General features: G+C 61.1%; 51 protein-coding genes and 3 pseudogenes (2 of these 54 only partly in view). 23 read left to right on the top strand and 31 right to left on the bottom strand.

Going from position 1 to position 57,182, the window contains the following annotated elements; genetic code table 11:
• Positions 1-222, bottom strand: partial view of an NADP-dependent oxidoreductase gene (locus ACVIHF_RS12000; RefSeq protein WP_456780749.1) — the start only. Its footprint begins 723 nt before the window's first position; 222 of the gene's 945 nt are visible here — the first part of the coding sequence; its start codon is at positions 220-222; the stop codon falls past the left edge of the window.
• Positions 223-482: 260 nt separating this feature from the next.
• Here ACVIHF_RS12000 and ACVIHF_RS11995 point away from each other — a divergent pair, with 260 nt between their 5' ends.
• The gene (locus tag ACVIHF_RS11995; protein ID WP_456780750.1) at positions 483-1,376 is read left to right on the top strand and encodes a LysR substrate-binding domain-containing protein; all 894 of its coding nucleotides are present in this window, start codon (positions 483-485) and stop codon (positions 1,374-1,376) included.
• 93 nt (positions 1,377-1,469) lie between these two features.
• Here the strand turns inward: ACVIHF_RS11995 and ACVIHF_RS11990 are convergent, their stop codons facing one another.
• Positions 1,470-2,222, bottom strand: a complete 753-nt coding sequence (locus tag ACVIHF_RS11990) for a sulfite exporter TauE/SafE family protein (RefSeq protein WP_456780751.1) — start codon at positions 2,220-2,222, stop codon at positions 1,470-1,472.
• 434 nt (positions 2,223-2,656) lie between these two features.
• Here ACVIHF_RS11990 and ACVIHF_RS11985 point away from each other — a divergent pair, with 434 nt between their 5' ends.
• On the top strand, positions 2,657-2,917 hold the full coding sequence (locus ACVIHF_RS11985; protein ID WP_194295337.1) for an alpha/beta fold hydrolase: 261 nt from the start codon (positions 2,657-2,659) through the stop codon (positions 2,915-2,917).
• A 700-nt stretch (positions 2,918-3,617) separates the two neighbouring features.
• On the opposite strand, the gene ACVIHF_RS11980 is transcribed toward ACVIHF_RS11985, so the two are convergent.
• From ACVIHF_RS11980 to ACVIHF_RS11955, 6 genes are read right to left on the bottom strand one after another with little or no spacing between them, the layout of a single operon-like run.
• Complete coding sequence (locus ACVIHF_RS11980; protein ID WP_456780752.1) at positions 3,618-4,835, bottom strand: M20 family metallopeptidase; 1,218 nt, start codon at positions 4,833-4,835, stop codon at positions 3,618-3,620.
• On the bottom strand, positions 4,832-6,091 hold the full coding sequence (locus ACVIHF_RS11975; RefSeq protein WP_253609007.1) for a diaminopropionate ammonia-lyase: 1,260 nt from the start codon (positions 6,089-6,091) through the stop codon (positions 4,832-4,834). The genes ACVIHF_RS11980 and ACVIHF_RS11975 overlap by 4 nt, the downstream gene beginning before the upstream one ends.
• Before the next feature lie 8 nt (positions 6,092-6,099).
• Positions 6,100-7,686: a gamma-glutamyltransferase gene (ggt, locus tag ACVIHF_RS11970; protein ID WP_310882548.1), complete on the bottom strand. Its 1,587-nt coding sequence runs from the start codon at positions 7,684-7,686 to the stop codon at positions 6,100-6,102.
• Positions 7,687-7,713: 27 nt separating this feature from the next.
• Complete coding sequence (locus ACVIHF_RS11965) at positions 7,714-8,517, bottom strand: putative hydro-lyase (RefSeq protein WP_456780753.1); 804 nt, start codon at positions 8,515-8,517, stop codon at positions 7,714-7,716.
• A complete protein-coding gene (locus tag ACVIHF_RS11960; RefSeq protein ID WP_456792134.1) occupies positions 8,514-9,899 on the bottom strand; it encodes an MFS transporter in 1,386 nt (461 codons plus the stop codon). The genes ACVIHF_RS11965 and ACVIHF_RS11960 overlap by 4 nt, the downstream gene beginning before the upstream one ends.
• Positions 9,900-9,932: 33 nt before the next feature.
• Positions 9,933-10,325: a RidA family protein gene (locus ACVIHF_RS11955; protein WP_253636039.1), complete on the bottom strand. Its 393-nt coding sequence runs from the start codon at positions 10,323-10,325 to the stop codon at positions 9,933-9,935.
• A 142-nt stretch (positions 10,326-10,467) separates the two neighbouring features.
• On the opposite strand from ACVIHF_RS11955, the gene ACVIHF_RS11950 reads away from it, so the two are divergent.
• Positions 10,468-10,959: an Lrp/AsnC family transcriptional regulator gene (locus tag ACVIHF_RS11950; protein WP_253610031.1), complete on the top strand. Its 492-nt coding sequence runs from the start codon at positions 10,468-10,470 to the stop codon at positions 10,957-10,959.
• A gap of 280 nt (positions 10,960-11,239) precedes the next feature.
• Here ACVIHF_RS11950 and ACVIHF_RS11945 read toward each other — a convergent pair whose 3' ends face one another.
• The gene (locus ACVIHF_RS11945; protein WP_456792133.1) at positions 11,240-11,704 is read right to left on the bottom strand and encodes a DUF6946 family protein; all 465 of its coding nucleotides are present in this window, start codon (positions 11,702-11,704) and stop codon (positions 11,240-11,242) included.
• Between the two features lie 1,210 nt (positions 11,705-12,914).
• Between ACVIHF_RS11945 and soxC the strand changes: the two genes are divergently transcribed.
• Entirely contained in the window at positions 12,915-14,186 is a 1,272-nt protein-coding gene (gene soxC, locus ACVIHF_RS11940) for a sulfite dehydrogenase (RefSeq protein ID WP_456792132.1), read from the top strand.
• On the top strand, positions 14,173-14,709 hold the full coding sequence (locus ACVIHF_RS11935) for a c-type cytochrome (RefSeq protein WP_456780757.1): 537 nt from the start codon (positions 14,173-14,175) through the stop codon (positions 14,707-14,709). The genes soxC and ACVIHF_RS11935 overlap by 14 nt, the downstream gene beginning before the upstream one ends.
• Positions 14,710-14,801: 92 nt before the next feature.
• On the opposite strand, the gene ACVIHF_RS11930 is transcribed toward ACVIHF_RS11935, so the two are convergent.
• Positions 14,802-16,781, bottom strand: a complete 1,980-nt coding sequence (locus ACVIHF_RS11930; protein WP_253609015.1) for an alkaline phosphatase family protein — start codon at positions 16,779-16,781, stop codon at positions 14,802-14,804.
• Positions 16,782-17,124: 343 nt separating this feature from the next.
• On the opposite strand from ACVIHF_RS11930, the gene ACVIHF_RS11925 reads away from it, so the two are divergent.
• Positions 17,125-18,564 (top strand): IS1182 family transposase, encoded by a 1,440-nt coding sequence (locus tag ACVIHF_RS11925; protein WP_253607763.1) that lies wholly within the window; start codon positions 17,125-17,127, stop codon positions 18,562-18,564.
• A gap of 294 nt (positions 18,565-18,858) precedes the next feature.
• Here the strand turns inward: ACVIHF_RS11925 and ACVIHF_RS11920 are convergent, their stop codons facing one another.
• Together ACVIHF_RS11920 and ACVIHF_RS11915 are read right to left on the bottom strand one after the other, a co-directional pair.
• Complete coding sequence (locus ACVIHF_RS11920) at positions 18,859-19,983, bottom strand: lactonase family protein (protein WP_456780758.1); 1,125 nt, start codon at positions 19,981-19,983, stop codon at positions 18,859-18,861.
• 32 nt (positions 19,984-20,015) lie between these two features.
• Positions 20,016-20,771 (bottom strand): ThuA domain-containing protein, encoded by a 756-nt coding sequence (locus ACVIHF_RS11915; protein WP_456792131.1) that lies wholly within the window; start codon positions 20,769-20,771, stop codon positions 20,016-20,018.
• 404 nt (positions 20,772-21,175) lie between these two features.
• On the opposite strand from ACVIHF_RS11915, the gene ACVIHF_RS11910 reads away from it, so the two are divergent.
• Positions 21,176-21,664 carry an adenylate/guanylate cyclase domain-containing protein gene (locus ACVIHF_RS11910; RefSeq protein ID WP_456780760.1) on the top strand — a complete coding sequence of 163 codons (489 nt, stop codon included), beginning with the start codon at positions 21,176-21,178 and terminating at the stop codon, positions 21,662-21,664.
• 138 nt (positions 21,665-21,802) lie between these two features.
• On the opposite strand, the gene groL is transcribed toward ACVIHF_RS11910, so the two are convergent.
• The 3 genes from groL to ACVIHF_RS11895 all read right to left on the bottom strand — a co-directional run bounded on the left by groL (position 21,803) and on the right by ACVIHF_RS11895 (position 27,336).
• Positions 21,803-23,449, bottom strand: a complete 1,647-nt coding sequence (gene groL, locus ACVIHF_RS11905) for a chaperonin GroEL (protein WP_456780761.1) — start codon at positions 23,447-23,449, stop codon at positions 21,803-21,805.
• A gap of 77 nt (positions 23,450-23,526) precedes the next feature.
• Positions 23,527-23,841: a co-chaperone GroES gene (locus tag ACVIHF_RS11900; RefSeq protein WP_456780762.1), complete on the bottom strand. Its 315-nt coding sequence runs from the start codon at positions 23,839-23,841 to the stop codon at positions 23,527-23,529.
• A gap of 279 nt (positions 23,842-24,120) precedes the next feature.
• Positions 24,121-27,336, bottom strand: coding sequence for an alpha/beta fold hydrolase (locus tag ACVIHF_RS11895; RefSeq protein WP_456792130.1), 3,216 nt, complete (start codon positions 27,334-27,336; stop codon positions 24,121-24,123).
• A gap of 1,129 nt (positions 27,337-28,465) precedes the next feature.
• On the opposite strand from ACVIHF_RS11895, the gene ACVIHF_RS11890 reads away from it, so the two are divergent.
• The 7 genes from ACVIHF_RS11890 (at position 28,466) to ACVIHF_RS11860 (ending at position 33,642) form a co-directional block, all read left to right on the top strand.
• Complete coding sequence (locus ACVIHF_RS11890) at positions 28,466-29,308, top strand: DUF1194 domain-containing protein (RefSeq protein WP_253609022.1); 843 nt, start codon at positions 28,466-28,468, stop codon at positions 29,306-29,308.
• Positions 29,309-29,578: 270 nt separating this feature from the next.
• Positions 29,579-30,133: a thioredoxin family protein gene (locus tag ACVIHF_RS11885; RefSeq protein ID WP_253609023.1), complete on the top strand. Its 555-nt coding sequence runs from the start codon at positions 29,579-29,581 to the stop codon at positions 30,131-30,133.
• A complete protein-coding gene (locus tag ACVIHF_RS11880) occupies positions 30,130-30,303 on the top strand; it encodes a hypothetical protein (protein WP_253609024.1) in 174 nt (57 codons plus the stop codon). Before ACVIHF_RS11885 ends, ACVIHF_RS11880 begins: the two co-directional genes overlap by 4 nt.
• Before the next feature lie 256 nt (positions 30,304-30,559).
• Positions 30,560-30,982, top strand: a complete 423-nt coding sequence (locus ACVIHF_RS11875) for a hypothetical protein (RefSeq protein ID WP_253609025.1) — start codon at positions 30,560-30,562, stop codon at positions 30,980-30,982.
• A gap of 412 nt (positions 30,983-31,394) precedes the next feature.
• Positions 31,395-32,234: a universal stress protein gene (locus ACVIHF_RS11870; protein WP_456780764.1), complete on the top strand. Its 840-nt coding sequence runs from the start codon at positions 31,395-31,397 to the stop codon at positions 32,232-32,234.
• Between the two features lie 262 nt (positions 32,235-32,496).
• Positions 32,497-32,829, top strand: a complete 333-nt coding sequence (locus tag ACVIHF_RS11865) for a hypothetical protein (RefSeq protein ID WP_253609027.1) — start codon at positions 32,497-32,499, stop codon at positions 32,827-32,829.
• A 474-nt stretch (positions 32,830-33,303) separates the two neighbouring features.
• A complete protein-coding gene (locus ACVIHF_RS11860) occupies positions 33,304-33,642 on the top strand; it encodes a hypothetical protein (RefSeq protein ID WP_456792129.1) in 339 nt (112 codons plus the stop codon).
• 230 nt (positions 33,643-33,872) lie between these two features.
• Here ACVIHF_RS11860 and ACVIHF_RS11855 read toward each other — a convergent pair whose 3' ends face one another.
• Positions 33,873-34,073, bottom strand: coding sequence for a DUF6494 family protein (locus ACVIHF_RS11855; protein ID WP_456780766.1), 201 nt, complete (start codon positions 34,071-34,073; stop codon positions 33,873-33,875).
• Between the two features lie 272 nt (positions 34,074-34,345).
• Here ACVIHF_RS11855 and ACVIHF_RS11850 point away from each other — a divergent pair, with 272 nt between their 5' ends.
• The gene (locus tag ACVIHF_RS11850) at positions 34,346-35,785 is read left to right on the top strand and encodes an IS1182 family transposase (RefSeq protein WP_253607763.1); all 1,440 of its coding nucleotides are present in this window, start codon (positions 34,346-34,348) and stop codon (positions 35,783-35,785) included.
• 133 nt (positions 35,786-35,918) lie between these two features.
• Positions 35,919-36,665: a molybdate ABC transporter substrate-binding protein gene (locus tag ACVIHF_RS11845; protein ID WP_456792128.1), complete on the top strand. Its 747-nt coding sequence runs from the start codon at positions 35,919-35,921 to the stop codon at positions 36,663-36,665.
• 228 nt (positions 36,666-36,893) lie between these two features.
• Here ACVIHF_RS11845 and ACVIHF_RS11840 read toward each other — a convergent pair whose 3' ends face one another.
• From ACVIHF_RS11840 to ACVIHF_RS11820, 5 genes and pseudogenes are all read right to left on the bottom strand, one after another.
• A complete protein-coding gene (locus tag ACVIHF_RS11840) occupies positions 36,894-37,196 on the bottom strand; it encodes a hypothetical protein (protein ID WP_253610088.1) in 303 nt (100 codons plus the stop codon).
• On the bottom strand, positions 37,193-37,531 hold the full coding sequence (locus ACVIHF_RS11835; RefSeq protein WP_253609030.1) for an adenylate/guanylate cyclase domain-containing protein: 339 nt from the start codon (positions 37,529-37,531) through the stop codon (positions 37,193-37,195). Before ACVIHF_RS11835 ends, ACVIHF_RS11840 begins: the two co-directional genes overlap by 4 nt.
• Positions 37,532-37,577: 46 nt before the next feature.
• Positions 37,578-37,688, bottom strand: a pseudogene (locus tag ACVIHF_RS11830) (SAM domain-containing protein); the annotation flags it as partial.
• A gap of 46 nt (positions 37,689-37,734) precedes the next feature.
• On the bottom strand, positions 37,735-39,177 hold the full coding sequence (locus ACVIHF_RS11825; RefSeq protein WP_253609031.1) for an FAD-binding oxidoreductase: 1,443 nt from the start codon (positions 39,175-39,177) through the stop codon (positions 37,735-37,737).
• Between the two features lie 907 nt (positions 39,178-40,084).
• A pseudogene (locus ACVIHF_RS11820) lies at positions 40,085-40,816 on the bottom strand (MFS transporter); the annotation flags it as partial.
• A 106-nt stretch (positions 40,817-40,922) separates the two neighbouring features.
• On the opposite strand from ACVIHF_RS11820, the pseudogene ACVIHF_RS11815 reads away from it, so the two are divergent.
• Together ACVIHF_RS11815 and ACVIHF_RS11810 are read left to right on the top strand one after the other, a co-directional pair.
• Positions 40,923-41,168 (top strand): annotated as a pseudogene (locus tag ACVIHF_RS11815) (AMP-binding protein); the annotation flags it as partial.
• A 64-nt stretch (positions 41,169-41,232) separates the two neighbouring features.
• Complete coding sequence (locus ACVIHF_RS11810) at positions 41,233-42,411, top strand: class I adenylate-forming enzyme family protein (protein ID WP_456780768.1); 1,179 nt, start codon at positions 41,233-41,235, stop codon at positions 42,409-42,411.
• A gap of 10 nt (positions 42,412-42,421) precedes the next feature.
• Here ACVIHF_RS11810 and ACVIHF_RS11805 read toward each other — a convergent pair whose 3' ends face one another.
• Positions 42,422-43,474, bottom strand: coding sequence for a hypothetical protein (locus ACVIHF_RS11805; protein WP_456792127.1), 1,053 nt, complete (start codon positions 43,472-43,474; stop codon positions 42,422-42,424).
• The gene (locus ACVIHF_RS11800; protein WP_253609033.1) at positions 43,471-44,112 is read right to left on the bottom strand and encodes a TetR/AcrR family transcriptional regulator; all 642 of its coding nucleotides are present in this window, start codon (positions 44,110-44,112) and stop codon (positions 43,471-43,473) included. Before ACVIHF_RS11800 ends, ACVIHF_RS11805 begins: the two co-directional genes overlap by 4 nt.
• An 88-nt stretch (positions 44,113-44,200) precedes the next feature.
• Between ACVIHF_RS11800 and ACVIHF_RS11795 the strand changes: the two genes are divergently transcribed.
• From ACVIHF_RS11795 to ACVIHF_RS11775, 5 genes are read left to right on the top strand one after another with little or no spacing between them, the layout of a single operon-like run.
• Complete coding sequence (locus ACVIHF_RS11795) at positions 44,201-45,394, top strand: CaiB/BaiF CoA transferase family protein (RefSeq protein WP_456792126.1); 1,194 nt, start codon at positions 44,201-44,203, stop codon at positions 45,392-45,394.
• Positions 45,391-46,608: an ABC transporter substrate-binding protein gene (locus ACVIHF_RS11790; protein ID WP_253609035.1), complete on the top strand. Its 1,218-nt coding sequence runs from the start codon at positions 45,391-45,393 to the stop codon at positions 46,606-46,608. Before ACVIHF_RS11795 ends, ACVIHF_RS11790 begins: the two co-directional genes overlap by 4 nt.
• Positions 46,609-46,624: 16 nt before the next feature.
• The gene (locus tag ACVIHF_RS11785; protein WP_456780772.1) at positions 46,625-47,398 is read left to right on the top strand and encodes a crotonase/enoyl-CoA hydratase family protein; all 774 of its coding nucleotides are present in this window, start codon (positions 46,625-46,627) and stop codon (positions 47,396-47,398) included.
• Positions 47,398-48,414, top strand: coding sequence for an NADPH:quinone oxidoreductase family protein (locus tag ACVIHF_RS11780; RefSeq protein WP_456780773.1), 1,017 nt, complete (start codon positions 47,398-47,400; stop codon positions 48,412-48,414). Before ACVIHF_RS11785 ends, ACVIHF_RS11780 begins: the two co-directional genes overlap by 1 nt.
• The gene (locus ACVIHF_RS11775; RefSeq protein WP_456780774.1) at positions 48,411-49,553 is read left to right on the top strand and encodes a CaiB/BaiF CoA transferase family protein; all 1,143 of its coding nucleotides are present in this window, start codon (positions 48,411-48,413) and stop codon (positions 49,551-49,553) included. The genes ACVIHF_RS11780 and ACVIHF_RS11775 overlap by 4 nt, the downstream gene beginning before the upstream one ends.
• A 1,417-nt stretch (positions 49,554-50,970) precedes the next feature.
• Here the strand turns inward: ACVIHF_RS11775 and ACVIHF_RS11770 are convergent.
• From ACVIHF_RS11770 to ACVIHF_RS11735, 8 genes are all read right to left on the bottom strand, one after another.
• Positions 50,971-51,372, bottom strand: a complete 402-nt coding sequence (locus ACVIHF_RS11770; RefSeq protein ID WP_456780775.1) for a host attachment family protein — start codon at positions 51,370-51,372, stop codon at positions 50,971-50,973.
• A 44-nt stretch (positions 51,373-51,416) separates the two neighbouring features.
• Positions 51,417-53,285: a Na+/H+ antiporter NhaA gene (gene nhaA / locus ACVIHF_RS11765; RefSeq protein WP_456780776.1), complete on the bottom strand. Its 1,869-nt coding sequence runs from the start codon at positions 53,283-53,285 to the stop codon at positions 51,417-51,419.
• Positions 53,286-53,315: 30 nt separating this feature from the next.
• Positions 53,316-54,383 (bottom strand): sensor histidine kinase, encoded by a 1,068-nt coding sequence (locus tag ACVIHF_RS11760; RefSeq protein ID WP_456792125.1) that lies wholly within the window; start codon positions 54,381-54,383, stop codon positions 53,316-53,318.
• Positions 54,384-55,072: 689 nt separating this feature from the next.
• Entirely contained in the window at positions 55,073-55,282 is a 210-nt protein-coding gene (locus ACVIHF_RS11755) for a hypothetical protein (RefSeq protein ID WP_456780778.1), read from the bottom strand.
• Complete coding sequence (locus tag ACVIHF_RS11750) at positions 55,279-55,467, bottom strand: hypothetical protein (RefSeq protein WP_456780779.1); 189 nt, start codon at positions 55,465-55,467, stop codon at positions 55,279-55,281. The genes ACVIHF_RS11755 and ACVIHF_RS11750 overlap by 4 nt, the downstream gene beginning before the upstream one ends.
• Positions 55,468-55,756: 289 nt before the next feature.
• Complete coding sequence (locus tag ACVIHF_RS11745; RefSeq protein ID WP_456780780.1) at positions 55,757-56,065, bottom strand: hypothetical protein; 309 nt, start codon at positions 56,063-56,065, stop codon at positions 55,757-55,759.
• A gap of 282 nt (positions 56,066-56,347) precedes the next feature.
• Complete coding sequence (locus ACVIHF_RS11740) at positions 56,348-56,809, bottom strand: winged helix-turn-helix domain-containing protein (RefSeq protein WP_456792124.1); 462 nt, start codon at positions 56,807-56,809, stop codon at positions 56,348-56,350.
• A gap of 346 nt (positions 56,810-57,155) precedes the next feature.
• On the bottom strand, positions 57,156-57,182 hold the final stretch of the coding sequence (locus ACVIHF_RS11735) for a response regulator transcription factor (protein ID WP_456780782.1). It continues 609 nt past the right edge of the window; the window shows 27 of its 636 coding nt (coding positions 610-636); the start codon falls outside the window, past its right edge — the gene reads right to left on this strand; its stop codon occupies positions 57,156-57,158.

Raw genomic sequence — 57,182 nt, 5'->3', positions numbered from 1 at the left:
GCCGGGGATCGAAGGCGTCCGGTCACGGCCGAGACGGTCGATCCAGGTCGAGGGCCATGCCAGCTCATCTCCGGTGAATCCCGACGCATGGACCTGAACAACGACATCGCCGTAACTAGCGCCCGATAGGCTGGCGAGCGCTGCCCCTTGCGGCTCTGGCCGTTCCACCAGCTTCATCCCGGCCGTACCCGCAGCTTGGTCCGTCACAATGATCGCCTTCATCGTGAATCTCCTTGTTTTGACTCACTCGGACTGGCAATGGCATTTGAAAGCTTCGCGCAAGCCGATGGCATCCACTCGCATATGGCGTGATGTTGCGGCCGGCAAACCTAGCTTTCACCAAAACACCATCTCTTCAACCTATTGTATTAACAAAGAAAATTGGCGAACATGGCTTCCTGTGGGGTAAGATAAGCAAGCCAACCAGGTGCCGCAATTGGCCATTTCCGATGGATTGGTTCGGCCGAGGCGAAGGATGAGAATTGCGCTTCGATTTGACGGATATGCGGTTGTTCTTAACCGTGGTGGAGCGGGGCAGCCTCACCAAGGGTGCCGAGAGCATGAATCTGGCTCTCGCTTCCGTGAGCGAACGCATTTCCGGGATGGAATCTACGCTTGGCGCCCAGCTCCTGGAGCGAAATAGGCGGGGTGTCACTACGACGCCGGCCGGTGACGCTCTGGTTCGCCATGCACGGTTGATTCTGGATCAGGTAGAGCAGATGCGCGGTGAGTTGCGCAGCTACGGCACTGGCCTGCGAGGACGCATCAGGCTCTTGTCCAACACGGCCGGGTTGTCCGCTTTTCTTCCTCCTCGGCTCGACCGTTTCTTGGTCGCTTATCCAGATCTTTCAATTGATCTCTATGAACGACCGAGCGCCGAGATTGTACGGGCCATCCTGGAAGGTCGTGCTGACCTGGGAATTGTAGCTTACCACACTGGTCTGGAGGCGTTGCAGACTCACGTTATCGCGCAAGACCAACTCGTCGCTGTTGTGAGCGAAACGCACCGCATCAGCGATCAACAATCGATAGCTTTCGCAGATGTCGTTGATGAGCCGTTCGTTGGCGTGGCCGACGCTGCCTTGGAAGCATATTTAGGAGAACGCGCCGCACGCCTGGGTCGGCAAATTTACTACCGCATTCAACTCAGGCGCGTTGAGAACATCGCAATGATGATTGAGTCCGGTGTTGGGATCGCTATTTTGCCCGAAGCTTCCGCCAAAGATGTGAGCCACCTCGGTTTGACAATCGTGCCCCTTCGAGACTCCTGGGCGCTAAGGCAGCTTCATCTTTGTGCGCGTGACTTCTCTGCGCTCACACCGCACGCCGGTTTGCTTGCGCAGCAGCTTATGGAGCCGAAGGTCGCTATCTCTTAAGCGCTATGGCCGGCGCCCCCCCTCGTGTGGGCTGGCATCGAGCGGTAGTAGGCGTGGCTGTCTATGTCATACGCTCGGACATCGTCATCTGCTTCAGAAGAGGAATGGATGAGCAGCGAGTTCAAGACCAAGAATAGCGATAAGGATCAGGAACCAACGTCGAAAGGTTGCCGCGCTTATGCGCCCACGGACCATTGTTCCGACGTGCATCCCCAGCAACGCAGGAATGATCGCAAGGACTGACAGGGTAATACTTCCAAGATGGAAAGCTCCGCCACGGGCGAGGCCTGCCGCCAATGCAATTGTTGAGACCGTGAACGACAGCCCGAGCGCCTGGATGAGATCGTTTTTGGAAAGACCGAGAGCCTGAAGATAAGGAACGGCGGGAAGCGTGAAAACTCCGGTTGCTCCGTTGATTAGTCCGGTTGCCAACCCGATGACAGGCGACAATGAACGTTCGAAGCGCGTGGGAACCGACAATGGCTTCGCAAATAGGCCGTGCACTGCAAAGATAATCAGGGCGGCACCCAATCCAACACTTGCGTACACGGTATTGGCGCTCGTCAAAAGCCACGAGCCGGCAAGGGTGCCAACCAGTATGCCGAGCATCATCACCCAAAGTCTTTTAATCAGGCCCAGAAAATTCGGCCCTGTAAACAACTGCCAAAAATTTGTGACGAAGGATGGAATGACCAGCAGAGAAGCTGCACTGACTGGCGGCATGATCGCGCTGAGGACGCCCATAGAGACAGTCGGCAAACCCATTCCCGCCACGCCCTTGACGAATCCGGCGACGAAAAACGTCAGCGCGACAAATAGAACATGCCGCGAAAGATAATCACTCATCTCGACTCCTCGGACCAGGCCGTGTCTCCATTTTTGACTTCGCGTAGGCCGATGGCATCCGCGTGCATATAGCGTGATAGCTCCGAAAAAATGTCGCTCTCACTAAGGCGCCATTCTCCAATTTCTTGTTTTATAGTCAAAATCGGCAAGCATGGCGTCGCACTTAGCAAGCTACGCTCACATTACCGATCGCCACAATTGGTCATTTCCGATAGGAAACTTCGGCGACGCCGAAGATTAATAATTGTGCTTCGATTTGACGGATATGCGGTTGCTCATGACCGCGGTGGAGCGAGGTAGGTCCGCGCCAACCTGAACAGAAATCGCGACGAGATCCTTGAGAACACCTTCACAAGAGGCTTGCCCAAGGAAGCGCAATTCGAAGTGTCGCGAGAATTCAAGGACGACATGTCCCGCGCAGGAGCCAGGGCGCGATGACGACAGCAGACGCTTTCTCCCACTACTACTCGCACTTTACGCGGGACCAGGATCATTTCGAATCGCGACTGGCCAGGCTCAAGACTCCGGTGAAGGTGGTTCGGGGCGAGAAGGACCTCTACATCAAGAAAGAGATGGGCCTTGAGTTCGCCGAAAGTATCCACGCAGAACTCACGCTCCTCCCCGGCATTGGGCACTTTCCTCATCTGCAGAACCCAAAGCTGACCATCGATGAGGTTCGTGCTTCATTTCGATGAGTGCGCAATGGCCCCATCGCTGCACCTCGAGCCGAAGTAGAAGCGCCGGTCCGTGATTGACACCAGACTGATGACCGACATGCTTCTGGCCCGTTGCTGCCGTCGGCCCGGATGTCCGCTTCGCTCCAACTGCTGCCGATCCCTCAAACTGAGGCTTCGCCTCGCAGGCTCCGGCCACTCTGCACGCTATAGTGCGCCACAATACTCTGTTCGTGGAAGCGCGGTCGAATTCAGACACCGAGCGGGGTTAAGTAGAGGCCACAACTCGGACCAGAGCTCGTATATGAGAGGAGTGAGAACAGCTTCACCAAAACTACGCCAAACTGCGCGATAGCAGCCGGCCGCCCTACTCCCACTCATTCATTTCGAGCGATTCTATCGCATTGTTTTCTAAGTACAAATTGCCCTCGCCAACGGTCAACTGCCGGTGGCTGATCCGTCACAATATTACGCACTTGAATTCACAGGAAAATTCACGTCGCTCGGAAGAATGCCGACTTCGGTAAGTATCAGAGTCAATCGACCGGATGGCCGCGCGTGCCTGGCCGGGAACGACACCGCTCGCGGTCGCACGGCGTGGCTTGCGGTACCGTCAATGACCAGCGTTGATTTAGTCTGTACGATGATCGCTCACGCCACTCACTCGGCGAGAAACACTTTTTCGCGGCAGCTCCTCGCTTGGAAGAGCCAGGATATGGTTTCAGCGAAGACTCATGAGATCGATCGCCGCAAGAGCATAAATCTTCGCGCAATCGACTACGTCTTGCTCATTGGCATAGTCGTCCACACCGGCCGACAACGTGGGCTGCGGTCCGAAACAAGCGGCCGGAACACCCTTATTCCGCCAATGACGGGCGTCGCTGCCCGGAAGTCGCACGACTAGACGAGGTGTTTTTCCTCGCACCTCACCAATCGCTTGAATCAGGCTCTTCGCATACGGGCTATCAACCGCCTCCCAGTTCGCATCCCACTCCTTCGGGTACGAGAGACGGATTCCCGGAATGGTGCTGGCGATCCTCTGCAGGCGGTCCTTGACGCTTGCAACACTGATTCCCGGCGGAAGCCTGAAATCAAACCGCGCAATCGCGGACGGCGAGATCAGGCTGCGCACTTCGCCCGCGTCGATCACACCCGCGTTGGCCGACAAGCGAAGCCCCAAGTTTCCTTCTCCGCCGGTCACCCCGTTGAGCTCCTGCGGCAAGGTCGCGAAGACATCGTTGAAGGTATCGACCTGTGCCATGAAGTTGGCGAGCTTGCCGACGGCGCTTTCGCCCCGCAGCGCGCGGGAAGAATGGCCTCCCGGTCCGGTTGCCTCGACATCGACCCAGAGAAGGCCTTTCTCCGCAACAGCGAAATCCATGAAACCGGGACCTTCTGCGCTGATCATAAAGTCGCCGGCAAGATCCGGCCGAACAGCGAGGAGGTGCTCGGTGCCGCGTCCGCCGAACATGACCTCGTCGCAAACGGCCGTGAAGCTCAGGGTCCCCGGAAGCTGCTCGCGATGCCGTGCAAGCACTGTCGTCGCGAGGGCCATGGCGGCGAGACCGCCCTTCAGGTTTCCCATGCCAAGGCCGTAAAGACGACCTTCCTTGCGGGTCAATTCGAGACGCGAAACGCTCCACGCGGACTCGTCGCCCGGCTGCATCGTGTCCATGTGGGCGTTGAAGACCACATGCTTTCCTTCCGCCGAGCCACTCAGCGTCAGGTGAACGTTGGCGGCGTCGTCCACAACGGCGATCCGCTCGCTCGCCAGCCCCCTCTCCCGGAAAAACGCCTGCAATTCGTCCGCGACCTCCGTCGTCCGCCCAGGCGGATTCATGCTCGGAGCCGCCACAAATCGACGGCACAGATCGACAAGAGCCTCGCGATCTTTGTCGATCTCATGCGAAACAAGCTTGTTCCAGCCCGACGACGTCATTGCACCAGTTCCTCCCTGGCCGCGTTCGACCAGCCGGCCACGACGCGCTCGGGCGGCTTTCCGACGATCCGCTCGTACACGACTGGATCGGTTGCTCCTTCCGTTCCGATGACCAGCACCACGCTCTCTTCAGTCAGCTTGACCGCATGCCGTGCGTCGGCGTCACCGGCCGCCAGAAGTGCCGCAGCGAGACCCGCGACGGCGGACTCGCCGGCGACGATCGGATGATCGCCGTATCGACCATCGGCAAGCAAGCGCATCGTTTCCGCCGCGGAAGCGTCAGTGATCGAGAAGAATCCGTCGGTGCCCACATCGAGAATCGACCAGGCCAACAGGGAGACCTCCCCGCAGGCAAGACCAGCCATAAGCGTGTCCAGCGTGCCGTGGTCGGCAGTCGGCTGCCCCGCCACCGCGCTAAGGTAGAGGCATCGCGCCGTCTCGGGCTCGGCCACGTAGAACAGGGGCGACCTCTCGCCGAAGCGCTCCCAAAGATAGGAGCAGACGGCCGCCGCGAGGCCGCCAACACCGCCCTGCACGAAGACGTGGGTCGGAAAAACACCGCGCGGCAGTTGCTCTATGGCCTCCTCCACCATAACTCCGTACCCCTGCATGACGTAGCGGGGAATGTCGGTATATCCCTCGTAAGACGTATCGGAGATCACCTGCCAGCCGTTTCGCGCGGCAGTATCCGCAGCCTCGCGAACGGCGGCGTCGTAAGTCCCGTCGACCACGCGTACTTCAGCGCCGTAGGCGGCGATCGCATCGCGGCGGCCCTGGCTCACAGAGGCGTGCACGAAGATCACGCACCTGCACCCGAACGTGCGGGCGCCCCACGCCACGGATCGGCCGTGATTTCCGTCCGTTGCACACGTCACAATCATGCCGGCCGTGATGTCTTTCAGCAATCCGGCCGCAAGCTGCCCGGTGCTCGGGCGCTTGCCGGTGAGAGCCTCGACCTGACGCTGCAGGAAGGAGGCCACCGCATAGGCTCCGCCCAGTGCCTTGAAGCTGCCGAGGTCAAAGCGAGCACCCTCGTCCTTATAGAAGATCGTGCGCACGCCCGCGGCGCGCGCCAGCCCGTCCAGACGCCGCAGCACCGTGGGACGGTAACCGGGCCAGGTCGTGATCTCCTTTCGCGCCTGATCGAGAGCTGCGAGGCTGAGGATATCGCCGCGTCCGTTCTCGCCGTACTTTTCCTGACGAACAGGGTTCGGGTTAGGTTGGAGGGAGAAGTTTTCGCTGAGTATTTTGGACATTTGGTCTCTCAATAGCCTAGTGCGACGCCGTCACGACGGGAATCTGCCCCGCCCCTTAGAAGCCCGCGCTTCCGGTCGATCCAGATCGCCTGGGCAGTTCCGAGTGGATTGGGCGCCGGCGTCGGCCGGTGCCCGAGAGCGCGAAGACCTTCGACAACATGCGCCGGAACGGTTCCTTCGACGTCAAGCACGTCGCCGCGAGCGAAGATGCGCGGTTGGTCGATGGCTTCCTGCACGGACATCTTGTAGTCGAGCAGGTTCGACAGGATCTGGATTTGTCCGATCGGCTGAAAGTGACCACCAGTCACACCGAAGGAAAGCACGCACTCGCCGTCGCGGGTGAGCATAGCCGGCAGGATCGTATGCATAGGACGCCTGCCGCCCGCGAACGCATTCGGATGGTCGGGTTCGAGCACGAAGCCGAAGCCACGATTGTGCAAAAGGACCCCGCACTCGGGGGCGACGATACCGCTGCCGAAATCGTCGAAGATAGAGTTGATGAACGAGACCGCTGTGCGGTCCTTGTCGACAACGGACAGAAACACCGTGTCCTTGTGTTCTGGCATCGCGATCGGAACGACGTCGGCCAACCGCGAGTTCTGCGATATTCGCCCGGTGAGGATGTCAGCACGAGCTGAGCTCTTCATGCGCTCGACAGGTACCGGTGCAGTATCCGGGTCGCCGACAAAGGCGTCCCGCTCCGCATAGCCGATGCGGGCAATTTCGGACAGCAGATGGTAGCGTTCGACCGATACCGGAGCGAAGTCCGCGACATTGTATCGGTCGAGCAGATTTGCCATGGCAAGGACAGCGACGCCCGAGCCGTTCGGCGGGCATTCCCACAATTCGTAGCCACGATAGGACGTCGATATCGGTGTCTCGTATCGGGGCCTGAACGCGGCAAAGTCCGCAAGCGTGTGAAAGCCGCCCAGCGAACGAAGCGTCTTAACGATGCTTTCTGCGATCCATCCCTCATAGAATACGTCCGCGCCCCTTGCAGCGACGTCCCTGAGGGCGCGAGCGAGCGCCGGCTGCACGTGCAGGTGGCCCGGCTTCGGCGCTCCCCCGGAGGGAAGGAAGACCGAGGTCGTCGCAGCAAGGCGAGACAGCTTCGGCACCTGCCTGCTCCAGTCCCGGGCCAGTCGCTCGGTGACCAAATAGCCGTTTTCTGCAGCTGCGATGGCCGGTGCAAGGAGACGCGCCAGATCGAACCTACCGTGGTCCTCAGCAAGCTGCGCCCAGGAGCGCACAGCGCCCGGAACCGTAACCGTGTGGACGTTTTCGGGATCGAGCGTTCTGATTCCGGCTTCCGCGAGACGGCCGAGACTTACAGCGGCCGGCGCAGCTCCGGACCCGTTGAGGGCAATGACCGGCTGCCCTTCCCGCTTCAACAAGACAAAGCAATCCCCGCCAACACCTGTCTGGGTCGGCTCGACGACGGCAAGCATCGCGACCGCGGCTACGGCTGCATCTACGGCGTTGCCGCCATCGCGTAGCACATCGATTGCAGCCAGGGTGGCGAGCGGGTGTGTCGTAGCGGCCATGCCGTTCACGCCGAACGCTTCGGAACGCCCCGGTGCCTCGAAGTTTCTCATGCCTCACTCTCCTGGAATTGGCGGCGCCTAGAACGAAGCAAGGTCAGCATTGCGCAGATCGGTAACGAGCATGGAGGACGGCGCGTGCGTGATGCACAAGGGCGGCTTCGCGTTTGCAGTCGCGAGCTGCGGAGTGAGGCCGCACGCCCAGAACAACGGGATCTCGTGCGAGAGCATCTCTCCCGAGCCTACCCCTCTGTACCTCTTCGACAGGTCCACTCCAATCAAGCCGGGATCGCCGATATGAACGGGAGCACCATGAACATTCGGGAAGCGCGATGTGATCTGGATGGCACGAATTGCTTCCCGGGCTGCGAACGGTCGCATCGTGACCACGAGCTTCGCGCGGAAGTCACCGGCAGGCGTCGTATCGACCGTCGTCTCATAGACGCCAGCCACTTCGCCACGATCGAGATACCTGAGCGCAATTCCCGCTTCCAGCAAGGCGTACTCGAACGAAAAGGAGCAGCCTAAAGCGAAGGTTACCAGGTCGTCCCGCCAGAGCCGGGATATGTCCGTCACTTCTTCTGCGAGTTGGCCATCGCGAAAGACGTGGTACCGCGGCACATCGGTGCGGATGTCGATGTCTTCGCCCAGGCTGGGAAGACAGGGATCGCCCACATCCGATCGCGCAATCAGGGGGCACGGCTGCGGATTGCGTTGGCAGTACAGAAGGAAGTCTTCCGCATGACTGCGAGGAAGAATGCAAATGTTCGCCTGCACGCGATCCGGCGCGAAGCCGGCCGTGTAGCCGACAAAGGCACCGGAGCGTACCGCCCGACGGACCGAGCTGACGTCCCGCGTATCGAAATCAGGAGCCCGACCGCTCATGGCACCGCCTTGGTCGCAGGCACCTCGACGGGTGCGTAATCCGACACTGGCCGAGACATCGTGTCGGTCGCGAGTTCGAGTGAACGTCCCCCGGTTTCACGTCCAAGCAACGCCATGGTAACGGCCTGTACGAAAAGGAGTCCGCCGATCGTGGACAGCACCGCAGCAACGCCCCAGTTGTTGAAAAGATAGACAACACCGAAGGGAACGACAGCCGTCGTAAGCCTTGCTATTCCGACACAGACGGCGTTGCAGCGCATACGAACCGACGTCGGAAAGAGCTCGGGCAAATAGACTGCCTGGATTGTCGCGAGAAGAAAGTAGATCAGCGCGAAAGTGGCAAAGCCGATGCCGACGGCCGCGACCTGTGAAGTGGCCTGGCCGAACAGCACGGTCATGATGGCCGCACCGATAGAGCCGCCGATGATCGCGGCGCGTCGACCCAAACGATCGACCCAAAGCCGGGCGACGAATGCTCCCGTTGGCGCGCCGAGCGACATGAGCGCCGACTGGCCGAGGGTCTGGTTGATCGGGATGCCTTGCTTGAGAAGGAAAGTCGGGATCCACGAGACGAGGCCATAAAGGGCTGCGAACATGATGACCTGCAAAACCGTTCCGAGGACCAGAGGCCGAATGAACGCCTTTTGCCAGATCGACCCCGGTGCAACAGCAGGCCGCCACTCCGGAGCGCCGAGTTCACCGTGCTCCCCGCGAGCCTCGCGCTCGATAGCAGAAACAACCAGGTCCGCTTCGCTGAACCGCCCCTTTACTTCCAGCCAGCGCGGAGACTCGGGAAGCGCTTTTCGAAGCCATAAGATGATCAGTGCTCCGACGCCGGGGACAGCGAACATGATGCGCCAACCGAATACCGGGATGAGCGCCCAGCTCAACAGGGTCGACACCAGTAGCCCCATGCTGGAAATCATCGAGAGCGTGGAAACCCAGCGACCCCGTTGTTGCGGCGGGACGAACTCGGCAAGCGTCCCATAGCCCAGAACGATCTCGGCGCCGAGGCCCACGCCGCAAAGGAAGCGCAGGAAAACGACCCATTCCATGTTGGGCGCGGCAGCACCTGCGAGAGACGCCAGGCCGAAGATCGCCAAATTCCACTGGAACGTCACCCGGCGACCGAACATATCTGCGACGACGCCCGCTCCGACCGTTCCCAGAAACATGCCCAGGAACGTCGCGGACACGAAATACGCGTTCAGTTCGAGACTGGAAAAGCCGGTTGAGAGAAATACGCCCAGCACTGCGCCAGCTATGTAGATGTCAAGGTTGTCAAAGAACATGCCGCCGCCCACGAGGGCGACGATACGCTTGTGAACCCTAGAGATCGGAAGGCGGTCGAGGCGCGCCGATACCGAGTTGGCTTGCTGCATTTTCTCCCCTTCTGGATTTTGTGATTGTTCTACTTATCGCTTTGCGACGCAGTCGATTTCGATCAGGGCGTCCCTCACGAGATCAGTGACACCGACGCAGGTCCTGGTCGGTCGATGATCCGGATGAAAGAACCGGGAGTAGACCTCGTTCATTTCGTCGTAGTCGCGCTTGAAGCTGGTAAGATACGCGCGGACGCTAACGACGTTTTTCATCCCAAGGCCGAGGCTACCCAGCACCCGTTCCATGTTCTTGAGGGTCTGCTCGGTTTGTGCCGCAATACCGTCAGGAAGGCGCGAACCGGGGTCATCGAGATTTCTCGCAAATTGCCCCGTCAAAAACACAAATCCATCCGCCTCCACAGCGTGGCTGCTCGGCGACATCGACGGAGGTAACCCCGGCACGGTGTGGCGCGTAATGGTGGTCATCATCACCTCGTTCGGAATCTCAGGCCCGGATCTCCGGCGCAATTGCCGTCCGGATCGACCGCTGTCATGGAGCTGACAGTATTGCGCTTTGTCGAGAAAAGGCCTCTAAGTGAGCCCGGATCCCGTGATTTTGTTGCGCGCTATGCCACCGACACAAGAATTTCGCTTGAATGATCTCGATCCTCAGGACCTTGCCATCCTGGAGATTCTTCAGCGAAACAACACAACCCCACAGCGGACGATCGGAGAGATGGTCAATCTTTCCGCGGCTGCCGTGCAGCGACGGATCAGTCGTCTGGAAAAGCACGGCGTTATCCAGGGCAACGTCGCGATCCTGAACCCCGCTTCGGTAGGTCAACCAATCACCGTTCTGGTGGAGGTCCAGATCGAGAATGAACGGCTTGACCTGCTGGAGGCGTCAAAGGCGAGTTTCGCTTCGGCCCCGGAAGTGCAGCAATGCTACTACGTGACGGGAGAGACGGATTTTGTGCTCGTCGTGACGGTCGGATCAATGCACGAATACGAGCAGCTGACCAAGCGCCTGTTTTTCGAGAACCACAATATCAAGCATTTCAAAACCCTGGTCGTGATGGACCGGGTGAAGGCGTCGATGGCCTTGAGTCTGCCGAAGTAAGGACCGCGAAAGAAGTCCACCGTTGCGGTCGACCCATCAGGCAAACGGCGAAGACCGGGTCGGCAAGAAGCAGTGCCCCCTGCTGCGGGAACGCCGGGTCAGCCGGCGGTGGTATGCCCAACTCATGCCGTCCGGGTGCTGACCCGATACACCTTGTCGCTTACGAAATTGAACAGCGACGTCTCCTGCAACGCGCCTCGAACAGCAACTCCCGTTGCCGGGTTTGTTCTGGGACGATCTGCGATCAATCTGAACTGCTCGCTCGGTGCCATTTTCATCTCTACCACAAGCTCTGAAGATCCACTGGACGCAGTCGCTTGTGGATCAACGCCAAGGCATCAACATAGTATTCCGTCGACGCAGCAGATGCCGGCATCTCCGGCGAAGTGAATTTGAGGTATGCGAGCATCGGGCGTTTTCTCGTAGCAAAAGAAGATGCTGCAGCGTAGGCCGATGCTGCCCGATGCAGCATTTGATACTCGCAATCAGCGATTTCTTTCAGCGATAGCGGCGTGCACTCGAGCCTCATCAAGGCCAGCCACCCCTTGAGCACTTTCTCCCGGTTCGATATGTCGGCGCCCTTTGAAAGCCAGGTACCGACCGTATCGTATGGAGGCTCGGTCCATTTAGACTCGATGGCAACGCATGCGTTCTCGGAGATTGCCATGATATCGGTGTGTGAAGGGGTCCCTCGCCCCTTCGACTGATGATCGACCTTGAACTCAAAATGGAGGTCCGCCGGCATCGGCACCTCGCACCCACTCAACACCTTCCGAAACGTGTTCCGTTCGTCCTTAACGAGCGCTAGTAGCGGCGCAGTTGATCGATACGGCGAGTTAAACGCGTCGACATTGTATGAATGAAGCAACGCCGCAAGATCACGCACTGGCGTTCGATCAAAATGGAGCCCCGCATCACTCGTCATGCAATATGCCCCCCTCTATGAAAATCTATAAAAACCGGGTCGCCACTTCCGTTCTTTGAGCCAACTCCCCTGCCCTCAATTTTCACCCGACCTGGATAACAGTTCTCCTGGCTGCCATGTCGACAGCCAATCGCTCGCCGGACTCCTTGTCCGCCGCAACGCAGAAAGTGTTGGCGTCTCGGCAGGTGGATGAGCTTTGGCCCTTCTCCACGCTGCCGTCCGCCACAGCACTCCGCCGCTAATGTGGAATAGAAATGCCGGTCTCGATCAAGTTAAGTCGGCATCCACAGCTCTGGCCGCCCGCGGAACGAAAACCGGTGAGAACGACCTCACGAAAATCTATGCCAACCTACGCGATTGTAGCCGATCGCACTCCCCACTCAATCATTTAGGACGACATTACGGCGTTGATTTGCAAGCACAAAGCTTGCAAGCTGGCGGTCAAATCCCGACGGTATATCCGCGCTAACTTCTTGGTCTTGAACTCACAGGAAAATTCAAACCGCTCGGAGGAATGGCTGCTTCGGCAAGTATCGGAGTCAATCGACTAAGTGGACGCGCGTGCTTTGCAGTATGAGCCACCTCCACACTCGCACGGCTTTGTCTCCGATACCGTCAATGATCAGGAAAACCTGGTTTGGTTTGTACGGTGATCGCTCGCACCGCTCACCGGACCACTCCGTCCCCAGACGTTCAGGTCCGCTTTGCGCCAAGAGCTGCCACTCTGGCGAGGTCACGTTTTGACCCAACTCGGAAATTGGAGCCATTGGTCTTGACCGGATTGTTGGTGCGACATCCTGGCCATATGAAGTTCTTTTGGATAGGCGTTGGATTCTGTAGTCTTCTTTGGAGCTGCTTTTCGAGACGGGACGTGCCGACGTCTCCGTTCGAGGCGAATGGCAGCTGGGAATGCCGTCGGCAGGCATCGCACTCTCAATAAAGCCGACAGTCCATTTGTGCCGGTCTCACCGCCACTGCCCGTGCGCGCGGGCACGCGAGTTCATTTGACCGCAACAAGGGAGTGCTGCTCATGGTTAGAAAAACTCATCCCGAACCAGGCGATCCGGCGGCGGGCAACGGAATTCTAAGCCGCCGTATCTTTCTTGAAGGCGCGCTCGTTGTCGGTGCGACCGGCGCGGGCCTGTCCCGCGGATCGGCAGAACCGCTTGCGGTGCAGCCTTGGATGAAGGTCCCGGGTCCGGGATTTGCGGGCTACGGCCAGCCATCACCGTTCGAGAGCAAGGTCGTCAAAGTCTTTCCGCCGCCCCCCAACCCGGCCGGTGTCGGCGCGTCACGCACGCCGCTGCTCATGCTCGAAGGAATGATCACGCCATCCGGGCTGCATTTCGAGCGTAGCCATTCCGGCGTCCCGGAAATTGATCCCGATCAACACCGGCTGGTGATCCATGGACTTGTCAAGCGCCCGCTTGTGTTTACGGTCGAAGCGCTGTCGCGCTATCCGATGCAATCGCGCATCGCCTTCATCGAATGTGGCGGCAACAGCCAGGCGCTCAACGCGCCTCAGGCCCAGCCACTCAATGTGGCGGCTATTCACGGCCTGCTGGGTTGCTCGGAATGGACCGGCGTGCGGCTCTCCACGTTGCTCGACGAAGCCGGAATCGAACCTGAGGCGCGCTGGGTGATCGCCGAGGGCGCGGATGCTGCCGCCATGAGCCGCAGCATCCCCCTCACCAAGGCGATGGATGATGCGCTCCTCTGTCTCTATCAGAACGGCGAGCGAGTGCGGCCCTCGAACGGCTATCCCGTGCGGCTGCTGCTGCCTGGTTTCGAGGGCAACATGAACGTGAAGTGGCTGCGCCGGCTCAAGCTGACTGCCGGCCCCGCCATGACCAAAGACGAAACATCGAAATACACGATCCTGCTCAAGGATGAAAAGGCCTGGCAGTTCGTGTTCCCGATCGAAGTGAAATCCTTCATCACCCGTCCGTCGCCGGGACTCGCGCTGAGAGGACCGGGATTCTACGAGATTTCCGGACTAGCCTGGTCGGGTAACGGCAGCATCCGACAGGTCGACGTCTCGGCTGACGGTGGACGGAGCTGGGCGCCGGCGGCTTTGCAGGGCCCGATCCTGCCAAAGGCGCCCGTGCGCTTCCGCGCAGCGTGGCAATGGAACGGCGGTCCGGCCGTGCTGCAGAGTCGCGCCACCGACGACACGGGCATGGTGCAGCCAACGCGCGCGCAGTTCGCCGAGGAGCGCGGCTTGCGTGGGGTCTACCACTACAACGCCATCGCAAGCTGGCACATCGACGAGAAGGGGGAGGCCAGCAATGTTTACGCTTAAACCCATTGCAGTCTGCGCATCTATGCTGACCGTCGCACCGGCCCTGGCCCAAGTCCCGCAGTTCGGACAACCGATCGCGCCCGCCGATATCGCATCGTGGGACATCAGCATCGGACCGGATGGCGCAGGTCTGCCGCCTGGTCGTGGCACCGCAATCGAGGGGGAAGCCATCTATGTAGCGAAATGTCAGTCCTGTCACGGCGAGAAGGGAATAAAGCCCAGTGTCGCGCTCGCTGGAGCGCTCGTCGGCGGCATGGGCACACTGGCGCCAGACAAGACACCGATAAAGACTGTGGGAAGTTACTGGCCCTACGCAACGACGCTGTTCGACTACACGCGTCGCGCAATGCCATTCCTGGAGTCGAAATCGCTCACCGCGGACGAGGCCTACGCGGTATCGGCCTATATCCTCAATCTCAACGGAATCGTCGGATCGAACGATGTGATCGATGCGCAGTCGCTGCCCAAGGTGAGAATGCCGAACCAGAACGGGTTCATCCCGTTCCCGCGCAATCCGAAGTAGCTTCGGGGCCGGACCTTGGTCCGCTTGTGGGCCCAAAGCGGCTATCCCGGATTGTCCGCTGTCGCCCCGTTGTCAGGGGTGAAGCAGACATCCTACTCCCGGATCGATGTCGCGTGGTCGAAATAGGTATAGCTATTGCCGCCGCGGCTCAGCACCTTGGTGTGTAGCTCGACCGCATACGTGCTGAGTCTCGGATCAATGCCGCGGCCGTCTAGATCGGTCGGCAGCTTTATGGTCAAGCCGGTCCGGGTCGAAGAGCGGTGTGTCTTGCGCAACACGCTGAAGTCGGTGACCGGTGGGCCGTCCTTCAGTGCCTCCTCGAGCACGCGACCCTGCAAGTCCGGCATGCTGAGCTTGAGGATGTGCGCAACGGTCGGGGCGATGTCAACGTTGGCCGTGGGCAGCGTGTCGTAGAGGCCTACCTTGAAATCGGGACCGCGCGCCAGCAGCGAGATACGCGTGTCGGTCGGTGAGAAGCTACCGTGGTCGCCGCGGCGGTTGACCGAGCTTGCGTAGCTGATGCCCGGCTTGCCGGCCACTGCGATGGTCCCGTCGTAATTGAAGCTGACGATGACGTCCGGCGCTCGTCCGGCCACCTTTGATTCCGTGTTGATGAGGCTCATCGGCAGCGTGCCCGCGATCTCGTCGTAGCGGTCGCTCACGAAGATTGCGCCGAATTGCTGCCGGCTCTGTAGGCTGGCGACAGCGGCCTTCACCACACCGAGGTTACCGTCCGGAACGAACAGGTAGTCGCTGCCGGCGTTGGCGGCCACGACGACCGCACCCGCCGGGACTGGCTTCGGCACAACAAATGCCGCGGAGGTAAGTTTCTGGGGCTTGCCGCAAATGCTTCCGTCGTCGTCATCCCGCAGCGGCTGCAGGTGCGTGCCGTCGGGCAGGATGCCCGACAGGATCGGGATAGCGCGGCAGCCAACACCGTCGTAGGCCTTGAGCCCGTCGCGTGACAGTAGCTCGGCTGTGCGCACGAAGCCCGACACCGAGTAACCATGTGGATCGACGGCGCCGGCGCCGCCGTCGGCGATGTCGCGCAACGGGAAGTGCGCGACGTCGCCGGAAACCGTGCTGTGATTGTGGTCCTGGGTGATGATAATGTCGGTCGATTGCTCCCAGCCAAGCTCGCGAAGCTTGTCCATGACGCGGCCCAGAATCTCATCATTCATCCGGGTGGCGTCGATCGAATTGTAGGTCCCCGGTCCATAGGCGTGGTTGGTGGCGTCCGGCTCCTTTGACCAGAACACGGTCAGGTCCGGTTGCTTGACCGGTAAGATGTAGTTGACGAATACATCGGTCAGGTACCGAAAGCCGGGCCGCGACAGCGCCCCCGTACGATCGAGTGGGTTGGCGGTCTGCCCGTCCTTCAGCCGCTGGATCGGGATCGGCGCAGTGGGATCGCCGTTATCCTTGGCGAGATTCAGTTCGCGAGCCGGATGGGCGTTAATGCTGTTGCGCGGCAGCGCGTAGCCCGCGTTCTGCAGTTCCTTGGCGAAGGCGAGCGGTATCGCCGCGTCCTCGTCGAGAATGATGCCGCCCCGTAGATAGTCCTGAATGAAGGCGGCGCCGAACTTGCCCACGGCTGCGGTGGTCAGGCCGTTGGCCTGTGCTGCCTGCAGCAGTGTCGGAACCCGCGTCAACCTGCCCTGGTAGGCTTCGCGCACCGCCTCGACCACGCCGAAATCCTCGATGAAGGCCGGCGCCGAAAAGTCGATCTCGGCGCCTTTGGCGTTCTTTCCGCTCGCGCGCGGGGCGTACACCACGTTGCCGTAGAATCCATGCGTGCCCGGATAGGTGCCTGTCGCGATGGAGGCGGAGTTCATCATCGTAAACGTTGGATACACCGCGTGATGGTCGGCGAAGATGACACCAGTTCGCGCGAGCGCGAAGTAGTTCGGCGTGATTTCCGGTGCCAGGTCGTCAGCGCGCAGCCCGTCCCAGACGAAGACGATCGCCCGCCGCTTGGCGGACGCGTCCGCCAGTTGCGCGAACACGTCGCTGGCGAGCGGGGGCAGTATGATGAAGAGGGCACTGACGAGAGCAAGCGATCTCGCTTTCATGATTCGCCTCCAGTTCGGGCACGGCTGCGGCCATCCGGATCTGAGCAGCGGAGGACCGGCCGCTTGCATCCGCCGGGTGCGTCTCGCGAGAGGCTAGGACTAAAGCTGCAGGGCCGTCCAACACATAATTGTACTATTATTTATGCAATCTGGAGGCCGCCTCAATTAGCGGCGATGTCGCCTGTTGGCCCTGAGTCGAACAACGCTTAAGCCGTTGCCCTGTCTGCTGTCCGCACCAGACCGGACATCGGCCCTCGCTCACCTCGACCGCTGCTTTTGACCCTGGCTGTGTGAAAACGCTGGGCTGCTGTTATGATTCTCCTGTGATTCTTTGGGGGAATCGATGAGGCGCTTCGTTGAAGAGGCGGATCGTGGACAGCGGTCGCTGTTGCCCGAATGCCTCGATGACTTCATTGACGAGAGCAACCCTGTTCGCGTGATCGACGTATTTGTCGATGCGCTCGGTTTGGCTGAGATGGGCTTTGAGGGTGTGGAGCCGGCGGCCACCGGTCGGCCGTCGTACCATCCCTCGGTGCTCCTGAAGCTTTACATTTACGGTTATCTGAACCGGGTACAGTCGAGCCGGCGGCTGGAACGAGAGGCCGGGCGCAACGTCGAGGTGATGTGGCTGCTGGGTCGGCTCGCTCCCGATCACAAGACGATTGCGGACTTCCGCAAGGACAACGGCCTGGCGCTGCGCAGGGTATGTGCGCGCTTCGTCGAACTCTGCCGAGAGATGGGTCTGCTGGCGACGGCGAGCGTCGCCATCGATGGCAGCAAGTTCAAGGCCGTGAACAACCGGGACAGGAACTTCACGCGCGCGAAGATGGAGCGACGGCGTGCTCAGTTGGAGGAGAGCGTCGCGCGCTATCTGAGCCAACTTGACACGGCCGACCGCCAGGAGCCGACCGAGGCCCTGGCCACGAAGGTGACGAGGCTTACCGAGAAGCTGACGAAACTGAAGGAGGAAATGGGCAAGCTTGCCGTCTACGAGAAGCAGATGCTTGCGTCACCCGACCAGCAAATCTCCCTGACCGACCCCGACAGCCGCTCGATGGCGACGAGCGGGCGCGGCTCTGGTGTTGTCGGCTACAACGTACAGGTCGCCGTAGACACCGAACACCATCTGATTGTGACGCACGAGGTGACGAACAGCGGCTCGGATCGGGCACAACTTGCCAATATGGCCAAGCGGGCGAAGGCTGTTCTGAAGACTGAGACGCTCGAAGCTGTAGCCGATCGCGGCTACTTCAACAGCCCAGAGATCCTTGCGTGCCACGAAGCGGGCATCACGGTAACTCTGCCCAAACCGCTAACGTCCGGCGCTAAGGCAGACGGACGCTTCGGTAAACAGGACTTTGCCTATTTGCCAGAGGAGGACGTCTATCGCTGCCCGGCCGGGGAGCGGCTATCATATCGCTATACGAATGAAGAAGACAGCAAGGTGCTGCGGCGCTACTGGACCACGGCCTGTCAAAGCTGTTCGCTCAAGACCCAATGCACGCCTGGGTCAGAACGGCGGATTACGCGATGGGAGCATGAGCATCTGCTCGAGGCTGTGCAGCAGCGCCTTGATGCAAGCCCGCACGCCATGCGTCAGCGCCGCGAAACTGTCGAGCATCCGTTCGGCACCATGAAGGCCCGCATGGGAGCGACACACTTCCTCACCAAAACGCTTCCGAAAGTGGCGGCCGAAATGGCGCTCTCCGTCCTGGCCTACAATCTGACACGGGTCATGAACATCGTCGGGATCAAGCCGCTGATGGCTGCGATCGCGGCATGACACCAATCCAGTCCCGACTGCCTCGGGACTGGCGTTTTTACACGACCAAGACCCGATGCGGACATCGCGAATTGGCGTCCGACAAGTAAGCGTATCGGCCAGACTGAGCTGGTGAACCGAAAAGGCATCCTCCCCAGATTTTTGACAACATGTACGACGACCTCCTGAAAAGGAGTTGCGCAGAGCGTAACTGCGCACCGCGATCCAACCGTTTCTAGCGGCTTTTGACCGGGCTTGACCCGGGGGTCTGTTGGCTGGCCGGGGCAAGCGCGGCCAATACGGTATGAGGGTCGGTTAGTCGTGGATCCTATCGACGATCTCAACCCAGTTCGGCTGCTTACCCATCGGATATTGCTTGACGCTCTTCAGCTCACCGCTGTTCTGGTCGATCGCATGGACGGTCAGGCTCGCTGAATCCATCCCCACGGCCAGCAAGAACTTTCCGCGCGGATCGATATTGAAGCCGCGCGGGGTCTTCTCGGTCGGCCATTTGCCGATCCCGGTCAGTGTGCCCCTCTCGGGATCGATCTTGTACCCATGCAGCATGCTGGTCGTGCGCACGGCGCCGTAGAGGAAGTTTCCGTTCGGCGTGATATGGATGTCGGATGCAAAGGCCGAATCTTTTTGGTTGTAATCGCCGGTGTCGACGAACGCCACCTCGGTAAGGGTACCCTTGTCCTCGTCGATCGAATAGGTGCCAATCGTCGCGGTCGTCTCGGTGATGAGATAACCCCATTTGCCGTTCGGGTGGATGATGAAATGGCGCGGGCCGGCGCCGGCCTTGGTGGCCACCGTGGGCGGATCGTTGGGCGTCATCATGCCGGTGCTGGCATCGAACTTGAACTGCATCACGTAATCGGCGCCGAGCACCGGCACATAGGCATGCTTGTTGCTGGCGTCGATGGAGACGCAATGGGCCTTCGGCTTGGTGTCGATGATCTGGGTCGCCTTGTCTTCAACGAGATAGCGCGCGTCGATCGGGTAGACTGCCACTTTGGCGCCGGCATAGGACGCGCCGAGCAGGTATTTGCCAGTCTTATCGACGTTGATGTAGGCCATCTGATCGACCAGCGCCGTCGCGTTGAGATGGGTGAGCTTCCCGTTGGTATGGTCGATGGAGAACGTCGACACCGGATACGGTTCGCTGCGCAGTTGCGCGTAAAGGAAACGCTCGTTTGGGGCCAGCGCCATCGGCAGGCTGACCAGCGACGTCTTCTCCGCGCCCGGCACCGGCGCCTTCTCGACCATGGTGAGCTCACCGGTGTCGCGGTTCATGCCGAGGACATAGATGTCCTTGGTGCCAGCGTTCGAGACGTAGACGAATGTTTCGGGGCCATCAGCAGTCGCTCCGATCAGGGGAAGGACGCCGAGCGCAGCGATCCCGCCGAGCCCGAGTCGCAATACGCGGCGTCGTCTCATGATGTCCTCCTACCGTTGCAATTCCGGTGGCACTAGGCCGACCTTCTCGTAGACCAGAGGATAGCGTTAGTGAGAATTGTCTGGCAGCGCGGGTCCTGCCAGACTGACGCCTCGTGGCCGAGCGCCGAATAGAATACTCGTCCCTCGCCGAAAAATCGTTTCCAGGCGAGCGGCCAACCATAGAAGCGTCGATGCACACCGGCCTTGCTGAGGTCCACTGAACCCTGGTCGAGGCGCAGGAGCACGCGTGATCCACGATAGTCGAAGTCGCTGATCTGGTAGATTTCATCGTTCAACTGCAACGAATTCCCGAGAAACGCCACCAGTGGATCTGCTGCATCAGCCACCTGGATAGTCACATTCTGATGCCAGGGATGACCATTGAAGTAGCCGCCGATCAGATCGAGATAGTCTGGCCAAGTGTAGAATGTGTCCGTGGCCGAGTGAACGCCGAGGAAGCCACGGCCTGAGCGCACAAAGTTGAGAAGAGCCATCTTTTGGACGCCGCTCATCGGAATTTCACCGCTTGTGTAAAACATCACAGCGGCGTACCGCTCGAGGTTTCCGGTCGAAAATTCAGACACGTCTTCCGTTGCAATGACTTCAAAGGCACCGGAATTCCTTCCAAGCTGCGTCAGGATTGCCCCGGAAAGTGGTATGACGTTGTGCCGATAGCCGGCCGAGTATGTGAAATAGAGGACACGTTCTGGCGGGTGCTCTGCACGCGCACCGAGCGGTCGGATTGCCGCCGCGCTGCTGCCGAGTGCGATGAACTCGCGTCGCGTCACAATCCTCTCCCGATGCCTTACCGGCCAGAAAAGCTTAGCACATATCAGCGCGCCGCGCGTCCTGCGGTGCCGCTCTGTCCAACGCCACCGTTCAATTGATTGCCTCGGCTTGGCAATGTCGCTTATTGGCCCATCGCGTCAGATCGCGCCAACGCAGCACTACGGTCGCTTTCAGCGCGAAGCGGATATAAGCCGCTAGGCAAAGCTGCCTGAATCGGTCGAAAATGACCCAACTCTGACCTCCTGAGTTGACGCACGCCCATTGCCGCCGTGCCACGGGCCCGGCAGATGCCGCTTGCGGCAAACAGGGCTTTCCCGCGATTACCGCTCACAGGACAGCAACAAAGTGCTAGGCTCCTCCCCTGTCCCACCGGCGGGGCTAGTTTGGTCGTTCGGAGTGCGCTGTGACAGAGCAGCGGGTTCAAGGGCGACTAGCGGCGATCTTGGCGGCCGACGTGTTCGGCTACTCTGCGTTGATGCAACGCGCTGAGGAAGCCACCTACGCCGAGTTCGAGCGGCTGAAGCACGAAGTAATCGAGCCTAGCCTCTCCCGCCACGACGGGCGACTAATCAAGACCACAGGTGACGGCGCATTGGCCGAGTTCGCAAGTCCGTCGGCTGCGGAGCGATGCGCGGTGGAGGTACAGGAAAGCATCGCGTCAGGCCGAAGCTCCCTTAAGCTACGCATTGGCATCAATCTCGGGGAGCCGGTTGCATTTCTGCGAGCCGCGCTTTGCTCTCAAACAATGCTTTCAAGGAATTTGGGAGACGACATGGTCGAGGTGTATTCAAACGTTAGGCGTGATCTGCTCGTTGTGAAAAAGGATTTCCGGTGCCGGACATCGGCGTGGAAGGAAAATGGCGCAAGAGCAAGAAGCGGGTCATCAGGGTGAGCGAGGAGATCAGGCAGGTAAAGTGAACGCGTGTGCTGGCCGCAACGGCCACTGCTACCCCTCACCGCCTTCAATGGCAACGCGGAAAGGCCCGGCATCGCTGCCGGGCCTTTTCCCTCGAGCGCTGAACGGTTGAGCTCAGAAGTCCATGCCACCCATCCCGCCGCCCGGGGGCATACCGCCGGCACCAGCGCCGGTGTTCTTCTTCGGCACTTCGGCTACCATGGCTTCGGTGGTAATCAGAAGCGCCGCTACGGACGAGGCGTTCTGGATCGCGACGCGAACTACCTTGGTCGGGTCGATGATGCCCTTGGTGACGAGATTGCCGTACTCGCCGGTCTGGCTGTCGAAGCCGAACGAATATTGATCCTTCTCGAGGATCTTGCCGACGATGACGGAGCCATCCTCGCCGGCATTGATCGCGATCTGGCGAGCGGGAGACGACAGCGCCTTGCGCACGATCTCGACGCCGGTCTTCTGGTCGTCGTTCTTGGTCCGGATGCCCTTGAGATGCACGGAGGCACGGAGCAGGGCGACGCCGCCGCCCGGAACGATGCCTTCCTCGACGGCCGCACGGGTCGCATGCATCGCGTCATCCACGCGATCCTTGCGCTCCTTCACCTCGACCTCGGTCGCGCCGCCGACGCGGATCACCGCGACGCCGCCTGCGAGCTTGGCGAGACGCTCCTGCAGCTTCTCACGGTCGTAGTCCGAGGTGGTCTCCTCGATCTGCGCCTTGATCTGGGCAACGCGGGCGTCGATGTCGGCCTTCTTGCCGGCGCCGTTGACGATCGTGGTGTTCTCCTTGTCGATCATCACCCTCCTAGCGCGGCCGAGCATGTTGAGCGTCACGTTCTCGAGCTTGATGCCGAGGTCTTCCGAGATGGCCTGGCCGCCGGTCAGGATCGCGATGTCCTGCAGCATGGCCTTGCGGCGATCGCCGAAGCCCGGGGCCTTCACGGCCGCGACCTTCAGGCCGCCACGCAGGCGGTTGACGACGAGGGTAGCGAGTGCCTCGCCTTCGACGTCTTCAGCGACGATGACCAGCGGCTTTCCGCTCTGCACCACGGCCTCGAGCAGCGGCAGCAGCTCGTTCAGCGAGGAGAGCTTCTTCTCGTTGATCAGGATGTAGGCGTCTTCCATTTCAGCGCGCATCTTGTCGGCGTTGGTGACGAAATAGGGCGAGATGTAGCCGCGGTCGAACTGCATGCCCTCGACGACGTCGAGCTCGGTCTCGAGCGACTTGGCTTCCTCGACCGTGATCACGCCCTCATTGCCGACCTTCTTCATGGCGTCCGCAAGGAACTTCCCGACTTCGGCATCGCCGTTGGCCGAAATGGTGCCGACCTGGGCGATCTCCTCGTTCGAGGTAACCTTCTTCGAGTTCTTTTCCAGATCCGCAACAACGGCCTCGACCGCGAGATCGATACCGCGCTTCAGATCCATCGGGTTCATGCCGGCGGCAACCGATTTGGCGCCTTCACGCACGATCGCGGCGGCCAGCACGGTCGCGGTGGTGGTGCCGTCGCCGGCAACATCCGCCGCCTTCGACGCCACCTCCCGCACCATCTGCGCGCCCATGTTCTCGAACTTGTCCTCGAGTTCGATCTCCTTGGCGACGGCAACGCCGTCCTTGGTGATGCGGGGCGCGCCGAACGACTTGTCGAGGACGACGTTGCGGCCCTTCGGACCGAGAGTGACCTTCACCGCATTGGCGAGGATGTCGACACCGCGCAACATGCGGTCGCGGGCATCGACGCCTAATTTGACTTCTTTAGCTGACATATTTTTCCTCCCAGAATTGAAATTCGTCTCTCACCTTGCCGAGGCAGCGCAGGGGTGAGCGTCAGCGGCGGTCGGCGTCAGGCCGCCTTCTTGGAGCCGGCGACGTCGGTAACAACGCCCATGATGTCGCTCTCCTTCAAGATCAACAGCTCCTGGCCGTCGATCTTGACTTCAGTGCCCGACCACTTGCCGAACAGCACGCGGTCGCCGACCTGGATATCAATCGGAATCAGCTTGCCGCTCTCGTCGCGGCCACCCGGGCCAACGGCGATGACTTCGCCCTGGGAGGGCTTTTCCTTGGCAGTGTCGGGAATGATGATGCCGCCTGCGGTCTTCTGTCCGGCCTCGATGCGCTTGACCACGACGCGGTCGTGAAGCGGACGGAATTTCATGCGATCCTCCTTTGCTTCTTGTAGTGCTGGGCTGGCAGTCGCAATGAGCGAGTGCTCGCCGCTCCTCACATAGGCCAGTGACACTTGGGCGCAAGGGCTTCAACCCATGTCGCCTGTTCGCCGTTCAAAGACGTGTGGGTCCGGCAGAATGACCGCTTTGCGCCAACAGCTGCCCTCCCCGCCAAGTCCCAATTGAGACATTCGCTGCGCGTCAGTGACGTTCGGGTATTCGGGCGCCGCTCATGCTCTGCGCGGCCAGGCAGTTGTTTGAGACTTGGTTCACGCCGCCGCCGATCCTCGAAACGTTCTTTCCGCGCGTCCTGTCCGAATGAAATTGCGAAGCACATCGCAAAACTCGTCCGTAGCCGAGAACATCGGGTTGTGTCCCCTGCCGTCGAAGAGATAGAGCTGCGCGCCGGCAATGCGAGACGCGATGAATACGCTGGCATCGCATGTGACGAGCCGGTCTTCCCGGCCGTGGGTAACGAGGGTTGGGACGGCGATCGATTCGAGCAGCGGCGCGATGTCCATGCCTGGGTCCGGATCGTAGAAGCTAAGGATCGTCTCAATCGGCAACCTGCACATGCGCTCGGAGGCCATCCGCCGTAGCTCGTCGGTATCTGGCTCGCTGTAGACATACCGTGTTTGCAAGCGAACTAGTTCCTCAACGGCGCCCCGCGCATAGGCGTCCTGACGAAGCGCTGTGTAATCCGGGTTAAAAACCGGACGCCCGTTCGGCAGCGTTCCAATCATCGGCGTGCCCACCGTCACGATCTTTCCGACGAGTTCCGGGTGCCTATGAGTAAGCTGGATGAGCAGGTTTGAGCCGCGCGAGATGCCAATGCCGATGATTGGGGCGGCGGCGGCCGCGTGGATGATCGCGCGGAGGTCCTCCATGTGTTGGAGGGTTGAGTAAGGACGCACGAGAGGGTCGGATCGTCCGGCACCGCGGCAGTCGACCGTGATGACACGGAATTCCTGGCAAAGCTGCTCGAGAATCGGCTCAAAGGTCGCAAGCCCGTATACGATCGGATTTATGAAAACGACGGTCGGCTCGCCGCTGCCGTGCTCGTAGAAGACGAGGCGTGCACCCTCCCGTACTGCGTACTTGGCACGATGAATGCACTTGCGCGCGCGGTCGCGGTCAGCGTCGGTCTCGCCAAGCGCCATGGCGCGCTCGTAGTAGGCGTTCGCTCCATCAAGGTCGTCGTCGACGCCGGCCAAGTCACCGAGCATCAGGAGGCACTCGTGCTCGATGCGCCGGGCGGGCGGCGCTGCATCCCCTCGAGGACGGGTCGTAAGCTGCAGGCACGTTTCAAGTTGGGATACAGCTTCTTTGACAGCATGCCGCGCCTTTGCCAGCCGACCGGCGGCCATCAGATAAATTGCCCCCTGGTCGGGCAGTGCGCCTTCAATAAAATGATGGGCGACGATCTCGGGCTGGCCCACCGCGATCTCTGGCCGCAACCGCTCGATCGCTTGTGCGACGCGCGCATGCAGCTGCTGACGGGACGATTTGAGCAAGGTGGCGTAGGCCGCGTCGCAGACAAGCGCGTGCTTGAAGCTGTACGTATGATGGGGCGGCGTCCCACGTCGTTGGATGAGTCCCGCCTGGCAGAGCTGACCAAGCGCCGCCGCCAGCTGCGCCTCGGGATATCCGGCGACCGCCCTGACGACGTCCTCATCGAACTCCCGACCGATGCAGGCGGCGATCTGTGCTACCTCGCGTGCCGGAGCCAGGCGGTCGAGACGCGCCATGAGCGAATCCTGCAGCGTCGCCGGAATGGCCGGCGGCGGAAGTGGTCCGGCGAGCTCGAGATCGCTGCCGCCAGCCGTTGTCTTCCAGATCGCCGATTCGATGACCGCTTTCGTCAATTCCTCGACGAACAGAGGCACACCCTCCGTACGGGAGAGAATGGCTTCGATCACGATTGGCGGAAGCGACCGTTCACCCGCCGCCATCTGGATGAGCGTTCGGGATGCTGGCCGCCCGAGGCGGTTGAGACTGAGTAATGTGACGTGCGGAAAATTCGTCCAAGACGTCGGCACGTCAGGCCGCAAGGTTGTGACGAGAAGGATTGGCAGAACCCGGATCCTGTCCACAATTCGCTCGAACAGCTCCGCCGACGTGGGATCGAGCCAATGCGCGTCCTCCAGGACGACGAGCATCGGCCGCTGCCGCGAAAGCCCCTCCATCTGTGCCAAGAGTATGCCAAAGAGCCGCGCCTTCTTCTCTTGCGGCGTCCCTCCTGGCGCCGCGTAGCCTCCACTGAGCGGCAGCCCCATCAGCTCGGCGAGCAACAGCGCCGCGTCTTCCCCGAACTCGCCGGCCGTGCCGAGAAGCCGCTCCAGCTTTTCGAGCTTTAATGAGGGTGCATCCTCTCGGAGATACCCGGCCGCCCTCTGGAGCTGGGTGACCACGGGCCAGAGCGCACTGTTGGCATGATGGGGCGAACAGTAATACCCGATGCGGAAGCGAGGTTCGTTTCGGAGACGCTCACGGAGTGCAAGGACGATCCGAGACTTGCCGATGCCGGCCTCGCCGGATAGCAGCACGACCTGACCCTCGCCGCTTTTGGCCATCTCCCAGCGGTCGAGGAGGAGAGCGAGTTCGTGTTCGCGTCCGATCAGCGGGCCAACATCGGCGCGTCGCAAGGCCTCGAACCGACCCTCGGCTGCCGCTTCGCCAAGAACGCGGAACGCCGGTAGCGGGGCTTCGATCCCTCGGATCTGCTGCAGGCCCAGATCGGTGAGTGTGAACCAGCTGCCAAGGAGGCGCCGTGTGCTTTCGGAGATCACCACAGCACCGGGTTCTGCGAGCTGCTCCAAACGCGCTGCGAAGTTGGGCGTGGCCCCAACAACTCCCTCTTCCTGGGCAGCCCCTTCCCCGATGAGGTCGCCAACGACGACCGGCCCGGTTGCGATCCCGACACGCGTGGAAAGGGCGACACCCGCTCGTTTGTCTAGCCTCCCTACGGCTTCCACGATTGCAAGCCCGGCGCGCACGGCACGTTCGGCCTCGTCCTCATGTGCCTGCGGCCAGCCGAAATAGACGAGTACGCCGTCGCCCATAAGCTTGGCGATGTATCCCTCGAAGCGCGCCACCGCTGCTGCAACCGCCTGGTGGTAGGCCGCAAGGATCTCTCTCATGTCCTCGGGGTCTAGACGCACCGAGAGGGCAGTCGACCCGACAAGGTCGGCGAACATCACTGTCAGATGACGGCGCTCGGCGCGCTCCATTTTCCTCGACGGCGGCGAGGAACTGACTTCCGCCACCGGCAGCCCGCGATCGTCCTCCACCGCTCCGTCACGCGGCTGGGATAAGGCGGCGATCGCCGAGAGGAGCCTCTTGCGATGTCCCAGTGACGTGACGCCGAGCTCACGCAAATCCTCTGCCGTCAAGCTGAGCAGCGTCTCCGTGTCCACGTCGTTCTCACGAAATGCGCTTTCGTACTGGTCTAACCCCAGGCGTCGCAGCCAGTCCGCCAGCTCCATATCGACCTCCCATAGAGCGCCGATCCTTAGCCGGAGGAGTCTAGCGCCGCCTACGACCGTACACAATCGTGATCCCCCGCTTGCCGGCAAGGAACGGCCGCGGTCTGCACCGCCCGGAGTGCCAGCGCAATCCCAGTCATCGTCCTGCCCAACCTATTGTGACCCCGCCGGAGAGCCGAGCGTAACGTCAGCCTTTGGCCCTGCAGAGACGTGCGGGTCCGGCAGAATGACCGCTTTGCGCCAAGGGCTGCCCTCCCCGCCAAGTCGGTGCTTGGCCCTTCCGAGACATGCGGCACCGGCATAACGTTCGGTTTGGGCCAAGAGTTACCTTCCTTGAACTGAGGGTTCGCCTGCGTCCTGCCTTCCTTTCTCATCCGAGACCGCCAGCCTGGAGCTCTGGGCCCCCCATGCCGACCATGGTCGGGAGCCCGGACCTGCTCGGCTTCTTTCCCCAGGACAGCTCGTTGGGGCAACTCGCAACAGCCATGCGTAGCAGTCGCAGACCTGCAGAAGCGAGCAGCCAGCTGGGCTGCATGGCTTTATTGAGCGACGGAGAGCATTTTCTCCCGATGCACTAGCAAAAAAGACCGAAGCAAATCGCAGACAGCGAGCCTCTCAACGATCGCTTGGTGCTGGTTCTCGGGTGCCCGAGATCCATGCCAAGCCCCATGCCGCGCCAGAACGGACGGGTCAAGGCCGCGAAGCGCTCGTAGGGCTTGGCCTTGAAGCGACCGGTCTGGTGTGGCTGCATAAGAGAATTGTTATCAGTCCCGGAATGGCTGAACGGTCAAACGCTGGAGCAACGCGGAGGCCAGAGAAAACGCACCCGGTCGCGTGTCAGGTGATAGCGGTGCCGCAGGCAGACGCGCGAACGAGTGCAGCCCCGAGACCGGTCAATAACGGCACCCGGCGCGCGCATTAGTGATAGCGATGCCGCAGGCAAATGCGTGACCGAGTGCCTCCGGCGAGGGGTTCATCGTGTCCTGGCGTAAGGCATTGCGATCCGAAGGGCGCAGCCAGCACAGAATCTCCAGCGGAGATCCAAGCGGGCTCCGGGCAATTGCATGTTTCCGCTTTTCGGACTGCGTTCTGGGTGTCACCATGCTCGTGAAAGGACGGGAGAGCCACCATGCGCAGGTGTGTCTCGGTCGGGGCGGTGCTTGTTGCGGGGGCGATCGTGGGAGGTGACGTTGCGGGCATTGCCGCGCCGACCCCGAACTCTCGATTCGCCGACACCAACCGCAGTGTACAGCCCGTCAATGTCGAGCTCGTTATCGCAGTCGACGTCTCCTATTCGATGGATATGGACGAACTCGCCATTCAGCGCGAGGGCTATGCACAGGCCATCATGTCGAAAGACTTCCTTCAGGCGCTGAGGGCCGTTCCGGGCAGCAAGGTGGCCGTGACCTATTTCGAGTGGTCGATGTCGGGCGACGAAAAGATCATCATTCCCTGGCGCGTGATCGACGGCCCGGAATCGGCGGATGCCGTGGCCGCCGAGATCATGAAAGCGCCGGTTCGTCGCGGCTCGAGTACCTCGATTTCCGGCGCGATTGATTTTGCGGTGCAGCTGTTCGAAGAGAACCCCTATCGCGGGTTGCGGCGCGTCATCGATATTTCCGGCGATGGGCCGAACAACGACGGAGCCCCCGTAACCGGCGCCCGCGACGCTGCCCTGGAGAAGGGCATCATTATCAACGGCCTCCCGATCATGGTGAAGGAGCCATCCCTCTCGACGACCGATATCGAGAATCTCGATCTCTATTACGAGGACTGCGTGATCGGGGGGCCGGGCGCCTTCATCATGACGATCAAAGATCGCGAAAAATTTCAGGAAGCGATCCGGACCAAGCTTGTTCGCGAAGTTGCGGGCCTCACGCAAGAGAGCGGGATCGTGCCAGCCGCGGAGAAAGAGCCCCGGGTGCCCTGTCTGATCGGCGAAAAACGATCGCAGGAGCGCGGCCGGCGGTGAGTGTCGAGGCAATCATTCAGAGGCGCCGGACGAACAAACTTTAGACAGCAGCATATTATGGTCGCCGCCCCACGCGCCGGGCATTGGAGGTGCTAATGTCCGTTCGCGGTCCACACCGACGAATTCCCGCGCTCGTCCAAATCGCGGCTGTTAAGGGTCGCCCGGGAAGGGTCGACGTACGGTCAAAACGGCGCGACTGGCGAAAAGGTTTTGGAAACTGTGCCCCAGCAGGCCGTCATCAGCGTATATTGGGGCACGAGGAGGTGCGATATGGCGACACCAGCTACCCAACTCGTTCTTGATACGCCGGCGGCGGGGTTCCGGCTTCCGGCCACCGACGACAAGACCTACGCACTGGACGACGTTGCGGGGAAAAAAGGCACGGTCGTCGTCTTCATCTGCAACCATTGTCCCTACGTTAAGGCGGTGATCGACCGCATGGTTGCGGACGCCCGCGTGCTGATGTCGGAGAGCGTAGGCTTTGCGGCGATTTGCTCGAACGATGCGGCGAGCTATCCTGAAGATTCATTTGAGAATATGAAGCGTTTCGCGAAGGCTCATGAATTCCCGTTTCCATATCTCCACGACGAGACCCAGACAGTCGCTCGGGCGTATGGGGCGGTCTGTACGCCGGACTTCTTCGGTTACAATGCCGACCGCAAGCTCAAGTATCGCGGCCGGCTCGACGAAGGGCGCACAACCCCGCCTCGCGCCGGGGCGCCCCGAGAGCTTGTCGAGGCCATGCGCGCGATTGCGACCACCGGTCTGGCGCCGGCTGACCAAAAGTCGTCCATTGGCTGTTCGATCAAATGGAAGGACGAATGAAGCCGATCGCTGTCAACGGGTTTCGTATCCGAGACCGCCGCGTGCGGCAGCATTTGCTGCACATGTGCGATTTGACTGGCGGCATCACGAGGGCGCTGCGGCTGCTGCCGGCGTCGCTTCGCCCCCTTCTCCAGGTCTGCTTCCGGGGCAACACGGACATCAACCGGTGAGATACCCGGTTAAGCCCGTCGAACATGACCCACAGCGGACGTTTCAGTGAACAGATTTACCAGGCTGGACGTACCGAACCGTTTTGCGAAGCCGCAGCAGATCGGAGCTCTGCCATCGCCTCTCAGGCAATAGTCGCGCGGTGTTGCAGCCAAACTTCCGATTATACGATCGTGCAGCGTTATTCACGGGTGCGAATCTCATGTTGGCTTTGCAGGCCCGACGCCCTAGAATCGTGGCGATCGCAGGACGAGCGAAATGCAGTATGTTTGCGACGCGCCGAAGGGTAAGACCTGGTTCCGTATCGAGACGGAAGGTGAAGCGGCGCATGAGTCGCGCCTGATGAACCACAACGTCGAGAAATATTTCCGCAACGAGCGGGAGAAGGCACTCCAGTCCTGGCGTCCGGAGCGGCCCAACGCGATCGAGCGCGACATCGGCCTCGAGGCCCATGTACGACGAGAGATGCCGGTTTTCCTCACGTTGCGCGACAGGGAGGGCAATGCACTGGCTACAGCGATGCTGCCACCGGGTGGCAAGGATCGCGGCAGGTTCCGGATCATCATCGTTGCCGCATCCAATGCCGATCCTTATCCTGAGCAGGAAGCGGCCATCGCTGCGCTGGGAGCGCATTTCGGTCTCACACTCGATCGTCACCGCTGCTTCCCTTATGGCCGCTAAGAAGCCTGACAAGTATCGCGCGGGATTGGAGCGACGTCGGCTCATGGCCCCGTTTGGGACATGCCAAGCGGCCCGGAAGCTGTCCGCGCGCGAGCGTCTGCAGGAGCGCGCCGGCCTGACCTTCCGCGCGCGTTAAGAACGCCCAGAATTGCAGCAGCTTGCAGGATTACGTGGATCGTAACCCACGAAAGCGCGGACTGGCGTCCGCCGGTTTGCTCGCTGGCGACGTGATCGCGTTTTGGCTGATGTCGAACAGACCGCCGGGCAGTGCTAACATGGAGGGCTAATCGCTCGGCATTTTGATAACGATCTGCACAGCGACCGGAAGATTCTATCGGCCTCAGTCGCAAGCCGTTAGCCTTCAAGGGCAACTAGACGTTGTCAATGTTCACCTGAAACACGGGGGTTGAGAATGAAGACGATCTTGGTCCCGATCCAAAACATTGCGACCATGGCATCCACACTCGAGGCCGCCGCACGTCTCGCGCAACGTACCGGCGCCTACATCGAAGGCTTTCCGCTCCGGTTCGGTATCCCTCAATACTTAGTCGCAGAATTGGCTACTGGCATCCCTTTGGATTCCTACTATGCGAAGAGCCAGGAAGAGTTAGCCGAAATGCACCGTTTGTTCGAAGCGTTCATGCTAACGCACGATATTCCTCCAGCCACTGCCGGCTCGAGCCGACCATGCTTCGGCTGGCTGGAAACCGCGCCTGAGGGTGAAGACTTTGTTGGAAGTTATGGGCGTGCTTTCGACGTCATTGTAATGCCGCGGTCGGACGTTGATGCTGCCGGCCCGAACCGGCGCGCCATTGAATCCGCACTGTTTGAGAGCGGTAGACCCGTTCTACTGGCGCCACCAGACGCGCCAGGAAGCATCGCGACAAACATTGTGATCCACTGGAACGGTAGTACCGAGCAGGCTCGGGTCAACGCTTTTGCCATGCCGCTGCTTCGTCTGGCAGAACGGGTAACGGTGCTGACCGTGATTGGCGGACAAGACGTACCAGGCCCATCTGCCGATCAGATAGTCCGACAATTGCGGTACAACGACATTGCCGCCAAGCTAGTGAGCATAGAACTGGAAGACCGCGACACAGGTGAGGCGGTTCTTGATGCCGCCAGAGTACAAGGCTGCGATCTGTTGATAAAAGGAGCCTTTACCCGCAACAGGCTGCGGCAAATGATATTCGGTGGCGCAACCAGTTACATCATGGAGCACGCGGATTTACCCGTCCTAATGGCGCATTAGAACTGCGCGTACAATTCGCTCCGCCTCCGACGCAGTGCGGCGCGAGCAAGCATAGAATTGCTTTCTATCGCAGCTTGCCCAACGCAGGAGTGCGCCTTCCTCGCGCCCTGTCAGCCCGCGGCAATTCCTTGGGGCCTTTGGCTTTATCTCTGACCGATAAGAGATCCATCCCTGACTAGGTCCGGTTTGCGCCACAAGACCCTAGTCCAGTGATGGCTCGATATGCTTTGATGCGAGGAGCCGGAAACGCGTAGGTGGCCTCATGTACATGGTCATTCGAAAGTACACCAAGGTTCGTTCGGTCGCGGATGCTGCTCGCCGCGCGAAAAGTGGCATCGGTCAGATCTTAAGGGAATCGCACGGCTTCAGATCTTATTATGTATTGGACGGGGGCGAAGGCGTCGGCGTCGCTGTGATGATATTCGACGACCGAGAAAGCGCCATCGCGGCGAACGATAGAGTACTGGCATTTGTTCAAGCAAGCTTGCATGACCTTGATCTTGGAGACCCCGAAATTCTCGCCGGGGAGGTTCTGGTGGATATAGAGGCGGATGCGTCATCATTCGTGAAGGCTCATCCAGCGCGTGAACGCTAGGTCGTCACACAGGAAGGTGCTTAGAGGACTGCACCTGCGATGTCGGCCGTTGGCCGTTGCTGACGTAGCGCTCCAAACATATGTCCGCTTTGCGCCAGGAGCGGTCCTCCTCCCGATTCGCAGAATGGCCCTTCGCGACATATTGCAGCGCCGCGCGGCTTTGGTCGCTAAGGGCGTATAGCGGAAGTCCGATGGATGCGTAGGAACGGCGGTGCCGGTTGCGTTTGGTTCATCAGATCTGAGTTCCACCATCGCCTCTCAGGCAATAGTCGCGCGGTGTTGCAGCCGAACTCCCGATTATACGATCGTGCAGCGTTATACGGGAGCGAAACTCATATTGGCTTTACAGGCCCGTCGCCCTAAAATTGCGGCGATCGCAGGACGGGCGAAATGCAGTATGTTTGCGACGCGCCGAACGGAAAGACCCGGTTCCGTATCGAGACGGAAGGTGAAGCGGCGCACGAGTCACGCCTGATGAGCCACACAGTCGAGAAATATTTCCGCCGCGAGCGGGAGAAGGCAGTCCAGTCCTGGCGTCCGGAGCGGCCCAATGCGATCGAGCGCGACATCGGCCTCGAGGCCCATGTGCAGCGAGAGATGCCGCTTTTCCTCACGTTGCGCGACAGGGAGGGCAATGCACTGACTACAGCGATGCTGCCACCGGGTGGAAATGATCGCGACGGGTTCCGGATGATCATCGTTGCCGCATCCAATGCCGATCCTTATCCCCAGCAAGGCGCGGCCATCGCTGCGCTGGGAGCGCATTTCGGTCTCACACTCAATCGCGACCGCTGCTTCCCCTACGGCCGCTAGGGAGCCTGACAAGTATCGCTACTTGATTGGAGCGATGTCGGCTCATGGGCTCATCACGTCATTTCGTCGCCGCGCAGTAGTGGGGCGCTTTCGGGGAAAAAGCAGACATCAAACGGCAGGCAGGATCGGTTGGGTCGGTCGCGAATGACCCAAAGCAGTCTGTTGCTAGAAATCAACTGGATTGAATGCTCCACCAAGAGGGCGGCAATGCCGGGGCAGCCGGGACATCGTCAGAGTGCGATTGTTTCCTCGACTACATGTTTCAGCGGCGTCCCCTCAGCGGACAGGGTCATCCGCAGTTTGAGCTTGCCACCTTTCACCGCCCCGCTACGCACCAGGTTCTCAATTTCACGCTGCGATGTAACTCCGACATGCTTCAGAAATTTACGGATAGCCATATTGAAGCGGTCTTCATCGAACTCGGCGATCATGGCTGTTCTCCCTAGTCGGGCAGGCGAAGTCTAACATGAGGCGAGCAAAAACCAAACATCGAGACCCAACTCGCGTCGCCGCCGACCTCCTCGTCAACCTGATTGCCTACAACGCCGGCCCGGAGCTGAAGACTACACCTGAGGCTGCAAGGTCGGCCGTTTGAGGTGGACCGGACACGGCTGGCGCTGTCCCCGACCGCCGCTTGTGACCCTGGCTGTGTGAAAACGCTGGGCTGCTGTTATGATTCTCCTGTGATTCTTTGGGGGAATCGATGAGGCGCTTCGTTGAAGAGGCGGATCGTGGACAGCGGTCGCTGTTGCCCGAATGCCTCGATGACTTCATTGACGAGAGCAACCCTGTTCGCGTGATCGACGTATTTGTCGATGCGCTCGGTTTGGCTGAGATGGGCTTTGAGGGTGTGGAGCCGGCGGCCACCGGTCGGCCGTCGTACCATCCCTCGGTGCTCCTGAAGCTTTACATTTACGGTTATCTGAACCGGGTACAGTCGAGCCGGCGGCTGGAACGAGAGGCCGGGCGCAACGTCGAGGTGATGTGGCTGCTGGGTCGGCTCGCTCCCGATCACAAGACGATTGCGGACTTCCGCAAGGACAACGGCCTGGCGCTGCGCAGGGTATGTGCGCGCTTCGTCGAACTCTGCCGAGAGATGGGTCTGCTGGCGACGGCGAGCGTCGCCATCGATGGCAGCAAGTTCAAGGCCGTGAACAACCGGGACAGGAACTTCACGCGCGCGAAGATGGAGCGACGGCGTGCTCAGTTGGAGGAGAGCGTCGCGCGCTATCTGAGCCAACTTGACACGGCCGACCGCCAGGAGCCGACCGAGGCCCTGGCCACGAAGGTGACGAGGCTTACCGAGAAGCTGACGAAACTGAAGGAGGAAATGGGCAAGCTTGCCGTCTACGAGAAGCAGATGCTTGCGTCACCCGACCAGCAAATCTCCCTGACCGACCCCGACAGCCGCTCGATGGCGACGAGCGGGCGCGGCTCTGGTGTTGTCGGCTACAACGTACAGGTCGCCGTAGACACCGAACACCATCTGATTGTGACGCACGAGGTGACGAACAGCGGCTCGGATCGGGCACAACTTGCCAATATGGCCAAGCGGGCGAAGGCTGTTCTGAAGACTGAGACGCTCGAAGCTGTAGCCGATCGCGGCTACTTCAACAGCCCAGAGATCCTTGCGTGCCACGAAGCGGGCATCACGGTAACTCTGCCCAAACCGCTAACGTCCGGCGCTAAGGCAGACGGACGCTTCGGTAAACAGGACTTTGCCTATTTGCCAGAGGAGGACGTCTATCGCTGCCCGGCCGGGGAGCGGCTATCATATCGCTATACGAATGAAGAAGACAGCAAGGTGCTGCGGCGCTACTGGACCACGGCCTGTCAAAGCTGTTCGCTCAAGACCCAATGCACGCCTGGGTCAGAACGGCGGATTACGCGATGGGAGCATGAGCATCTGCTCGAGGCTGTGCAGCAGCGCCTTGATGCAAGCCCGCACGCCATGCGTCAGCGCCGCGAAACTGTCGAGCATCCGTTCGGCACCATGAAGGCCCGCATGGGAGCGACACACTTCCTCACCAAAACGCTTCCGAAAGTGGCGGCCGAAATGGCGCTCTCCGTCCTGGCCTACAATCTGACACGGGTCATGAACATCGTCGGGATCAAGCCGCTGATGGCTGCGATCGCGGCATGACACCAATCCAGTCCCGACTGCCTCGGGACTGGCGTTTTTACACGACCAAGACCCGAAGCGGACGACAGAATTCCCCGTTTTCATTTACTGCATGCTAGCTTCGAGTGTCGAAGTCCAACAACTAGGGGCTGACATGAAGTCTGGATTTATAGTCGCTACGGCAGTGTTCCTACTTGTATCCGGCGCTGCGAGCGCCGCGGAAATCAAAGTGCTCGCCTCGGGCGCGACAAAGGAAATCATCAATGAAATACTTCCCGCTTTCGAGAACGATTCTGGTCACAAAGTTGCAATCACATTTACAGGCACCGCGAATATTAAAAAGCACATAGCGGCTGGAGAAACGTACGATCTAGTTATCGTCGGGGCACCGGTAATTGATGCGTTCGCACAGCAAGGCAAAATAGCGTCCGGCACTCGGACGGATTTGATGAAATCAGGTGTTGGTGTCGCAGTGCGGGCAGGCGCATCGAAACCAGATATCGGATCGAGCGAAGCGCTGAAAAAGACGCTGCTCGCAGCCAAGTCCATCGGCTATTCAAGCGGACCAAGCGGGGATCATGTGCTCAACTTGGTTGAGCGTATGGGTATCGCCGATCAGGTTAAGTCAAAAATGAAACAGGTCCCCTCTGGCAGCCGGATCAGCACGATGATCGAAAGTGGTGAAGCGGAAATCGGTTTTCAGCAGATCAGTGAACTGATCCACGAAAAAGGCATCGACTATCTTGGTCCGCTGCCCTCAGAGCTTCAGAAGATTACGGTGTTTTCAGCCGGCCTCCACACTGGCGCAAAAGAACCGGAGGCCGCGAAGGCTCTGGTCAAGGCACTGACAGCTCCGAACGCCGCAACTGTCATCAAGGCATACGGCATGGAGCCTGGCTGAAGCTTTCGACTAGACTGTACAGGTTGATGCCTTCCGACCGAACGTCCGCCTATGGCCCAACTCGGACCTCCGATGATGTCCGCCGTTGCGCCGCTGTCAGAGGCACAGCGGACATCGCGAGCGCCTTGTGGTGTTGAGAACGGCTCCCGGCGGGTGGGCCGCGTCAGGAATGCCCACCCGCCGAGCCGCGCCGCCAGACCATGCCGTGCAGCGGCGCATCGGAAAGCGTTATGGGCCGACGCGGTGGACAATGCCGGCTTGACCCTCGTCCTCGCGAGGGACAGCGGGGGCCGCCGAAACCAGCTTGACGCCGAGCACAGCCGCCGGCGCAAGGTCGGCTCGAGGTATGATCGCCGCGCCATCGTGCATCGTCCGCCAGGTCAATTCCGCCTCTAACCGCTGCGCTGCCAGCCGACTGGCAGATAGCTCGGCCATTTTGCGCTGCCTCTCCTCGTCAGACAACGCGGCGCTATGGTCGCTGACTTCGTCGATCTCGACGGCAAGCCGTGAAATCAGCGCGTCCTTGTTCATCCTGCGCCTGACGACATGCCGCTGAACGCTGTTGCCACCGCAAGTCCCGCCCGGACAGCTTGCTCTGCCGCATCTTCGCTTGCGCGCGGCCAGCCGAAATAGGCCTGCACTCCGTCTCCCAGAAACTTCGCGACGTGGCCCTCCAGTCGCGCAATCTCTCCCGCCACCGTGTTCGAGTAGGCCCGCATCACCTCGCGCAGCTCCTCGGGATCTAGACGGCGGCTGAGGTCGGTCAAGCCGACGAGGTCGACGAACATGAGCGTGAGCTGTCGGCGCTCCACCGACGCGACGGGCCGCGCCCGCCGCCAGGTCCGCTGGTAGCAGGCCGATTGCATCGAAAAGCTTCCGCCGGTGGCCGACGGCCTGGACTCCAATCTCCTTGAGATCTTCAACCGTCAGGTGGGGCAGGATCTCAAGGTCAATTCCGTTGTCGCGGAACGTCTGCTCATAGGATTGCAGACGCAGGCTGCGCAGCCATTCTCCGATGTCCAACTTCGTCTCCGTAGTCCCCTCGATTGCGGATCCCCTCCTCTTCTTGTCAGGCGGCCGGTCGCTGTGCGGCGGACGGCCTGATGTTCTGGTTTAGCCGGAACAGGTTGCCGGGATCGTACTTGGCCTTCAGCGCGGCAAGACGAGCGTAGTTCGGGCCGTAGGCGCCGACTACGCGATCGGTCTCGTCCTCCGGCATGAAATTGACGTAGACGCCGCCGGTTGCGTGAGGCGCGGTCTCAGTAAAGAGCCTGCGCGCCCAGGCGATCGAACGTTGCTCATCCGCCGGATCGCGCCATCGCGTGTGAACGTTCATGACAAACTTCGCATCGCGGTGGGGGAACGCCGTGGCGTCGACGGCCTTACGACCGGTGGCGCCACCAAGCTGACCCATGAAAATCTCGCACTCCCCGGTCGGCAGGCTTGTCGTATGGCTCACCAGCGTGTCGAGAAGACCGTCGTTGAGCTCAACGAAATTGTGCGACTTCCAGTAATTACAGGCGCCGGGCGTGAGCAGTGGGTCAAACGCGGTCTGCCAAGCCGCGAAGGGCTGCATGCCGATCACGTCAGCGATCGGCTCTCCGAGCGCGCGCAGCGGCTCTAATGCATGCTTGCCCTCGTTCTCATCTCCCGCATAGCAGACGGCGAACGCGACGATCTTCTTGCCGTGAACCTCGGCGGGCAAGAACGGCAGCGGCGGCGCCTGCCTGAGCACCACCCACACCGTCAGTTCGTCGGGCGCCTTGGCGGCGACGTCGCGATAGCCCGCGAGCAGCTCCTTCGCCCGCGCAAAGGGGTGGACGATGAGTCCGGCCAGAACCATCGGACCAACAGGATGCAGGCGGAACTCGAACGAACTCACCACCCCGAAATTGGCTCCGCCTCCGCGCAGCGCCCAGAACAGGTCGGTATTCTCGGCGATGCTTGCCCGGACGAGCTCGCCTTCGGCCGTCACCACGTCGGCCAAGATCAGGTTGTCGGCGGCAAGCCCGAACTTGCGGCTAAGCCACCCGAAGCCGCCGCCCAGCGTCAATCCCGCAACGCCGGTCGTCGAGTTGATCCCGAGCGGGGTGGCGAGGCCGAAAGCTTGCGCCTCCTTGTCGAAGTCGCCAAGCGTTGCCCCCGGGTCCACGCGCGCGGTGCGGTGAAATGGATCAACCCGGACGGAGCGCATCAGCGAAAGATCAATCAAGAGCCCGCCGTCACAAACGGCATTGCCCGCAATGTTATGGCCGCCGCCGCGCACGGCGACCAAGAGGCCGTGCTCACGCGCAAGCCGTACGGCACGAATGATGTCTGCGGCCCCTCTGCAGCGCACGACCGCGCCTGGGCGGCGATCTATCATCGCATTCCAGATCGTGCGTGCTTCATCGTAGCCCGGCTCCTCGGCCAGACAAACGTTGCCTCGCAAGGTTTGGCGAAAGGCGGCAATTGCATCGCTTTCAAGCGTAGTCGCCCCGCCCTGCAGCGAGGCCAACCGGATCTCCGTCATGGCATCTCCTCCGTGACTAGTGGTCAGTATTGCAGCAGTCCGCTTCATGCTCTTGGACAGATCGGCAAAGGGGCGACCACCGCCCACGGCTCTTGCAACCTTGACGGCGCAGGATCGCCCGTTGCATGCCGCTCGAATTGCGAACGACAGATTTCCGCCTGGAGGTTAGTCCTCCGGCAAACGAATGGTTCTGCGACAGAATGTCTCGCGGATGAGGAGCGCCTACAACCCCGCGCAGGTACCGGCAAACGAAACCCAGAAAATCCGGTCCGCAGAGGGAACTTCGGGGTATCGGAACGGATGGTATCCGCTCTGGCCCCGATCGCTGAAGTCAATTCGCCGGCCGATGTCCGCTTTGCGCGCCAGCAGCTACCACTTCTCGCAAGTCAGCTCATGGCCTTCTGAGACATGCGGGGCCGGCTGAACGTCCGGTTTGTGCCAAGAGCTGCCTTCCTTCGACTGTGAGGCTTGGGCCTACCCGGCTCCGACCTTTCTGCACGCTGCAATGCGCCACAATAGTCACCTGGCAGAAGCAGGATGAAAGTCTGACCGCGATTCAGGATAAGTGGATGGTCACAACTTTGGAGAGTGCCCGGCTATGAAAGGAAGCGGAGAACTGCCCCACCCAAACCTACGCCAAACCACGCGGTAGCAGCCGTTCCCACTACTCCCCACTCTATCATTTCGATCGACGTTTCGCCGTTGCAAGGACAAATCTTGGAGGTCTGACGGACAAATCCCGACGGTATACCCGCCGCAATTTTTCGGTCTTGAATTCACAGGAAAATTTGCACGGGCCGGAGGAGTGGCTACTTCGGCAACTATCGGAGTCGATCGACAAAGCGAGGCGTTTGTTGGGCATACGCAGTGTCCCTCCGCACCGACTTTCTACTCCACGGATACCGACCTATTGGATTGCGTCCCCCCCCGCCCATAGCAGCGCTAATGGACCCAACAGAATCCCGGCTGCGAGAACGGTGAACACCAGCAGCCAACCGCGCGCACTCTGCGGTCCGCCCGCAGCGTCGAGCGCGACGCCCGTCCCCCAAGCACCGACGGCTGAGAGCCCGAAGCCGACGGTGGAGTGCAGAGCCAGCGTCGCACCACGATGCTCGGAGACGGCCGCAGCGGACATGCCGGCCGTTAACGCGCCGGAATCCGCCGGTACTGTCAGGCCATAAATCAGCAGCAGCAACGCGAGCACCCACGCAGGCGCGGTCGCGTTGAGACCGATGATGATCGCAATGCACGCTGATGCAATCATCACAATCGTGATGGCGCGATGTCGTCCGAATTTTAATGCGGTCTCGTTGCCGAGGATGCTGGCCGGCATCGAGATCACCGCGAAGCAGAAGCTCATTAGCACGGGCGTCAACCACGAGGGTGCGCTTTGATGAGCGACGACGAAGGTCCAGAATCCGACCAGCCAGGTACGAATGCCGTACAGCTCGAAGCAGTGGGCTCCATAACCGAAGATGTAACCGAGAGCCTCGCGGTTTGAGAAAGCGGGCCCGAAATTCAACAGCCGCCCTGCCTTCGGAGCGGGCCGACGCCCCTCGATCAGAAGACATGCGATCACCATCGCGATGGGACCGATGCCCGTGCTGTAGAAAGCGACCCGCCAACCCCAGCGATTTGCCTATTGGCCTGCGGATAAGACGCGGGCCATTATCGACGCCAGCATCGGGACTGCGCTCGCCACGACGGCCGCTGAGGCTCCAGATCGCATCGCGCTGATCGAGGTCGTGCCGGCATCTGTGCCTTCGCCGGCGGGCGCCGCACAAACCGATCGGCGCTGGACGTACGCTCAGTTGCAGGACGACGCGAGCCGCTGCGCGAGCTGGCCGGTGGGGAAGTTCAACACGGGCGACCGCATCTGCGTCTGGGCACCGAACGTGCCCGAGTGGGTTGTGTTGCAGTACGGCGCCGCGCTCGCTGGCGTGATCCTTGTGACAGCCAATCCGGCATTCAAGCCGAGCGAGCTGGAGTTCGTCCTGCGTCAGTCCAAGGCCTCCGCCCTCTTCCATCTGTCGAGCTTCCGCGGCGTCGACACCGGTGCCGTCGCCCGCGAAATGGAGAAGATCGGCCTCAAGTGCTACTCCTTCGAAGGGTGGCTCGAGGAGATCCGGAGCGCGCCGGCTACGAACCGAGATCGACCCGGGACATGCTGCGCAGATCCAGTACACGTCTGGAACCACAGGCCGTCCCAAGGGCGCCCTGCTCCATCACCGCGGCCTGGTGACGAACGCGAGCTACATTGCGGCCAAGGCCGGACTGGAAAACGGCGTCTTGCTCAGCCCGATGCCGCTCTTTCACACGGCGGGATCTGTGATGAGCGTTCTCGGATGCATGACATCGCGCGCGACACTAATTCTACCGCTGTTCTTCGATCCGCCTACGGTCCTGCAGGCTATCGAAGCGAGAAAAGCCGAGATCATGTTCGGCGTTCCGACGATGTTGCTCGCGCTGATCGACGCTATGAAGACCGCACCGCGCGACCTTTCGTCGTTGCGCGTCGCGCTGTCCGGAGGCGCTCCGGTCTCCCCGGAGATACATCGGCGGGTGAAGGAAGCGCTTGGTCTTCCCGTCCTTACGGTCTTCGGCCAGACTGAACTCAGCCCGATTGTCGCCCAGACAAGCGTCGACGACCCCGAGACGGAGCTTGTCCACACCGTCGGAAAGCCGCTCTGGAATGTCGAGGTGCGGATCGCTGATCCGATCGATCTACGGGTGCGGCCGATCGGCAGCGAGGGCGAGATTCAGGTCCGCGGCTATCAGACGATGATTGGCTATTTCGAAGCGCCCGAGGACACGCGCCAGGCCATCGCGACGGACGGGTGGCTGCGCACAGGTGACCTTGGGACGCTTGATGAGCGCGGGTACCTGCGCGTCACCGGCCGGCTGAAGGACATGATCATCCGCGGCGGAGAGAACATCTATCCGGTCGAGGTCGAAGCCTGCCTTCTGCGGCATCCCGACGTCGCCGATGTCGCAGTGTTCGGGGCTCCGGACGAAAAGTGGGGAGAGGTCGTAGCGGCCGCCGTCCGCCTGTCACCGAACGCGTACGGATGCGCGGAGAAGCTGATCGAGCACTGCCGCGGGGCGATGGCGCACCACAAATCGCCGACGCTCTGGTTCGCCTGTACCGAGTTTCCGCTGACTGCGTCCGGCAAGGTCCAGAAATTCAGGCTGCGAGAGGCGTTGGCCGCCGGCACGCTCGACAAACTGGATTAGCGAACGACCTTCAGCGGAAGCGCCACGCCCAGTATGCGTCGCCCCGATCCCGCCGCTCAGTGACGTCGATCCTCATGAAGCGGTCGTGCGCCAGCGCGGCGCCGACCCAGAGTTCGTTCCAGGCATCGAACACCGACGGCGAGAGGTTCTCTCGTTCCGACATCAGACGCCACGACGTCTGACGGACGGTGAAGGCGTTTCCGTCCTGGCTCAGTTCGGCGTCGTCGCCCTGCCCGCGCGCGATCCGCGCGAACGCGTTCGCGAAGCCGGCAGCGCCCGGCTCGACGCCGCCGAGGTGCGTCACGACTTCGTCGAAAGTATGCATACCGATCAGCCTGGCCGCTGCGCCAGCTAGATGCCCGCCCTCGTCCGGACCGAGAGTAACGACGGCCTCCGGGACGATCGAAGTAATGTACTCCATCGAGTAGTTGCGTAGCACCTTGAGCAGCCGTTCTTCGGGCCAGGTATTTTCGGGAAGTTTGGGCGCACGCTCCGGATCGAAGGCCGGGCAACGCTCTCCCGGCGAGAACTGCAGCCGCTCCTCGGGAGCCAGGTCGTGATCCCACTCCTTGTAGTAACCCTCCAACCCGGGCTGCCCATCGACGGTCTGGCCGGTGCAGACGAAACCCAGTCGCGGATTGCCGAGAACGACGCCGTTGTTGGCGTGCCATCCCCGTAGCATGGCGCGCGATACGTCGGAAGGGATCCCGCAGATCGCCGTACCCGACCAGATCCATCGCGGCGGCGGGTACCGGACCCACGCCTTTTTGTCGCTTTCGTAGACGTATTCGACCTTCACGCCGCCGACCTGATTGGACAGGTAGTGATACTGTGCGCAGGCCAATGCGTTCGGCAAACCGTCAAGTCCGAGTTTCTTCAGACCGGGAAGGAAGCGGGCCAGTTGTTGACGGCGGAAGGTACGGAAAACGATTTCTGCCGCGCGCTGCGGCCCCGCTTGCGACGACACCTTGAGAATGAGGCCAGTCAGGTAGGAGTGATAAATCAAGTCTATGGCGCGATACGCTGCGACATCAGCGGCTGTTTCGTGGCTCTTTGTCTTCACTTCTTCGCCTCCAGGCCAGCCGTGACGAAATCGGCGATCGATTGAGCCAGCTTCTTCTTGTTTGCCTGCGTCTCGCCGTCGCGAGGTTGATACCAACGCGACGTCCAGTTCAACGCTCCGAGCAGCGGCTTGGCCGCGAGCTTCGCATCGACGCTGCGGAAATCTCCGGACGCCACGCCTTCCTTGATGACGCGAATGTAGAGATTCTCGTTGGCTTCTCGCAGCGCGGCCACTTCCGCGAGTTCCGCTCGTTCGCTTTCGTTGGTGCGCTCGAGCAGATGCATTTCCAGTCCCTGGGCGATCACGCGGAGGTACGGAAGGTGATCGATAACTAGCAGCGTGTGCGCGAAAGCCATGCCGTGCAGCCGCTCTCGCGGGGCGACCTGCAATTCGAAGGGCGGGCGGATTGCCGCGTTGGTCAACTCCATCCCACGGCGATGGACCGCAAAGAACAGCTCGGATTTGCTCCGGTAGTAGTAATAGATCGCGCCCTTGGTCGAGCCGATCTCGTCGCTCACCCGGTCAAGCGAAGTCGCGGCAAATCCCTGCCTCATGAACGCGCGCGCGGCCGCGTCCAGAAGTTCGACGCGTCGGTCGCCTAGCGGTTCCCCTACCTCGACCTTGCCGATCTTGCTCAATGATCTGCTCTCCCCTGAACGAGGTTGACAGTCAAACATACTACTCAGTATCCTGCAACATACTACTGGGTATCTAAGGAGTGCCGCCATGCTGGACGACTACGCCGGCGTACGCGTGCTTGACGTCAGCCAGGGCTTTGCTGGCCCTTATTGCGGCGCGATCCTCGCGCGAGGTGGTGCGTCGGTGATCAAGGTCGAGCCTCCGTCGGGCGACTGGGCGCGCGCAATCGGCGGCGCCGTTGACGGGCACACGGCTTTCAGTCTGGTTCCGAATATCGGCAAGCGCGCCGTCTGCATTGATGGAATCAGAGAGCAAGGGCGCGCCCTCCTGGTGAGGCTCGCCAAGAGCACCGACATCGTCATCCAAAATTTCCGGCCGGGCGTCGTCGATCGTCTTCAGATCGCTGACCACCAGTTGCGGCCCGACAATCCGGATCTCATCTACGTCTCGATTCTCGGTTTCGGGGCCGGCCCCTACGAAAAGCGACCAGCCACCGACACCATCATTCAAGGCTTTACCGGAATGATGGAAATGAATCGCGACTCGCAAGACACGCCGCGACGCATCGGAATGTTGGCCGTCGACACGGCTGCCGGCGTCTATGCAGCGCAACAGGTAGGCGCGGCCCTCTATCGCCGCCTCACGAAGCGAGGCGGGCAGCACGTCAAAATTTCGCTGGTCGAGGTCGTCGCCGCGGCCTTTCAAGCCATGCCGATCGTCGACGACGCGCTGCGCCGCCGCGGCCAGCCGAATGTGCCCTTGAGTGTGCCGATCGGAACTTTCGCGACTGCGGACGGGCACATCAATCTCTCCTGCGTGTCAAACGCGATGTTCCATGGCATCTGCAAGGCGCTAGGCAAGGCGGATTGGATCTTGGACCCGAGATTCGTGACGGAAGCTGGACGTCTCGACCATGCAGGCGAGATCACGGCGGAAGTCGCGCGTATCCTCCATACCAGGCCGAGCGTGTACTGGATCGAGGCGTTCGAACGGCACGACGTGCTGTGCGGTCCCGTGCAGGGCTATCGAGAGTTTCTCGACGATCCGCACGTCCGTGGTTCGGGGCTGCAGGCGACGCTGCAGGGCGGCGCATTCGAAGGGCTGCCCCTTACGCTGCTCCCCGGCACGTCGGCCGCAGGCACCCGCCTGCCCGCTCCGCCCCGGCTGGGCGAACACACCACGGAGGTGCTCGCGGAGCACGGATATTCGCAATCAGAGATCGATCGTTTCATCGAAGACGGCACGATCGTTCAGGCAAAAACCGAAGGGAGAAGACAATGAAAAGAAAATCAATCGCCGCATTGGGGGCTGCCTTGGTCGCAGGCTTCATGTCGTCCTCGGCTCTCGCCCAGGTATCGGACAATGTCGTTCGCATCAGCATTCTCAACGACATGACGGGAATCTATGCCGATGCGGGGGGCAAGGGATCCATCGTCGCTGCCGAACTCGCTGCGGAAGACTTCGGCGGTAAGGTCGCCGGCGCGATGATCGAGGTCGTTTCAGGTGACCACGCCAACAAACCCGATATCGCATCGAACCTTGCAAGAAAGGCCTATGACGCCGAAGGAGTCGATGTAATCGCGGACGGCGGCTCGTCCGCGGCGGCTCTGGCGATGCAGAACGTCTCGCGCGAGAAGAAGAAGATCATCTTGCTGTCGGGCCCGGCGACGGCGGAGATCACCGGCAAGGCTTGCTCGCCTTACAGCTTTCACTGGATGTACGACACCTACGCACTCGCTGCGGCGCCCCCGGAGGGCGTCCTGAAGCGCGGCGGAGACACCTGGTTCTTCATCACGGCCGACTACGCCTTCGGCAAGTCGATGGAAGCTGAAGCGACGAAGCGGATCCAGGCCGGCGGCGGCAAAATCGTAGGCGGCGTCCGTGCACCGCTGGATACGCCCGACTTCTCATCGTATCTGCTTCAGGCGCAGGGATCTGACGCCAAGGTCATGGCGCTGGCGACCGCGGGCAGCGACACCAGCAATGCCATCAAGCAGGCGCAGGAATACAAGGTTATCGGCCCGAACACGCAGGTCGTCACGTTCCTGATGTTCATCAACGACGTAAACGCCATGGGTCTGAAGGACGGACAAGGCTTGATCTCGTCGACGACCTACTATCACGATCTCGACGACGGTAGCCGAAAGTTCGCAAAGCGCTTCTGGGACAAGATGGGCCGGCCGCCGTCCATCGTTCAAGCCGGCGTCTACAGCTCGGTCCTGCACTACCTGAAGGCGATCGCGGCGACAAACACGGATGACGCAGACAAGGTCGCTGCGAAGATGCGCGAGATGCCCGTCGAAGACGGATTCACCCACGGCGCAAAAATCCGAGCCGACGGTCGCCTGCTACGCGATCTCTACGTGACCGAGGTCAAGAAGCCCGAGGAATCAAAGGGGCCTTGGGATTATTGGAAGATCGTTGCGACAATCCCGGGCGATAAGGCCTGGCGGCCGGTCGAGGAGAGCAAATGCCCGTTGCTCAAGACCCACTGACCCAAGGAGGTTGAGCATGGCGGACGATCCGAAGCTGTTGGTCGAGAACGACGGCCTGGTCACGATCATCACCATCAATCGTCCGGCGGTCCGCAACGCTCTCGACAACGAGACTGCCGCGGCGCTTGCGAAGGCGCTGCGGGGCTTCGACCGCGACGAGAGCCAGGCCGTCGCAGTCCTGACCGGCGCCGGTGGGCATTTCTGCGCGGGCGCGGATCTGAAGGAGCTCGCTGCGGGCCACGAATACAAGCCATGGGCCGGCGATCCGGACGGCCCATGCCATGGCATCATGTCGAAGCCCGTGATCGCCGCCGTTGCGGGCTACGCCTGCGCGGGAGGCCTCGGGGTCGCCCTTAGATGCGATCTCCGCGTCGCCGAGGAGACCGCCACCTTCGCCGTTCTTTCCCGGCGATGGGGTGTTCCGATGAGCGATGGAACGACCGTTCGTTTACCGCGCCTCATCGGCGCCGGCCGAGCGCTCGACCTGCTTCTGACGGCACGAAAGGTCTCCGGGACGGAAGCACTTGCGATGGGGCTGGCCGACCGGCTTGTCCCGACAGGCAAGGCTCTGAGCGCGGCGGTGGAGCTCGCGCGTCAGATTGCTGCGTTTCCGCAGATCGCAATGCGGTCCGACCGTATGTCGGCCATCCGTCAGTGGAACCTCTCGGAGAAGGACGCCATTGCTCTGGAGACCGAGCTCTCCGTTGAAGCTCGCGCCAAGGAAGCGCAGGCCGGGGCCGGTCGCTTCGCCTCCGGATCCGGCCGCCACGGTCAGGTAGGAAAGAATTGATGATGCGCGCGGTGATAGGACATCGCTTCGGCGGGATCGACGACCTCGTCTACGACGATACAACCTCACCGGCAATCGAGCCCGGTACTATCCGGGTTTCGGTGCGAGCCGCGGGCGTGAGCTTCGCGAACCTCCTGTTCATCGCCGGCAAGCATCAAAACCGGCCGAGTATTCCGTTCGTACCCGGCACCGAGATCGGCGGCGTCGTCAGCGAGATCGCGTCCGACGTCCGGACCGATCTCAAGGTCGGCGACCGCGTCTGCGCTGGTCTTCCATCCGGCGGGTTCGCCGAAGAAGCGATCGTTGATGCGGCCAATGTCTTCCGCATCCCCGATTCCTTGAGCTTCGAAGGCTCGACACTTTTCCCGACCATCTACGCGACGGCTTATGCCGGCCTTAAGTGGCGCGCGAACCTTCAATCCAGCGAGACCCTGCTCGTCCACGGCGCGGCCGGCGCCAGCGGTTTGGCCGCCGTCGAGGTCGGGCGCGCTTTGGGAGCAACGGTCATCGCGACCGCTGGAGGCGAACGGAAGATCGAAGCGGTGAAGCGGTACGGTGCCGATCACGCCATCGACTACCGCAGAGGCGGATTCCGGGATCGCGTGCTGGAGATCACCGGCGGCCGGGGCGCTGACGTCGTGTTCGATCCGGTGGGCGGCGACGTTTTCGACGAGTCCCTGCGCTGCGTCGCTCCGCTCGGGCGGTTGATTCCGATGGGCTTCGCCGCGGGCCGCATTCCGGAGATTCCCGCGAACATAGTCCTGGTGAAGAACCTCACCGTGATCGGTCTATACTGGGGATTCTATATGGCGTGGGGCAAGACTAAGGCGGATGCCGCGCTGCGTGAGAAGGTCCGCATCCTTTACGGAGAGATGTTTGACCTCTTCGAAGCCGGAAAATTACGCGCGCCCGTCGACGGTTCGCTGCCGCTGGCGGACTTCGCTACAGCGATGCGCCGCGTCGAAAGCCGGGAGGTCGTCGGCAAGATCGTCCTGATACCGGAGCAACGAGCATGACCGCGTCCTTGCAGCCAACCCACGAAGCCCCGTTTCGCGGACTGCGCGTCCTCGACTTCGGTCAGGGCGTGGCTTCGCCGTACGCGGGCTATCTCCTCGCCGCCAACGGCGCCGACGTGATCAAGGTCGAACCTCCTGAAGGCGATTGGTCGCGTCGTCTGGGTACGACCTACGGCAGTCATTCGGCATTGTCGGCCGTCTACAACCGTGGCAAGCGCAGCCTCGTTCTCGACCTCAAGAAGCCCGAGGCAATCGCCACCGCGCGCAAGCTGGCGGCAACAGCTGACGTGTTGGTCGAGGGCTTCCGTCCGGGGGTGATGGATCGCCTCGGCCTCGGATACGATGCGCTGAGCCGCGACAATTCCCGCCTCATCTATCTCTCGATCAGCGGCTTCGGACAGGACGGCCCCTACGCGCAGCGCCCCTGCTCCGACTCCGTCGGCCAGGCGTTCGCCGGCCTTGTCGCGGTCAACGTGGGCGCCGACGGGATCCCGCATCGGGTCGGGGCCACGCTTTCCGACGTCTGCACCGGTCTATATGGATTTCAGGCCATTTCGACCGCGCTGTTTGCCCGCAATGCGGTCGGCAATGGCCGGCACATCGACGTCAGCCTCTCGCAATCGACCGCAGCGCTGCTTGGTCACAAGTTCGCGGAACACGTTCTCGAAGGCGGCGCGCCTCGCCTCCTCAACGTGCCAGCCGGCAGCTACCGGACGAGCGACGGTTGGATCATGGTCACTCTTGTGACGGAAGCGCAGTACGGCCGGCTGTGCTCCGCCCTGCAGCGGGAGGACCTTGCCAGGGATCCGCGGTTCGCCAGCTTCGCGCTGCGCGCCGATTGTGCCGACGAACTCGCCGCCGAACTTCAGAAGGTCTTCCCGACCGACACCACGGCGTCATGGCTCAAAAGACTTCATGCGTCGGATCTCATCGCGGACCGGATTCTGAACCCTTCTGAATGGGTAGCCAACGAACAGGTCGAGGCCACCCGCGGCGCGCTGCGCACAGAAACTCCTAACGTCGGAGGCGTTGTGGCGGCACGAACCCCAGGAAAGGCGGCCGACCTCGAGGGGGATCTGCGTCCGGCTCCAGATGTCGGACAGGACTCCGCTACCATCCTTTTGAGCGGCTGGAGTTGAGCTTTGCCGTGATACCTCCACGACACAAACGCGGCCGCGGGAAAGCTTCACGAGCGGGAGCCTAGGTGTTCGGAGACCTGCTTTCCGCTGAGGGGCATCGATGCGACCGCGCCGTCTACGAGAACCACTCTCTTGATTGTCTTTCCTTGAACAAGCATTCGAGCCACCTCGCCAACGTTTTTCCATGGATTGGCGTCCGCCGCGGCGACTGGCCGCCCGCCTTTCCAGAACCACGCCGAATACACGCTGGAATGCGCAACGTTACTGGCTTAGCGAAAGTAGAATGACAGCTTGATGCGATCAGGTTAAGTGAGGTCACGACTCTGGAGAGTGCCCGGCTATGAACGTAAATGCGGCGTGCCCAACTAAACCTAAACTCTACGCTAAAGCACGCTGTAGCGGCCGTTTCCACTACTCCCACTCAATCATTAAGGACGACGTTTCGTCGTTGATTTCCAAGAACAACTCTTCAAGTTTGACGGACAAATGCCGACGGTATACCCACCGCATTTTTTCGGTCTTGAATTCACAGAATAATTTGTGCCGCTCGGAATATTGGCGATTCCGCTACCTATCGGAGTCAATCGACTGAATAGCTCTGCATACGTAGCGGAAATCGACACTGCTCGTACTGGCACGTCGTCGGTTCATATACCGTCAGAGATCGGGAAGGCGCTGGTTTGGTCGTCCGATGGTCCCCTACACCGCTCACCCCCACTACTGCGCGCTATCGAAGCAGGTCCGCTTTCCGCCAAGACCTGCCGAGGCCGCTTCTGCGAAGCGGTTCGAAGCGCCGGTGCTTTGCAACCACGCGGTGAAGGGAGCGCGGCCTTGACTGCCACGTCATCCGACTCCACCGCTTTGGCTGAAATCGTGCAGATAGTGCTAGTGAGCTCGTTATTTACTCTGTGGTTCCACTCACGAAGAAGCAACGATCCATCGGGATTCGGTAACGGTGCAATGCGCTTTGTCATTTCAGGCGCCCACGATCTTTCTCTCTGGCACGTGCCGCGAGACCAAGCAGGGAGCCCTATGGCTCCACGCCGCGGCGCTCCAATTCGGTCTTTAACGCGTCAAAGAGGATCTCGGTTGGCACCATTGCAAGGCTCGTCCAGAAGATGATCGCGGCGCGTGAGGCGATTAGGTAATAAGTCATGCGGAGGCGCCTCCTAATGCGAGATGCCGGTTAGTCGAGAGATTGGAGCGTGACACCGAGCAGTCAGCAGAACCTTGCTTCCTCTTGATGCTGCTTAGAATGCCAGAGGCCACTTTTATTATCTTGTCCATTGTTGATCCATTTAGAGGGTTTGGGTTGGTTCAGATTGGTCGAGAGCATTAGTCGTCGCCGGTAACTTTGAGTTATTCGCGCGGGTTATGACTGGACTGACTTGCGCCAGCAGCCGCTTCCAGAGGCGCGTCAGGCGTCAGCGATCAATGAGGCGATGTCCTCGAGCGGACGCCGGCTGAAGTCCTTCGCGAACTCGCCCATGATCTTGCCTCTCAGGTCGCGGTGGAAGTGCTTGCGCATCTCCCCCAGGGTCCTGGGGTCGGAGACGACGACCAGGTGTTTTATGGTCCCGTCCAGGCTGAGCTTGTTAAGGTACGCGGCCGTAGCTGCCGCGAAGTCGTCCTCGTCAAGCCGCCTGCCATCGGGGTTGGCGGAGCCGGCGTGGCGCACACCCGAGCCTGAGTGGGCGGGCGCAGGCGGAGCCGCCGTGATCTCGACCAGATGCACCCCAGGTTTCACGCCCGTATTGCGGAACAGACGGACTGTCTCGCCGTCAGCGACTGCTACTGTCGTACCGGTAGGTAGAATCATCGAAAGATCTCCTGTTCACGATCCTGCATAAACGCCCGGCGGGGCTATGATACTTGCATACTGGCGGCCTGCTGCGCCTCTTCGATAAGCTCCTGACGCGAAGCTCCCCAGAGCAGGGCAGTCCCAACGACGGCCGAAAGAATCGACGCAGCGAACACGGCGATCTTGGCGGCCGAGAAGTCGGAAGCGCTTGGAAACGCCTGCCCGGCGATAAAGAGCGACATCGTGAAGCCGATACCAGCGAGGGCTCCCGCCCCGGCCAACTGCCGCCACGTGTACTCTGCCGGCTTGACGGCTATGCCTGCGCGCACGGCCGCAGCAGCCATGAGGAACACGCCGAGCGGCTTTCCTATGACGAGGCCAGCAACGATCGCGGCCATGAGCCGGCCATGCCCAACAAAGACGCCCGGATTGATCGCCACGCCCGCATTCGCCAGTGCGAAGATTGGGAGGACAGCGTAGCTCGATCGCGCGCCGGCGTGCCGCAGCAGCCGATCGGCCGGCGATTCAAGTCTGTCGAAGATTGCATCGAGCGCGTGCAGCGCCGGGGTGGAGGGGCCGTGCCTGAGAACCTCACCCTCGTGCCGGGCCTCGGAGGCGATGATGGTGCTGGCCTGCGTCATCAGGGCAGCCAGGTTGGCGGGCGGGCGCGTGGGAACGAACAGCGCCAGTACCACGCCGGCCAGCGTCGCGTGGAGACCGCCCGCGTAGACGAATGTCCACAACGCGATGCCCAACAGGATGTAAGGCGAGAGAAGGTAGACTCTTGACCGGCTCAGCAGCGCCAGCGCGACGACGACCGCCGCGGCGGCGGCCAAGTATGCCGGATGGATATCGCCGGAGTAGAACACAGCGACGACGACGATCGCACCGATGTCGTCGACGATGGCCGCCGCGGTGAGGAAGATGCGCAACTCGACGGGAACGCGGGCGCCCATCACGGCGATTAAAGCAATCGCGAACGCAGTGTCGGTCGCCATTGGAACGCCCCACCCGTACGACCACGGCCCCGCAGGGATGACCAGCGCGAACAGAAGCGCCGGCACGACCATGCCGCCGAGCGCGGCGGCGATCGGAAGCGCTGCGGAGCGGCGGCTTGCGAGATGACCAACTGTCATCTCGCGCTTCACTTCCAATCCCACGACGAGGAAGAACACCGTCAGTAGGCCGTCGTTGACCCAATGGAGAATGGACATCTGAAAGGCTGCGTCACCCAAGCTCACGCCGAGCTCTTGGCGCCAGAGCGCCTCGAACGACGGCCCGACCGGCGAGTTCGTCAAGACCACCGCCGCCACGGTCGCGAGGACCAGCAAAATGCCGGCGGACGGGCCCCAGCTCGCGAAATCCAGGGCTGCCGTACGGACGCGGTGGCCGAGCGTGCCAAGCATCGCGTCGACGAGAGAGCTCTCGTCCCACGGTCCGTCGTAGCGCCGGCGGTTGATGTAGAAGGTCGGCGTGAATCTCACCCCGCTCGCACGTGAGCTTGCGACGTCCGCCTCCACCCTTGCTCTCGCGCGCCGCACGGCGTCGCTGTCGCCGAGCGCGAAGTTGGCGTTCACGCCAAGATCGGCGGCCACCGCGACGAGGTCATCCTCTGTGAGCTGCATCGACCTCGTCATCAGCTTGATGTGCGCGGACCAGAACGCCTCTGGCGTCTGGGCAAGCTCGGCGAGCTCGGCGGCCCGAAACGAAAGGCTGTTGTCCGTGAGCGGCCTATGGCGGAAGGCGTAGCAGACGCGGTCGCCAAGTTGGTCGCGTGCTTGCGCGATGCGCTCGTTGGCAGCCCTGCAGTGCGGGCACGCGTAGCTGCCGTACTCGACGAGCGTGATCTCGGCATCGGTGGGACCGAGCACGTGGTCCCTCTCGTGGTCGACCGGACGGTCGAGGCGGCCGGGCGGGATCATGAGCTGCATCGCTGAACCGATCTCAGGTGTTAGCGCCGGCTACGAAGTCGGCGCAGCCGCTGCTGGGTTGACGACGTGGAATACGCCGCCGTTGGGTGACGGCGTGTACGCGATCTCCGCGCCGACGATACGGCCGGGGAGCCCAGCTGCGTGCACGCGCGGGAGGAAGAGGCGCACCAGCGTGCCGCCGCCCCGCTCGCTTTCAATACAGACCGCGCCGCCTCGTCCCTCGGCGAAGCGCTTGACCTGGAGGAGCCCGAGGCCGGTGCCGCGGCCCGCGGCCTTTGTCGTGAAGTACGGGGTGAATGCCTGCGAGAGAACCTCGTCGGGCATGCCCTCCCCGTCGTCGGCGACGACGATCTCGACGAATCCCCAGGCCGTGCCAGCGGAAGGTTCGACGTTCCGCGCCGCGACGGTGATCGCGCCGCCTCCAGGCATGGCATCGGTCGAGTTTCGGCAGAGGTTCAGCAGCGAGAAGTACCGCTCCTCCGGGTCAGCGTCGAAGTCCCACAAATCAGGGGCGATATCGGTGCGGACCGTGATGTCGGAACGCAACGCCTGGTCCAGCGAACCCGCCAGCGCTGCGAGGCGGTTGCCTGCGACGAACCCGCCGATCGACTCGGGGTATGGTCGCGCAACGTCGAGGAGCTGACGACTGAGCAACGCTGCTCGCGTGATCGCGTGCTGCATCTTGCTGATGATGGCCTTTCGGTGTGCGGCGTCGCTCTGGCACTCGAGCAGCCGCAGGCCGCAGTCAATCACGGCGAGAAGGTTGTTGATGTCGTGGACCGCGAACTGCGCCACGTCTCCGATCGCCCTCGTTCCCTCCGGCCTGCGGGAGGAGAACACGCCGCGCGTATCGGACCGTGGGAGGGGCCGGCGCAGAACCCCGGAGATCTCGCCATCGCGCCCGACGAGCGGGATCTCGACGCACCTGGACGCGATGAGATCACTGCCGTCATCGCAGACGCTCCACACCCTTGCGCTGAATGCGCGCTGCACTCCAAGCACGACGCCGGCGCTGTCCGCGAGCACGACGACATCCTCCAACGGAGGGCTCTTGACCACGCCGAAGAAGGAAACGTCGGTTGTCTCTTTGATCTGCATGTCGGACCTCCTGGCTTGGGATCGTTCAATGGAACGCCGACTTCGGCCCCTACTCGAGGGCGGGCGACGACGGCTCGGAGATTGAGTCTATGACAGTCAAAAGGAAAATCACCTCTCGCCATGGAGTCGATAGCCGACCGTTATCGGGATGACTGAGAGACGCTTGGCGCGCGCTTCGACGACTCTCCATCCGTCTTTTGCTCATCGACTGGGCTTCCCGCACTCGTCGAGTGCACTACGCCCATCCGATCCAGCGCCGTTGCCCGTCGGCCCTAAGGAGGGGCGGCCGGTCCTCGGGAGGGAAAGGACCGGCCGCGGGCGAACCACGGCGAAGGGGCGATCGCCGTGCGCCGAGCACTTGGGAAGCTGCCTGCCTCCGTGAGGCAAAGTGGTATCCGACGAGGAGCGTCGGTGCGAGTGAAGCAATCCAAATCTCAACAACTCTTGCCGAATGCGTACGCCAGCGAGGCCGCTGATATCGATCGAGATCGACAGCCTTTCGGCCGCGGCGCGCCAATTGAAAACGCCGCTGCCAACAGTCAGCCGCAATATCTTCGAGGTTGAGTCCCACCTGTCGACAATACTGATCAACCAAGCTGCAAGCCCGTCCTTAACCCAAGCGACGATCTTCCAACACTCGCGCCATGATATACTGCGCTCCGAGTTTGCGAGCTCGTCGACATTTCACCTTAAGTAGCCCGGCCATTCTTTTGACCGATCACGCAGCGCCATGTCGCAAGACGCTCAGTCGGATGCTGATTCATCCAGTTGGCAAGCTGCGGTGCGCCCATCAGGCAGGATTGCATCGAGACGTCAGCGAAGTCAGAGGTGGTGACGGTCTGCTCGTGGCAATTTTCCGGAGAAGACAAACTGCAGAGCACGGCGATGATCGCGATCATGATAGGCCCCCCTCGCCGTGATGAACGTCTGCGCCGCTGCGCATATGGCTCGCGGATGCCTCGTCCAGCTGCTCGCGGACGGGCTCAGATGGCGGAAAGACACTGTCGTAGATCGCTCGGGCTTCTCGAATAAGGCGAGCTCGCTCCCGCTCGGACTTTGAGACAAATCGAATAACCTCACCCACGTTTTCACTCCTGTTATACTACGCTACTCATTTCATCCGGCGCCGCAGCGATCTGCGAAAACCTTCTTCGTGTTGGAGCGGTGAAATCGACCTAGGTCATGTTCAACCTCGTTCAACAACAATCCGACGGGACTCAACGAGGCGTTAGCGTCAGAGCTGTCCTCAACCGGACGGCCCGAAGATGGGAGCGGTGACGCGGTGATGATTTGAAACCACATCCAGGTGGTTATGAGCGGGAAGATAATCACCTGCAGACCTCGTGCATCGCATTGTCAGAGAATAGTGAGGGTCAGCTGACGCATTTCGTCGCGGACAGATGTTTGAAAGCGTCAATCACGGAATCGATCGCAGTTAACACCCGCGCGCCGTCGACGCGGCCCGCAGCGACTTGCTGCCGCATCACGGTCTCATACGATGAGGCGGCGTAGGTGCGACAAGTCTTCTCGTTGTCGGTCGCATTATCGGGTTTGTTGTGTACAGTCGCCGAGACCGCGCGAGCGGCGTGAACATTCTTGTTTAACGTGGACTCCGCCGCAAGCCCGGGAATTGTAGATGCATTGATCAGAGCAGAAACGATGAGAACAGTGACTCTCCTCATGAGCGGACTCCAGAGCGCGAGTTGTTGCGAGGAGACTTACATTTCTGCCGGTCCATCTTCTATTGCACATGGGTTGTTCAGGGTGCGGCTGTAGTTGCGCCACATAAACCTTGGCTTAGAAGAGGCGAGTGACGGTTTCGGGTGCCAGCCGAGGGGCCGCCGCCCTCACCCTCCTAGCAATTTGACGGGCTCCAGGAGTTGACGAGAATGTTCGCTACAGTGAATGCCTCACCCGTACAGTGAATGCCTCACCCGAATTTCCTGGTGCTTCGCCAGTCGCGCTCAATTCTCGTGAGCGGATACAGCGACTGAGGCGACGAAACAGTAACCGCGTCCGGGAATGTTGATGATGAAGCGATTCCCATCCTGACCATCACGCAACGCGCGACGCAGCGCTGACATATGAACCGTGAGGTTAGCGGGCTCAACGAAAACATTGGGCCAAACGCGAGCCATCAAATCCTGCTTGCTAACCAACTCTCCGTGGCGTTCAAGCAAGGCAATCAGGACGTCCAGAGCACGACTTCCAAGAGGCACGGGCTCGTCGCCTTCCAGCAAAAGGTACTGCGCTCGAAGCAGGCGAAACGGTCCGAACGAAGCTTCTATTGGCGTTGCGCCGGCTGGTTCGGTTCGTTTCTCGAAGAGTGGACTGGCTGCATTCGGACACTGAACGACACGTCCGACGAAACGCTCCGGTTCGAGATGAAACCTCTCCAAGCGTCGGAAAGCTGCAGTCGATCGCATAATGACCTCGCTTGCTTCGACAGGGCTAATCCCCGCACAGATGTTGGTGACTTGTAATCTGACAGGTTGGAGCGCTGCGAGCTATTCCGCGCAGGTGGCGCGCAATGACAGATTTGGCTGCGTTGCCTAAACCTAGATTTACAAGCCGGGAGGCGGCTTCGATCGGGCGGCAGATTGCAAGTGCAATGGCGGGATCACAGCGGAACCGGACCCGCGAGCCGGCAGTTGCAAGATAAGGTCGGCGGCTTGGCGCCCGCCGGCCCTTTCTCTTGGTTTGCTTTGCAGATTGCGCGAAGGCTCAACTCGTCCGGCCGCGCGAATAGCACATCGAGCAAGAACGCACACCTTAAGCGCTTTGCGGCGTGTTAGGCAC

It is taken from the genome of Bradyrhizobium sp. USDA 4506 (assembly GCF_054058795.1).
The sequence above is the reverse complement of the archived record's forward strand: the minus strand, read 5'-3'. Positions and strand labels throughout refer to the sequence as shown.

Bases quoted from the DNA above. Each gene is read 5' to 3' on its own strand.
- ACVIHF_RS11745 (WP_456780780.1), bottom strand. From the start codon at position 56,065: ATGAGGAGAGTCACTGTTCTCATCGTTTCTGCTCTGATCAATGCATCT.
- ACVIHF_RS11840 (WP_253610088.1), bottom strand. From the start codon at position 37,196: ATGAACAAGGACGCGCTGATTTCACGGCTTGCCGTCGAGATCGACGAA.
- ACVIHF_RS11770 (WP_456780775.1), bottom strand. From the start codon at position 51,372: ATGATTCTACCTACCGGTACGACAGTAGCAGTCGCTGACGGCGAGACA.
- ACVIHF_RS11920 (WP_456780758.1), bottom strand. From the start codon at position 19,983: ATGAGACGACGCCGCGTATTGCGACTCGGGCTCGGCGGGATCGCTGCG.
- ACVIHF_RS11985 (WP_194295337.1), top strand. From the start codon at position 2,657: ATGACGACAGCAGACGCTTTCTCCCACTACTACTCGCACTTTACGCGG.
- ACVIHF_RS11795 (WP_456792126.1), top strand. From the start codon at position 44,201: ATGCTGGACGACTACGCCGGCGTACGCGTGCTTGACGTCAGCCAGGGC.
- ACVIHF_RS11900 (WP_456780762.1), bottom strand. From the start codon at position 23,841: ATGAAATTCCGTCCGCTTCACGACCGCGTCGTGGTCAAGCGCATCGAG.
- ACVIHF_RS11790 (WP_253609035.1), top strand. From the start codon at position 45,391: ATGAAAAGAAAATCAATCGCCGCATTGGGGGCTGCCTTGGTCGCAGGC.
- ACVIHF_RS11785 (WP_456780772.1), top strand. From the start codon at position 46,625: ATGGCGGACGATCCGAAGCTGTTGGTCGAGAACGACGGCCTGGTCACG.
- ACVIHF_RS11945 (WP_456792133.1), bottom strand. From the start codon at position 11,704: ATGCCGGCGGACCTCCATTTTGAGTTCAAGGTCGATCATCAGTCGAAG.
- ACVIHF_RS11885 (WP_253609023.1), top strand. From the start codon at position 29,579: ATGGCGACACCAGCTACCCAACTCGTTCTTGATACGCCGGCGGCGGGG.
- ACVIHF_RS11930 (WP_253609015.1), bottom strand. From the start codon at position 16,781: ATGAAAGCGAGATCGCTTGCTCTCGTCAGTGCCCTCTTCATCATACTG.
- ACVIHF_RS11975 (WP_253609007.1), bottom strand. From the start codon at position 6,091: ATGTCCAAAATACTCAGCGAAAACTTCTCCCTCCAACCTAACCCGAAC.
- ACVIHF_RS11835 (WP_253609030.1), bottom strand. From the start codon at position 37,531: ATGCAATCGGCCTGCTACCAGCGGACCTGGCGGCGGGCGCGGCCCGTC.
- ACVIHF_RS11850 (WP_253607763.1), top strand. From the start codon at position 34,346: ATGAGGCGCTTCGTTGAAGAGGCGGATCGTGGACAGCGGTCGCTGTTG.
- ACVIHF_RS11870 (WP_456780764.1), top strand. From the start codon at position 31,395: ATGAAGACGATCTTGGTCCCGATCCAAAACATTGCGACCATGGCATCC.
- ACVIHF_RS11960 (WP_456792134.1), bottom strand. From the start codon at position 9,899: ATGCAGCAAGCCAACTCGGTATCGGCGCGCCTCGACCGCCTTCCGATC.
- ggt (WP_310882548.1), bottom strand. From the start codon at position 7,686: ATGAGAAACTTCGAGGCACCGGGGCGTTCCGAAGCGTTCGGCGTGAAC.
- ACVIHF_RS11865 (WP_253609027.1), top strand. From the start codon at position 32,497: ATGTACATGGTCATTCGAAAGTACACCAAGGTTCGTTCGGTCGCGGAT.
- ACVIHF_RS11845 (WP_456792128.1), top strand. From the start codon at position 35,919: ATGAAGTCTGGATTTATAGTCGCTACGGCAGTGTTCCTACTTGTATCC.
- ACVIHF_RS11775 (WP_456780774.1), top strand. From the start codon at position 48,411: ATGACCGCGTCCTTGCAGCCAACCCACGAAGCCCCGTTTCGCGGACTG.
- ACVIHF_RS11880 (WP_253609024.1), top strand. From the start codon at position 30,130: ATGAAGCCGATCGCTGTCAACGGGTTTCGTATCCGAGACCGCCGCGTG.
- ACVIHF_RS11925 (WP_253607763.1), top strand. From the start codon at position 17,125: ATGAGGCGCTTCGTTGAAGAGGCGGATCGTGGACAGCGGTCGCTGTTG.
- ACVIHF_RS11855 (WP_456780766.1), bottom strand. From the start codon at position 34,073: ATGATCGCCGAGTTCGATGAAGACCGCTTCAATATGGCTATCCGTAAA.
- ACVIHF_RS11760 (WP_456792125.1), bottom strand. From the start codon at position 54,383: ATGCAGATCAAAGAGACAACCGACGTTTCCTTCTTCGGCGTGGTCAAG.
- ACVIHF_RS11860 (WP_456792129.1), top strand. From the start codon at position 33,304: ATGAGCCACACAGTCGAGAAATATTTCCGCCGCGAGCGGGAGAAGGCA.
- ACVIHF_RS11895 (WP_456792130.1), bottom strand. From the start codon at position 27,336: ATGGAGCTGGCGGACTGGCTGCGACGCCTGGGGTTAGACCAGTACGAA.
- ACVIHF_RS11740 (WP_456792124.1), bottom strand. From the start codon at position 56,809: ATGCGATCGACTGCAGCTTTCCGACGCTTGGAGAGGTTTCATCTCGAA.
- ACVIHF_RS11780 (WP_456780773.1), top strand. From the start codon at position 47,398: ATGATGCGCGCGGTGATAGGACATCGCTTCGGCGGGATCGACGACCTC.
- ACVIHF_RS11825 (WP_253609031.1), bottom strand. From the start codon at position 39,177: ATGACGGAGATCCGGTTGGCCTCGCTGCAGGGCGGGGCGACTACGCTT.
- ACVIHF_RS11935 (WP_456780757.1), top strand. From the start codon at position 14,173: ATGTTTACGCTTAAACCCATTGCAGTCTGCGCATCTATGCTGACCGTC.
- ACVIHF_RS11890 (WP_253609022.1), top strand. From the start codon at position 28,466: ATGCGCAGGTGTGTCTCGGTCGGGGCGGTGCTTGTTGCGGGGGCGATC.
- ACVIHF_RS11875 (WP_253609025.1), top strand. From the start codon at position 30,560: ATGCAGTATGTTTGCGACGCGCCGAAGGGTAAGACCTGGTTCCGTATC.
- groL (WP_456780761.1), bottom strand. From the start codon at position 23,449: ATGTCAGCTAAAGAAGTCAAATTAGGCGTCGATGCCCGCGACCGCATG.
- ACVIHF_RS11990 (WP_456780751.1), bottom strand. From the start codon at position 2,222: ATGAGTGATTATCTTTCGCGGCATGTTCTATTTGTCGCGCTGACGTTT.
- ACVIHF_RS11950 (WP_253610031.1), top strand. From the start codon at position 10,468: ATGCCACCGACACAAGAATTTCGCTTGAATGATCTCGATCCTCAGGAC.
- ACVIHF_RS11965 (WP_456780753.1), bottom strand. From the start codon at position 8,517: ATGAGCGGTCGGGCTCCTGATTTCGATACGCGGGACGTCAGCTCGGTC.
- nhaA (WP_456780776.1), bottom strand. From the start codon at position 53,285: ATGCAGCTCATGATCCCGCCCGGCCGCCTCGACCGTCCGGTCGACCAC.
- ACVIHF_RS11955 (WP_253636039.1), bottom strand. From the start codon at position 10,325: ATGACCACCATTACGCGCCACACCGTGCCGGGGTTACCTCCGTCGATG.
- ACVIHF_RS11980 (WP_456780752.1), bottom strand. From the start codon at position 4,835: ATGACGTCGTCGGGCTGGAACAAGCTTGTTTCGCATGAGATCGACAAA.
- soxC (WP_456792132.1), top strand. From the start codon at position 12,915: ATGGTTAGAAAAACTCATCCCGAACCAGGCGATCCGGCGGCGGGCAAC.
- ACVIHF_RS11755 (WP_456780778.1), bottom strand. From the start codon at position 55,282: ATGATCGCGATCATCGCCGTGCTCTGCAGTTTGTCTTCTCCGGAAAAT.